The following is a 57,671-nucleotide window of genomic DNA, read 5'->3' on the forward strand; positions in this document are numbered from 1 at the left end:
TGCAGGCCGCGCTTGCGGTCGGTGAAGGCGATCATCAGATACCCCACGCCCAAGGTCGCGTAGGACAGCCAACTGGCCAGCCAGCGGCCGAAGGCCCGGCCGCGGGTCAGGCGGCGCCCGTCGAGATCGACGGTCTTGATCCCCACCGCGCGCTTGCCCAGGGTGGCCTGCATCGAGGAAGACTCGAAGCCGACGTAGTAGGCCAGGCTGAGCGCGCCCATGAGCAGGTAGACCCCGCCGATCATCAGCGCCATCGCCACCTCGGGCTTGGACATCCACGACGCCGACGCCATGCCGATCGCCAGCACGAACACGGTCATGAACATGCTGACCGCGTAGTAGGCGATGCCGATCAGCATCGAGTCGATCAGGTAGGCGGCCATGCGCTTCCAGAAGCCGACATGGACCACTTCGTGGCCGTGCACGACCTCGGCGATCTCGTCGACGCCGGCGCGCGGCGCGGCGTAGGGCGAGTCGCGGTCGGCCGCGGCGGGCGCGGCCTGGGGCGAGGCCTGGGCGGCGTGCTCGGCCGCGTCCAGGCGCGCGGACACTGCCGCCGCGACCGGATCGGCGGTCGCCGGCGCCGGCGCGGCCGCCGCGGCGAAGCCTGGCGAGGCGATCAGTTCGCCGGCCAGCTCGCGCCACGGCCGCCACTGGGTCAGGCCGTCGCGCCAGACCAGGGTTTCCGCGCCCAGTTCGCCGCGCCGGTGCAGATCGATCATGGTGTCCGCTTCCAGCGGCCCATGTCGGTTGCGGTCGGCGTCGCTGTAGTACCACTGGGTCATTGCGCGGATCTCTGGGTGCGTTGCGATGAAGCGGGGTGGGGGATCAGCCGCGGCACTGGGCCGGCAGCAGGCGATCGGCGATGTCCGAACTGCAGGTCCAACTGCCGGCGCTGCGGTCGTATTCCTGCCAGAGCTTCTTGCCGTCGACCTGGTCGTTGCCGATGCCGCGCAGTTCGAGCTGGATGCCGCAACGGTCGCTGTCCTCGAATTCGCCGAATTCGATCTTGGCCACGCGCGGTCCGGCGTAGGCCTCGGCCGGCTTGAAGCCTTCGCTGTCGTTGTCGGGGCAGGCGTCGTGGGTGGCGACGTACTCGGCGACTTGGATCTTGAGTGCGCTGGAAGCGGCCAGAGCTTCGCTGATCTTGGCCCGCAGGGTGTAGTCCTGATAGGCCGGGATGGCGATCGCGGCGAGGATGCCGATCACCGGCACCGCCAGGGCGGCGAGCACGATCAGCACGATCACGCAGCCGGACAGGCCGCGGCGCGGCGGCGGCGCGGCCGGGCGCGCCGCGGACGGGCCCGGACCGGGACTCGGGCCCTGGTGAGCCTGGGCACGGTAAGCGTGACCGGCCGTGGCGTCGCCGGCCATCGGTTGCAGCTCGGCCGGCAGCTCCGGCGGCGCGGCCGGCGGCAGCGGCGGCGGGTCCGCCGAGAGCAGGTCCTCGTCCAGGCCCAGTTCGCCGGACAGCCGTTCCAGCGGCTGCCATTCGCGCAGGCCTTCGCGCCACAGCAGCGTGTCGCGGCGGATCCGGCCGGCGCGGTAATGCCCGCGCACGGCCTCGATGTCGATCGGACCGACGCGGCCCTGGGCCGGGTCGTGGTAGTACCAGTTGCTCATGCCTTCCCCCTGCTGTGGCCGCCGTTGCCGGCCGCTTTCGGTGCGGATGCGCGCGGACGACGGTCCTTGATGACGTAGCCCCGGCGCGGCCAGCCCGGCGCCGCAGAGCGGGGCTGGGCCGAAACGCGGACGGTGGTGCCGGCGCCTCCCCGGCGCGCGACGGACGCAAGAAACTAGCACGACGGCGCGTCGCTCAGGCGGGACGCGCCGGACGCAGGGGCCCGCGAGGGCCGGCGCTCAGTGCACCGGCTCGGGCTCGTCCTCGAACATCTGGGTTTCCATCCAGGCGTAGGCCGCCTCGGAACCGGGCTGGTTGAACAGCACCATCAGCACCACCCACTTGAGGTCGTCCAGGTCGAGTTCGTCCTGGTCCAGGGCCATGGCGCGGTCGAGCACCAGCTCGCGCTGGGCGGCATCGAGGATGCCGTGCTGCTCTAGGAACAGCAGGAAGCCGCGGCACTCGACATCGAGCTTGTCGAGTTCGGGGCCGAAGTAGACCCGGGTCGGGCCGCCCGCGCGCGGCTGGCTGACGCTCGGCCGCTGCTGGGCCAGCGCATCCAGCCATTCGATGGCTTTGTTGATCTCGGCGGGGCTGAAACCGGCCTGGCCCAGTTCGTCGAACAGGGGGCCGCTGCGGAGCGAATCGCGGTCGCGGACCAGGTCCGCATCGTCGGTGAAATAATGCTCGAACAGGTACAGCAGGACGTCCAGGATGCTCTCTTTCATTTCCCTCGGCCTGCGCCGCATGCGGCGCGGTGGGTCTCACAGGAGTTGCTGATTGACCGTATGACCCGCCGGCAAGTTCACCGATACGGATTCAGCGGTTGCGGAAGTAACGGCCATGCTGGGCCGACACGCGACCTTCAAGCTCCATGACCAGCAGCATGGAGGACAGTTCCGCGGCCGTCAATCCGGTGCGCTGGACCAGCAGATCCATACCGGTAGGGTCGTGGCCGAGGGCCTGCCACAAGCGCTGGTAGTCGGGGTCGGCGAATTCCGAGTCCGCGGCGGCCCCGCCGGGATCCTGCCCGGCGTCTGTGACGCCGGCATGGCTGCCAGGTATGGGGGCGGCCAGGCGCCGGCGCAAGTCGGCGGCCAGCTCGGCCGCCAGCGGGGCCAGGGCGGCGGCGACTTCGGCCGCGCTTTCGACCAGCCCTGCGCCCTCGCGGATCAGGCGGTGGCAGCCGCGCGCCAGCGGGTTGTGGATCGAGCCCGGCACCGCGAACACCTCGCGCCCGGATTCGGCCGCCAGGCGTGCGGTGATCAGGGCGCCGGACCGCTCGGCGGCCTCGATCACCAGGGTCGCCAGGCTGAGCCCGGCGAGGATCCGGTTGCGGCTGGGGAAGTGCTCCGGCCGCGCCTGGGTGCCGGGCAAGTGTTCGCTGACCACCGCGCCGGCGGCGGCGATGCGCGCGTGGAGGTCGGCGTTGCTGCGTGGGTAGGCCAGGTCCGGGCCGGTGCCGAGCACCGCCACGGTCAGGCCGCCGGCGTCCAGCGCGGCGCAGTGGGCGGCGGTGTCGATGCCGGCGGCCAGGCCGCTGCTGACCGCCAGTCCGGAGCGGGCCAGGGCGCGGGCGAAGTCGGCGGCATTGTCGCGCCCGCCCGGCGTCGGCGAGCGGCTGCCGACCACGGCCACGGCCGGGTGCCAGAGCAGGCCGGGCTCGCCGGCGACGAACAGGGCCAGGGGCGGATGGGGCGCGCGCCGCAGCAGAGCCGGGTAGTCCGGGTCGTGCCAGCCGAGCAGATGATGGGTGGGCGCCTGCAGCCAGTCGAAGGCGCGGTCCAGCGCGGCGGACGGCGGCGAGCGCAGGCGCTCGATCTGCGCCGGCGACAGCCCGGCCGCGTGCCAGGCCGGCGGGCCGGCGGCGAGCGCGGCAGCGGGCTCGGGATGGGTTTCCAGCAGGGCACGCCGGGGCGCAGCGGCGCCGGCGGCATCGATCAGGCGCAGCAGCGCCTGCAGGTCGTCGGGGGAAGCGATGGGCATGGCGGCAGCCTAGCCCGCAAACGACGACGGCGCCCGCAGGCGCCGTCGCGTGGTGCTGTCGGAAAACCCCGCGCCGTGCGCGGGGCATCCGTACTCAGTACGGCGAGTCGGGGTGCTTGAGCTCGTAGCCGACCTTGGTCGGGCGCACGCCGTCCATGATCAGGGCGTAGCTGACCTTGTCGAAGGTGCGGAACACCATCGCGTGGCCGGCGAACTCGTCCGGCAGGCGCACGCGCGAGTGCTTGCCGAACAGGTCCTCGGCGCGGTCCGGGCCGATCTTGACCCGGTCCGGGGCGCTGCTGCCGACGCGCCAGGTCGAGAACACGGTGCCATTGTCGATGCCGTCGCGGGCGCCGACCGACAGCGCGATCACGTCGCGCGGGCCGCCGTGCTTGACCAGGTCGGCCACCGCCAGGACCTGGGCCCGGCCGTAGTCGAACTGGGCCTTGGGCGGGTGCGGGAAGAACTGCAGGTCGTACGGCTGCGCTTCGACCGGGATCAGGCGGTCGCCGACGCGGATCTCGCGGTGGGTGCTGTCGACCACCAGGGTGCTGGCCTGCATGCCGCCGACGGCGCCGCGGCTGAGGGTGCCGGTGGCGACCTGGACCAGCTCATAGCCGAGCAGTTCGCGGCCCTTGTCCGGCACCACCACGTCGGTCCAGATGGATTCGAAGTCGACCGTGCGCTTGCCGCGGAAGTCGAGGTCGGCGGCGCGCATGATGTCGCAGCAGGCCACGCGGTCCAGGCGGGTGTAGCGCTGGGTCGGGCGGACCACGGCGTAGCGGGTGCCGGGGCTCTGCTCGGGCAGGTTCTTGATGTAGGCGACCTGGCCTTCGCTGACGCGCAGGCGGTCTTCCTCGAGGCCGACCACGTAGGGCAGCTGCTCGAACTGGTCGACCACGCGCAGGTTCTTCAGGAACGGCTCGATCTCCGACAGCGGGATGCCGCTGATCGGGGCCTCCTGGCGCGGGCCCGGCTTGACCTGGGCGGCGACCCGGTCCAGATACGCCAGGGAAATCACGTCGCCCGGGTAGATCAGGTGCGGGTTCTTGATCTGCGGGTTGGCCTGCCAGATTTCCGGCCACAGCCACGGGCGCTTCAGGAAGCGCGCCGAGATGTCCCACAGGGTGTCGCCCCGCTTGACCACGTAGGTGTCGGGGTGGTCGCCACGCAATTCCGCCGCAATGGCGTACGTGGCAACAGTCAGCAACGCGGCGGCGAAAACCGCACGGATCGGTTTAAACATGGCGGCCATCTACCTGATTCCCCTTCAGGGTGCCCCTGGCGGGCACCCGGACTATAGCCCAGAAGCTGCGAACGTTAGCAGGCCTTTGCAGCCTATAACGGGGGTACAATGCAACCAAAGCTTGCGTATGTGACCCACGCCCCCATTTTTCGACGCCATGGCCCTCCTTCCTATCCTCGAATTCCCCGACCCGCGCCTGCGCACCAAGGCCGTCCCGGTCGAGCCCGCGCGCGTCACCGAGCCCGAGTTCCAGCAGTTGCTCGATAACATGTTCGAGACCATGTACGAGTGCCCGGGCATCGGTCTGGCGGCGAGCCAGGTCGACGTGCATCAGCGCTTCATGGTGATCGACGTGTCCGAGGATAAGAGCCGGCCGTTGGTGTTCGTCAACCCGCAGATCGTCGCCAAGTCCGGCGAGCAGGTCTACCAGGAAGGCTGCCTGTCCGTGCCCGGCATCTTCGCCGACGTGACCCGCGCCAACGAGATCACCGTGCAGGCGATCGGCCGCGACGGCCAGCCGTTCGAGCTGAGCACCGACGGCCTGCTCGCGGTCTGCATCCAGCACGAAATGGATCACCTCGACGGCAAGCTGTTCGTCGACTACCTGTCCCCGCTCAAGCGCGAGATGGTGCGCAAGAAGCTGGCCAAGCAGAAGCGGTTGTCGGCGTAACAGCCGGGATTCGGGAGTGGGGATTCGGGACTCGGTGCGCGCGAGTGCGTGCGGCCGAAGGCTCCGGGTCCCTTCTTCGTTTTTCTGCGCCAGGTTTTTCTGATCCGCACGCACCGACGCTCCCGCGTCGCCGCAGTCGTTCCGCTCTACGCCGTCCCCATCCCGAATCTCCAACCCCCAATCCCAGCCCAAAATGCGCCTAATCTTCGCCGGTACCCCCGAATTCGCCGTTCCCTGCCTGCGCGCTGCGGCGCAGAAGGGCGAGATCGTCGGCGTGTACACGCAGCCGGACCGGCCGGCCGGGCGCGGGCGCGAGCTGGCGATTTCGCCGGTCAAGCGCGAGGCGCTGCTGCGCGGGTTCCCGGTGCTGCAGCCGGAAAACTTCAAGTCCAAGGTGTCGCGCGAGGCGTTGGCTGCGCTCAAGCCCGACTTGATGATCGTGGTCGCCTACGGCCTGATCCTGCCGCAATCGGTGCTCGACATTCCGACTTACGGCTGCTGGAACGTGCATGCGTCCCTGCTGCCGCGCTGGCGCGGCGCGGCGCCGATCCAGCGCGCGATCGAAGCCGGCGACCGCGAGACCGGCGTGTGCCTGATGCAGATGGAAAAAGGCTTGGACACCGGCCCGGTGTTGCTGTCGGCCAAGCTCGCGATCGGCGACAACGAAACCGGCGGGCAGTTGCACGACCGCTTGGCCGAGCTCGGCGCGGAAGTGCTCGGCGACGGCCTCGGCCTGGCGCGCGCGGAACTGTTCCCGCGGCCCTGGGTGCAGCCGGAGCAGGGCGTGACTTATGCGCACAAGCTCGACAAGGCCGAGGCGCGGCTGGACTGGAATCAGCCGGCGACCGCGCTGGCGAACAAGGTGCGCGCGTTCAATCCCTGGCCGATGGCCGATGCGCTGATCGCCGGCGAGCGCGTGCGCGTGCACGGCGCGACGGCGCTGGCGCAGGCCCACGGCGCGGCGCCCGGCACGGTGCTGCGCGCCGGGCGCGACGGCATCGACATCGCCTGTGGCGAGGGGGTTCTGCGCATCCGTGTGCTGCAGCGCGACGGCGGTAAGGCGATCACCGCCGCCGACTATCTCAACGGTCGCCGCGACCTGCTGGCGGTGAGCTGAGATGAGCCGCGATCACGACCCGGAAAAGCCGCCGCGCCGCCCGCCCGGCCGTCGTCCTTCGCTCGCCGACGAACCGGCCGCGGCGCCGAAGCCGGCCGCCAAGCCGGCACTGAAGCCGTTGCCGTCGCCCGACCCGTATGCGGGCGCCAAGGCGCGCCGCGCCGGCGTCGAATCCGGCGGCCCGCCGCGCGACAGCGAGCGCACCCGGCCGGCACGACCGGGCGGCGCCGGCCGCACGGCCGCACCGCGCGGCGGTGACCGGCGCGGCGGCGAAGGGCGTGCCGCCTACGGTCGCGGCCCCGGCGCGGGCGCTGCGGGCGACCGCGCAGAACGGCCGCGCAGCGCACCGGCGCGCGAGGGTGCGGCGCAGCGCGAGGGCGCGCGAACTTTCGCGCCGCGCTCCGGCCCTGGCCGGCCTGCTGCCGGTCCGCGCCGCGACCGCGACGCGGCCTCCGGTTCCCCCACCGCCGGCTTCACGTCGGGGGCCTTCAAGTCGGCCGGCTCCAAATCGGCGGGCTTCAAATCAGTGGGCTCCAAATCGGCCGGTTCCAAGTTGGCCGGTTCCAAGTCGGCTGGTTCCCAATCCGCCGGCGCGCGGCCGAGCGGGCACAGGCCGGCCCAGGCCAAGACCGCCGCGGCCGAGTTGCTGACCACCGCCGGCGGCAGCGGCGCGCAGACCCGCGCGATCGCCGCGCGCGTGCTCGATGCGGTGCTGCACCGCGGCCGCTCGCTCAAGGCCGAGCTGGCGGCGAGCCTGCCGGCGCTGCGCGACCCGCGCGACCGCGCCCTGGTCGAGGCGATCTGCTTCGCCGTGCTGCGCCAGCCCTTGCGTTACGAGCGCACCCTCGAGGCCTGGATGCCGCGGCCGCCATCGGCGCGCGACGGCGAACTGCGTGCGCTGCTCTATGTCGGCCTGGCCCAGCTCGATCCGCTGCGCCTGCCCGAGCACGCCGCCGTGGCGTCGACGGTCGAGGCCGCGCGCGCGCTCGGCCATCCGCATCAGGCCGGGCTGGTCAACGCGCTGTTGCGCCGCGCCCAGCGCGACGGCCTGCCGGCGCTGGACCCGACCCACTCGCATTGGCCCAGCTGGCTGCGCGGACGCCTGCGCCGAGACTGGCCGGAACACTACGCCGCGATCCTCGCCGCCAGCGCCTTGCCGCCGCCGATGTGGCTGCGGGTCAATGCCTTGCGCGAACCTGTGCAGGCATATCGCGCCCGGCTCGCCGAGGCCGGCATCGAGGCCCTGGCCGGCCCCGGCGCGGCGCTGCGCCTGGAGCAGGCGATGCCGGTCGCCGCGTTGCCCGGTTTCGACGAGGGCCTGGTTTCGGTCCAGGACCTGTCGGCGCAGCAGGTCGCCGACGCGTTGGCGCCCGCGCCCGGCGCGCGCGTGCTCGACGCCTGCGCCGCGCCCGGCGGCAAGAGCGCGCACCTGCTCGAACGCGACCCGCAACTGCGCTTGACCGCGCTCGACATCGACGCCGCGCGGCTGCGCCGGGTCGAGGACACTTTGCGCCGACTCGGCCTGTCCGAGCGCGCCGTGCTGCGCGCCGCCGATGCCGCCGAGCCGGCGGCCTGGTGGGACGGCCGGGCCTTCGACGCGATCGTGCTGGACGCGCCGTGCTCGGCCACCGGCATTGTGCGCCGCCAGCCCGATGTGGTCCTGCATCGGCGCGAAACCGATCTGGCCGCGTTGGTCGGGCTGCAGGCGCGCCTGCTGGATGCGCTGTGGACCACGCTGGCGCCCGGCGGCACCCTGCTGTACGCGACCTGCTCGATCCTGCAGGACGAGAACGAGCATCAGGTGCGAGCGTTCCTCGAGCGCACCGCCGATGCGCGGGTCGAGCCGCTGGACGCGCGCTACGGCCACGATCGCGAGGTCGGCCGCCAGCGCTTGCCCGGCGAGGACGGCGGCGACGGCTTCTTCTACGCCCGCCTGCGCCGCGCGCCGCCCGGCTGACGACACGATTCCGACGTTCCGGTAACGAATTCCTCAGCCGGGGACTGGATAATGCCGCCCGGTCGACGCCGGCTGCGGCAGGGCGTCGTGTCTCGCCGCCCCTCCACCCGGCCTGAACGGCCTCGTATCATTCCGCGCATGCTCAAGACTCTCCGCTCCCAGCAAGCCTGGCTGTTCTGGATCGTCGCCTGGCTTGTCCTCGGGGCCGGCCTGGGCCTGCGCGACCCCTGGCCCGCCGACGAGCCGCGTTTCGCGCTGGTCGCCAAGCAGATGGTCGAGAGCGGCCAGTGGCTGTTCCCGCACCGCGGCACCGAGCTGTATTCGGACAAGCCGCCGTTGTTCATGTGGACCGAGGCGGTCTCGTTCCTGATCACCCAGAACTGGCGCATCGCCTTCCTGCTGCCCTCGCTGCTGGCGGCGATGGGCACGCTGTGGTGCGTGGTCGATCTCGGCCGCCGGCTGTGGACGCGCCAGGTCGGCTATTACGCCGGCTGGGCTCTGTTGTTGACCCTGCATTTCGCCTACCAGGCCAAGAAAGCCCAGATCGACCCCTCGGTGGTGTTCTGGATCACCTTCGCCAACTACGGCCTGCTGCGCCATCTGCTGACCGGGCCGAACTGGCGCTGGTGGGCGCTGGGCTGGTTCGCCGCCGGCATCGGCACGATCACCAAGGGCGTGGGCGCGATCGCCTTGCTGATGCTGGCGCCGGTGGCGCTGGCGGCGCTGCTGCGGCCGCTGCACGCGCGCGGCGGCGGGCGGTGGCTGGCCTGGACCGCGATGCCGGTGCGCGCCGGCATCGGCAACCCGCGCTTCTGGCTCGGCCCGCTGGCCTTCGTGGCGGCGGTGTCGCTGTGGATCGTGCCGATGGTGACCGCCGCGCTGTCCAACGACGATCCCAGCTACCGCGCCTATCTCAACGACATCCTGTTCCGTCAGACCGCGGGCCGCTATTCCAACTCCTGGGACCACCACCAGCCGGTCTGGTACCACCTGGGGGTGATGCTGTCGATGTGGCTGCCGCCGATGCTGGCGTTGCCGTGGGCGCTGCCGGCCTGGCGCCGACGCCTGCGCCGGATCGACCCGCGCTACCTGCTGCCGCTGGCCTGGTGGGCGCTGGTGATCGTGTTCTTTTCGATTCCGCACGGCAAGCGCGACGTCTACATCCTGCCGGCGCTGCCGATGGCCTGCCTGATGTTCGCGCCGCTGCTGCCCGGCATCGTGCGCAAGCTGTGGCCGCGCCGCATCGCCCTGGGCTTCGCCGCGGTGCTGACCTTCGCCTTGCTCGGCGTCGGCCTGTCGATGTGGTTCGGCGATCCCAAGTTCGAAGCCAAGCTGATCGCCGACCGCGGCTTCACCGACGGCGGCCGCCAGCTGGAGGCCGCGATCCTGGCGATCGGCGCCTGGGGCCTGGCGTCGCTGCTGTGGTTCGGCCGGCGCCGGCCGATCCACGCCATGGCCTCGACCCTGTGCGGTCTGTGGGTGCTGTACGGTCTGCTGGTCACGCCGGTGCTCAACGACTCTTCTTCCGCGCGCGGGGTCATGACCCGCGTTGCCGAACGCATCGGTCCGGACGCCGAGCTCGGCCTGGTCGCGTGGAAGGAACAGAACCTGCTGCAGAGCCGCTCCCAGACCACCACCTTCGGCTTCGTCATGGGCTGGGCCAAGCAGCTCGAGCACGGCCTGGCCTGGCAGAAGCAGGCGCCGGCGCGGCGCTGGCTGCTGGTGCAGGAGCCGGCGCTGCCGGACTGCGTCGACCGCAGCAAGATCGAACTCGGCGGCCGCGCCAACCGGCGCGTGTGGTGGCTGGTGCCCTACGCCGCCCGCGCGAACTGCCCGGCGGCGCCGACCCTGCGACCGCACGAAGACGACCCGGACTGATCGGTGTCGTCCAGTCCGTCCGCCGTCTCTGCCTCGGCCCGCTCCGCCGCGGTCCGCTCCGCCGGCGAATCGCCGCGCCAGCGCTGGGCCCGGCATGCGCTGGAAGCCGGCCTGCTGTGCCTGCCGGCGCTGCTGGTCGCCACGCCCTGGGGGTTGTCGCCGTTCACCGCCTTCGCCTTGCTGGCGCTGGCGCTGGCGCCCGAACGCCTGGCCCGCGGCTGGCGCGAACTCGGCGGTTCGCTGCGGCTGCTGTGGTGGCTGGTGCTGGGCGTGGTCGCGGTCGCGGTGGTGTCCAAGTTCCAGTTCGACGTGCGCTGGCGCGAGATCGACAATCGCCTGCGCCTGCTGACCCTGCCGTTCTTCGCTCTGATGGTGTTCGCTTACCGGCCCTCGCGGCGTTGGTTGTGGCGCGGCGCCCTGCTCGGTCTGGCCGGCGGTTTCCTGATCGCGCTGATCCAGGTCCTGGGCGGCGCCGACCGCGCCGCCGGCTGGACCGCGAACGCGATCGTATTCGCCGATGCGCTGATCGGCGTGGTCGTGATCGCGGTGTACTGCCGTCCTTCCGGCGAGTTGCTGTGGACCACCGTCGCCTGCGCGCTCGGCGTCGGCGCGATCGCGCTCAGCGGCAGCCGCGGAGTCTGGCCGGGCCTGGCGCTGGTGCTGCTGGTGGGCCTGTTGGTCAGCGGCGGCCGCGCGCGCAAGCTCAGCTGGGCGATGCTGGCGGCGCTGGTGTTGGCGGCCGCTGCGGCGGTATGGGTCGCGCCCTTGGCCGAGCAGACCCGCATGCACGAGTTGCGCACCGACGTCGACCGGCTGCGCGAAGGCGATGCCGAGTCCTCGCTGGGCGCGCGCCTGACCTTGCTGCGCCTGGCCGGCGAGACCTTCGCCGAGCATCCGCTCAGCGGGATCGGCGTGGGACGTTTCGAAGAGGTGGTGCTGGCGACCCCGCAATGCCGGCCGCCGGCGCCGCGGATCGGTTTCTGCAAGCTCGGCCACGCCCACAGCGATCTGGCCGAATGGGCGGCGACCATGGGCGCGCCCGGCCTGCTGGCGGTGTTGGCGGTCTATCTCGTTCCGCTGGCGTTGTTCGCGCGCCGCCTGCGCGAGCGCGTCACCGGCCGCGCGCGCAGCGCGGCCCTGGCCGGGGTGGTGCTGATCCTGGTCTATCTGGCCTGCGGCCTGACCCAGTCGATGTTCGCCCACCAGCTGATCGCCTCGTTCTACGCGATCGCGGTCGGCGTGCTGTACGGCTTCGCCCTGCGCGAAGCGGGCGAGGAAGACTGCGACGCGCTGCGCTGAAGCGCGCGGGCTTCGGCGGCGCCTACCGCGTCGCGGGCTTCATTCCCGCAGCATGGGCTTTTGCAGGAGCGGCGCGAACCGCGACCGCGTTATGCCGTCCTAGCGCCGTATCTTGCCCCGTCCTCAGTCGCGCCGCGGCGTAGTCACCGGCTGCCCGTTCTGCAGCAGCCACAGCATCACCGTCTTCTGCCGCACGTAGTTGGCGCGCACATAGGCGTAGACCAGGCCGTGCCAGCCGTCGAGGAAGCCGCCGCGCAGCAGGTAGCCGCGCCAGAAGCGCCAGGCCGGCGCCAGCACCAGCTTGGCCAGGGTCGCGCGCTTGCCGCGCGCATGGTCGTGCTCGGCCATCATCCGCGCATAGCGCTCGGTCTTGGCCAGTTGCTGCTCCAGCGAACGGTACGGGTAGTGGATCAGATCGCCGCGCAAGGTCGCGACGGCGCCGTCGACGCTGGCGGCCTCGTGCACCTCGCGTTTGCCGCGCCAACCGCCGCGGCGGCGGTCGAACAAGCGCAGCACCCGGTCGGGGTAGGCGTTGCCGTGGCGCAGGAACCTGCCGAAGTAGTCCGACAGCCGGGCGAAGCGATAGCCGGCCGCATCGGCGAAGCCGCGCGCGCGCGCCGCCTCGATCGCCGCGCGCAGCTCCCCGCTCACCCGTTCGTCCGCATCCAGGCACAGCACCCAATCGTGCGCAGCCTGCTCGATCGCGAACTGCTTCTGGCTGCGGAAGCCGTCGAAGGCGCGCTGCAGCACGCGCGCGCCGGCCGCCTGGGCGATCGCCACGGTGGCGTCGCGCGAATGCGAATCGACCACCAGCACCTCGTCGCAGAACGACAACGAGGCGATGCAGTCGCCGATCCGGTCGGCCTCGTCGAAGGCGATGATGCAGGCCGACAGGCGCGGGCGGGCAGCGGCGGGCGAGGGCGTGTCGATGGCGGCGGTCCGGGGCGGTGATGGGGCACGGCGGTTTGGCGGCCAGGATACTCCGGCGGCCGGAAGCGGGGAGAGGAGCGAGCGCGGGCGCGCCGGAAGCGGGTCGTCGGCCCGGACTTTCGCGGGTGTTCGGTTCCTCTAAACTCGCTGCAGGCTTCCCAGCGCTGCATCCATGTCCGATTACCTGCTTTTCGCCACCGAACGCTACGCCCTGCCGATCCTGCAGCCGCTGGCGGAGGCGTTGCACGCGCAGGGCCATGTCGCCCACGCCTGGTTCGCCGACGGCGCGGCGGAATCGGCCTTGCCGGCGCCGGTGCGGCGGCTCGCGCCGGGGCGTGACGGCCTGCGCGCCGCGGTCGCGCTGAAGCCGCGCGCGGTGTTCAGCGCCGCCAACTGGGTGCCGCCGTTCATCGCCGGGGCCAAGGTGCAGTTGTTCCATGGCTTCAACGTCGAAAAGCGCGACGACGCGCGCGGCCATTTCCGCGTGCGCGGCCTGTTCGACCTGTACTGCACCCAGGGCCCGGCGACCACCGCCCCGTTCCGCGCCCTGGCCGAGCAGGCCGGGCACTTCGCCGTGGTCGAGACCGGCTGGCCCAAGCTCGACCCCTTGTTCCGCGACGACGACGGCAGCGCCGCGCAATTGCGGGCCCGCGCCGGCGGCCGGCCGGTGGTGCTGTTCGCCTCGACCTTCACCGAGCGCCTCAGCGCCGCGCCGCATCTGCTGGACGCGATCGCCGCGCAGGTCGCCGCCGGCGAGCGCTACTGGCTGCTGACCTTGCACCCCAAGTGCGCGCCGGAGCTGTTCCAGCGCTATCGCGCGCTGCAGGGGCCGAACGCGCATTTCGTCGAGACCGAGCAGCTGATCGCGGCCCAGCGCGCCGCCGACGTGCTGCTCGCCGACACCACCTCGGTGGTGTCGGAGTTCGTGGTCCAGCGCAAGCCGGTGGTGACTTTCCGCAATCGCGCGCCCAAGCCGCACATGCTGGATTTCGCCGACCCGGCGCAGCTGCCCGCGCAGCTGGCGCGCGCGTTCGCGCCGGATGCGGCCTTGCAGCAGGCGATCGACGCCTACGCCGAGCAGATCCATCCCTACCGCGACGGCCGCTCTTCGCAGCGCGTCATCGCGGCCACCGACGACCTGCTCGCCGGCCGTCTCGGCCGCTTGCGCAAGCGGCCGTTCACGTCCTTGCTGCGCGGCCTGCAGATCCGGCGCGAGCTGGGGTATTGGGGGCCGACCGGCTGAAGGCCACGGGGCGGCGGGCCGGTGTCGACGGAAGCCCGATCTGAAGGGAAATGCGCAGACGCCAGGCCCTCGCGCTCTTTCTTCGTCCTGATTCCCGCGCGCTGGCTCGCGGCGTTCGCTATCTCCCGCGCTTTTCCAGCAGCCACAACCGGATCGTCTTCTGCCGCGCCGTGTACGCGGTGACGTAGGCGTAGATCAGTCCCGGCCAGCCGTCGAGGAAGCCGCCGCGCAGCAGATAGCCGCGCCAGAACCGCCAGGCCGGCGAAAGCACTAGCCGCGCCAGCGAAGCGCGTCGGCCGCGGGCGTGGTCGTGCTCGGCCATCATCTGCGCGTAGCGCCGGCCCTTGGCCAACTGGTGTTCGAACGAACGGAACGGGCGGTGCAGCAGGTCGCCGCGCAGGGTCGCCACCGCGCCGTCGACGCTGGCGCTTTCGTGCACCTCGCGGTCGCCGCGCCAGCCGCCGCGACGGCGGTCGAACAGGCGCAGCTTGCGGTCCGGGTAGGCGTTGCCGTGGCGCAGGTAGCGGCCGAAGTACTCCGAGCGGCGGGCGAAGCGGTAGCCGGCCGCCGCGGCGAAACCGGCGTCGCGGGCGCGCTCGATCGCTTCGCGCAGAGTCGCGTCGATGCGTTCGTCGGCATCGACGCACAACACCCAGTCGTGCGCAGCCTGTTCGATCGCGAACTGCTTCTGGCTGCGGAAGCCGTCGAACGGCCGGTGCAGCACGCGCGCGCCGAAGCCGCGCGCGATGTCCGCGGTGGCGTCGCGCGAGCCCGAGTCGACCACCAGGATCTCGTCGCAGAACGCCAGCGACGCCAGGCAGTCGGCGATGCGGTCGGCCTCGTCGCAGGCGATCACCGTCGCCGACAACGCGGGACGGCGCGGAGAACTGGCATGGTCCGGTAACGGCATCGTCGTATTCGCAGGTCAAGGTGGGCGCGCCGCAACCGCGGGACGCGCAAACCATGATGGCGCGGACGCGTTGCGGCTTGATTGCTCCTTCGCCACTGCCGCGCCCCTATGACTCAACCGCCCGTCGCCAGCGTCGTGTTCACCACCTACAACCAGCCGGCCTGGCTGGAGAAGGTGCTGCTGGGTTTCGCCGCGCAGAGCCGGCGCGACTTCGAGATCCTGATCGCCGACGACGGCAGCGGCGAGGACACCCGTGCCTGCATCGAGCGCCTGCGGCCGCGGTTGCCGATGCCGCTGCGGCACCTGTGGCAGCCCGACCAGGGCTTCCGCAAATGCCAGGCGCTGAACATGGCGATCCGGGCCAGCGCCGCCGACTATCTGATCTTCACCGACGGCGACTGCATTCCGCGCGCCGATTTCGTCGCCACCCATCTGCGCCTGCGCCGGCCGGGCCGTTTCCTGTCCGGCGGCTATCACAAGCTGCCGATGGAGACGAGCCGGCGCATCGGCCCCGACGACATCGCCAGCGGCCGCTGCTTCGACGCGCGCTGGCTGCGCGCGCACGGCATGCCGGCCACGCGGCGCGATCTCAAACTGACGGCGCCGCCGCGGCTGGCCTGGTTGCTGGACCAGGTCAGCCCGGCGCGGGCGAGTTGGAACGGACACGGCGCATCGGGCTGGAAGCGCGACATCCTCGCCGTCAACGGCTTCGACGAGCGCATGCGCTACGGCGGCCAGGACCGCGAGTTCGGCGAGCGTCTGCGCAACGCCGGCATCCGCGGCATCCGCATCCGCCATCGCGCGATCGTGGTGCACCTGGACCACCCGCGCGGCTATGCCAGCGCCGAGAGCATCGCCTTCAATCGCCGCCTGCGCGCGCAGACCCGGCGCCGGCGCCTGACCTGGACCGAGCACGGCCTGCAGCAACAGCCGCAGCCCGACGGCGCGGCGGTCGCCGGCCTCGGCCCGGCCTGGCCGCAGCCGGCCGGCTGAGACCCGCTGTCCCGCGGCGCTTCGGCCGCGCGCGCTCACCAGCGCAGCGGCCGCCGCGCCAGCACCGCGGCCAATGCGGCGTACAGCCGTCGCGCCTCGTCCTCGGGCAGGAAGCGGATCCGCAGCGGCGGCCCCAGCGCACCGCCGCCGGCGGTGTCCAGCCACAACGTCGCGGTGCCGCAACGGCGGTCGAGCGGCGAACGGGTGATCTGCAAGGCCTGCAGCTTGTCGAGTTCGGCGAAGCGCCAGTAGCGCCGCCACCAGCCTTCGCGCACCGCGACCAACTGCGAATCCAGCGCATAGCCGATCCGGCGCGCGCGGCGCTGGGCCTTGAACGCGGCCCACGGCAACCAGGCCAGCGCCAGCGCGCTCAAGGCGCCGATCTGCCAATACAACGCGAACGCCGCCAGCGCGACCCAGGGCACGTCGGGCAGGAACAGCCGCCACCAGGCCGCGTCCGGTAGCGGGCGCCATTGCAGTTGCTCCAGCCGAGCGCCGGGCAACAGGCGTTCGATCAGCGCATCGCAGGCCGGTGCCGATGCGATCGGCGCCAGCTCCTTCAGCGCGCGTCCGTCGTCTTGGTCGCCGGCGCCGACCGTGTCCACCGCCAGCCGGCGACGGGCGAGCAGGCGGTGCAGCAGGCCTTCCTCCAGGGTCCAGGCCTGGATGCGCCGGCGCGGCACCGTGGTGCGCCAGCGCCCGAGCAGGCCGCGCTCGGCGGTCAGGCGGCGGCCGTGTTCGCTGAGTTCGAAGCCGTAGTAGCGCAGCACCGCCAGCGCCATCGACAGCAGCTTGAGCGCGACCGCCAGGGCCAAGGCCAGCACCAGGGCCACGCCGACGTAGCCGAGCGCGTCGAGGTGGTAGGACTCGACCCGGCCGAACAACCAGCGCGCGGCTTCGCGCATCAGCCGGCCGGGCACTTTGGCGCTGAAGTCGGGCATGGCCTGGCTCAGTGCGGCGAAGCCGGCGCCGATCAGGACCAGGCCGCCGTCCGAGACCAGCCCCAGGCGCAGGACTTCGGCCGGCGGCAGGCGCAGCAGCACTTCGGCCGGCGCCTCGGCCTGGCCCGGCGCGGGCGCGTCGCCGCGCCGACGCACCAGCGCCTCCAGGGCCAACGCGTCGGCCAGCTTGAGCACCCGCATCTGCGCCTCGGGCTCTTTGCTGCCGGCCGACTCCAGGCGCACCTCGGCGACCCCGAACAGGCGGTGCAGCACGGTCTGGTGCACGGCCACGTTCTGGATCCGTACGAACGGGATCTCGCGCAGGCTGCGGTTGAACAGGCCGCTGCGCACGACCAGGTGGTTGGCGCCGATGCCGTAGCGATAGGTCAGGTAGCGCCAGATCGACACCGCCACCAGCACGCCGACGCCGATCAGCGACCACAACTCGTTGCGGTCGCCGCGGCCGAACACCAGCAGCGCGATCAGCGGCACCACGAACTGCTTGAGCTGCTGGATCAGCACGAACAGCCACGACATCGGATGCAGGCGCCGGTCGAGCGCGGCCTCGCCCTGCGGCGCGGCGGGCGGCGGCGCGGTCGCGGGCTCGGCGGCGACGCCGGCGGACGGTTCGGCGGGCTGGGAAGCGCTCATCAGGCCTCGTCGTCGTGGTCGAGTTGGCGGCCCAGGCGTTCGCGCAGGCGTTCGGCGTCGGCGGCGTCGAGATGATCGATCGACACCGCGCTGTGGCGGGTGCCGGCGGTGTGCACGACCAGGGTGGCCAGGTCGCGCAGGCGCTGCAGCGGGCTGTGCTTGAGGTCGAGGTGCTGGACCCGGGTCAGCGGCACCAGCGTCTCGCGCTGCCAGGCGACGCCGCGGCGCACCGCGAAGCCGTGCGCGTCCAGCCGCCACAAGGTGTTGCGGTAACGGCGCAGGCCGATCCAGGTGCCGATGCCGGCGCCGAGCAGGGCGCCGGTGAGCGCGCTGGCGGTACCGACCAGCAGGCCGCGGGTCAGCACGCCGAGCACCACTCCGGCGATCGCGAACAGCGCCGCCAGCGATAGGCTGACATCGATCGTGCACAGCAACTGGGCGCGCGGCGGCAGCCGTTGCCAACCCTCGTCGGCGGCCGGTGCGGGGGCCGGCGGGGCAAGGGAATCGGCGCTGTCGGGCGCGTCGGTCATCGTCGTTCGGGGGCTGCGGTGAAGCGCCGAGTGTAGCCGCGGCGGCGGCCGCGCAGTGCGCGCTGCGGCGCGCTCAGCGCAACCGATACGGGTTGTCGTCGCCGTTGCCGGACGGCCGCAGGGTGTAGCGTTTGTACGTCCACTGGTACTGGGCCGGATCGCGCCGGGCGATGCGCTCGACGGCGGCGTTGAGCGCGACGCAGGCGCGCTGCGGATCGGGGTCGGCGATGCCGGCCGGCGCGGCTTCGACGCGCAGCGCGAACGCCGGTTGCTGCGGGTGCGAGGGCAGGCGTTCGCAGTAACAGAACAGCACCGTCGCGCCGGTGCGTTCGGCGAGCCGGCCGAGCAGGGTCATGGTCAGCGCCGGCACGCCGAAGAACGGCGCGAACTCGCCGTCGCCGGCCTTGGGCTGCTGGTCGGGCAGGATCCCGACCACGCCGCCGGCGCTGAGCCGTTTCCACAGTTGGCGCACCGCCGCGCCCTCGGCGCGGACCTGGGTCACCCGGCCGGTGTCGCTGTCGGCGCGGACCAGGTTGAGGAAGGCTTCGCCGACCGCCGATTCCGGCGGCCGGTACAGGATCGCCAGCGGCGTGCGCGAGGCCAGCCATTGGTTGAGCAGTTCCCAGTTGCCGTAGTGCGGCGCGGCCACGATCAGGCCGCGGCCGGCGGCCAGGGCGGCGTCGAACAGCTCGACGCCGTGCTGCTCGCGCAGCAGGGCGAGGTTCTCGGCATGCGGCCGGGTCCACAGGCGCAGAGTCTCGATCGCCTGGCGCGCGGTGGTGCGGACGATGGCCCGCTGCAGGCGTTCGCGCTCTTCGGCGGCCAGGCCGGGGTAGGCCAGTTCCAGGTTGACCCGGGCGACCCGGGCCTCGCGCGCGGCCCGGCGCTGCCACAGCCGGGCCACCGCGTCGCCCAGGCGCATCTGCCAGGACCACGGCAGGCGGCCCAGCGCGCTGGCGAGAAGATAGAGCAGGCGGGCGACGAAGCGGGTCATCGGCCCAGTTTAGTGAAAGGGCTGCAGGGGGTTAAGCGCGCTGCAGCCCCTGCCTCCCTTTTAGACTTGCCGGTCCGAAGCCTCGTGGTGTCCGTCCGCATGTTGAGCTTGATCCAGCGCGTCGCCCAGGCCTCGGTCGTGGTCGACGGCGAAACCGTCGGCGCGATCGGGCCCGGGCTGCTGGCCCTGGTCGGGGTAGAGCCCGGCGACGGCGAGGCCCAGATCGCGCGCATGGCCGAGCGCCTGCTCGGCTACCGGGTGTTCGCCGACGAGGCCGGGCGGATGAACCGTGGCCTGGCCGATACCGGCGGCGGCCTGCTGCTGGTCAGCCAGTTCACCCTGGCCGCCGACACCCGCAGCGGCATGCGTCCGGGCTTCAGCACCGCCGCCGCCCCGGCCCTGGCTGAACCGCTATTCAACCGGCTGGTCGAAACCTGCCGGCAACGTCACGCCGGAGGGGTGGAAACCGGTCGCTTCGGCGCCCATATGGTCGTCAGCCTGGTCAACGACGGCCCGGTCACTTTCCTGCTTCGGTCTTAGCCCCGTCCCGCCTGGTCCCGGCCCTCCGGCCGACCCTGCCGGATCTGCTATACTGGAGCGTTCCCCTATCCCAGCGGTGGCGCAGCCCATGGCCAACGAACGTCAGCCCCCTCCGTCCGATATCAAGCTCCTGATTTCCAAGGGCTTGGAGCAGGGCTACCTGACCTATGCCGAGGTCAACGATCACCTGCCCGACGATCTGGTCGACGCCGAGCAGATCGAAGACATCATCGGCATGATCAACGGCATGGGCATCGAGGTGCACGAAGTCGCGCCCGATGCCGAAACGCTGTTGCTCGCCGACGGCAATACCGGTAACCGCGAAGTCGACGACACCGCGGCCGAAGAAGCCGCCGCGGCGCTGACCGCGCTCGACGGCGAAGGCGGCCGCACCACCGACCCGGTGCGCATGTACATGCGCGAAATGGGTACGGTCGAGCTGTTGACCCGCGAAGGCGAAATCGCCATCGCCAAGCGCATCGAGGAGGGCCTGAACCAGGTCCAGGCCTCGCTGGCGCTGTTCCCGGGCACGGTCCAGCTGATCCTCGACGATTACGAGCAGCACAAGGCCGGCAAGAAGCGCCTGGCCGAGATCGTGGTCGGCTTCAACGACCACCTCGATGAAGAGCCCGAGCCGCCGGCGGCGGCGCTGCCGGTCGACGACGACGCGGCCACCGAAGACGACGAGGACGAAGTCGAGGCGGCCGACGACGCCGACGCCGAAGAGACCACGTCCGGTCCGGACCCGGTCGAGGTCGCCGCGCGCATGGAGGCCATCGCCGACCTGCACGGCAAGTTCCTCAAGGCCCAGGTCAAGAACGGCGCGGGCCACAAGACCGTGACCAAGCTGCGCGAGGACATCGCCGCGGTGTTCGTCACCCTCAAGCTGCCGCTGGCCCTGACCGACACTCTGATGCGCAACCTGCGCGACGTGGTCGGCGCGATCAAGGACCACGAGCGCAAGATCCTCGACCTGGCCACGCGCGTGGCCAAGATGCCGCGCAAGGACTTCATCCGCGCCTGGGAAGGCAACCAGACCAATCTGGAATGGGTCGACGAGCTGCTCAAGCGCAAGCAGAAGTGGTCGTCGGGCCTGCGCGACGTCAAGGACCAGATCATCGCCGAGCAGCAGGCCACCATCGAGTTGGAGCAGGCCTCGCTGCTGACCCTGGCCGACATCAAGGAAATCAGCCGCCAGGTCGCCTACGGCGAAGCCAAGGCGCGCAAGGCCAAGAAGGAGATGGTCGAGGCCAACCTGCGCCTGGTGATCTCCATCGCCAAGAAGTACACCAACCGCGGCCTGCAGTTCCTCGACCTGATCCAAGAAGGCAACATCGGCCTGATGAAGGCGGTGGACAAGTTCGAGTTCCGCCGCGGCTTCAAGTTCTCGACCTACGCCACCTGGTGGATCCGCCAGGCCATCACCCGCTCGATCGCCGATCAGGCCCGCACCATCCGCATCCCGGTGCACATGATCGAGACGATCAACAAGCTCAACCGCATCAGCCGCCAGATGCTGCAGCAGTACGGCCGCGAAGCGACTCCGGAAGAGCTGGCGAAGGAAATGGACATGCCGGAGGACAAGATCCGGAAGGTCATGAAGATCGCCAAGGAACCGATCTCGATGGAGACCCCGATCGGCGACGACGAGGACTCGCATCTGGGCGACTTCATCGAGGACACCAACGTGGAGTCCCCGGTGGAAGCGACCACCAACATCAACCTCTCCGAGACGGTCCGCGACGTGCTCGCCGGCCTGACCCCGAGGGAGGCCAAGGTGTTGCGCATGCGCTTCGGCATCGACATGAACACCGACCACACCCTGGAAGAGGTCGGCAAGCAGTTCGACGTGACCCGCGAGCGCATCCGCCAGATCGAAGCCAAGGCGCTGCGCAAGCTGCGTCACCCGAGCCGCTCGGAACAGCTGCGCAGCTTCCTCGACATCGACTGAGTCGGTCGGGCCGCGCACGCAATACGAAACAGGCCCCGCTCGCGGGGCCTGTTTCGTTTCCGGCGCCGAGCCGTCGCGCGCGCCTGCCGCGTTGCGCTCGGCCCCGCTCCCGTGCCGGGCTGAACGCCCCCGCCGGCTTGCCGGCCGGGCGCGTTGGCCGCGATCGCGCCGGCGGCGCCGCATTCCCGTGCGGCCGCGGACACGCGCGCGAACTCGCTGCGGCCGCCGTCCGCGGCGCGCGCAGGCTCAGCCGTAGAAAAACTGCTCGTGCACGATCTTGCCGTCGCGCACCTTGTACACCGCGACCTCGGCCATCGGCATGCGGCCCATGCTCTTGTAGGTGGCGTCGATGCTCATCGCCAGGCTGAACCAGTCGCCGCCGACCGCCGGATCGCTGCACCAGCTGTCGTGGATCTCGATCACGTCGTCCATGAACCGGCGTCCCTTCTCGCGGATCGCGGCCAGGCCTTCCACGTTGCCGAGCGGCCCGGCCTGATTGCCCGGCGCTTCGATGCTGACGGCGTCGTCGGCATAGAGTTCGTCCTGGATCTGCTCGTGCTTGCCCGCGCGGCACAGCTCGACGTAGCGGTTGGCGATCTGCTGGGTATCCATGGCGCGATCCTCGGAGGCGGGCGCCCAGGATAGGCCCGGCGGTCTGGGCGAGCGGCCCTCGGTGCGGGCGCAGGCGCCGCCCTCCCGACGAGCGGCGGATGAACGCGGCGCCCGCTTACCGGGGCAGGAGCGGCGCAAGCCGCGACAACCGCAGCGGTTCGATACCGCGTTGCCTTCCGAAGCCCGGCGCTGTGAGCGCTGGCGGCTGTCGGGCGCCCGCGCCGGTGCCCTTGCGTGCAGCGCTTTGGTTGCCGCGGCTTGCGCCGCTCCTACAGGGGGGCGGCGTAGTTTCGATGGGGGGGCGAACGCTTATGGTTTTCTGCGCATCCCTTGGTCGCGGCTCACGCCGCTCCCAGAGAAAGCCGGTGCGCCGCGAGCTCGGCGCCGCGGCAGACCTCAGCGTTGCCGCAGCCAGCGCAGCACTTCATAGCAGGCGCCCATGGTGTGGTAATCGGTCTTGCCCGCCGGGCTCTTCTCGTCGCTGTACTTGCGGTTCTCGCGATCGAGAATCCGGTACCAGGCGCCGTAGCGATGATCGACCATGTGCTGCCAGGCGTAGGCCCACAGCTTGTCGTACCACGCCCAGTACTGCGCCTCGCCGGTGCGGATCGCCAGCAGCGCCGCGGTCGCCAGCGATTCGGCCTGGACCCAGAAATACTTGTCGTCGTCGCAGACCGTGCCGTCGGGGGCGAATCCGTAACACAGCCCGCCGTGCTCGGGGTCCCAGGAGCGCGCGACCGCGACGTCGAACAGGTGACGCGCGGTAGGCACCAGCCAGTCCACGGTTTCGCCGCGTGCGGTGAGGTGGCGGTCGAGGATCAGCAGCAGCTTGGCCCACTCGGTCTGGTGGCCGGGCTGGAACCCCCAGGGGCGGAACAGGTGCTTGGGGTCGTCGCGGTGATAATCCCAGTCGATGTTCCAGTCGCGGTCGTAGTGCTCCCACACCAGCCCGTCGGCCTGGGCCGCCTGACGCTGGGTCATGTTCTGCGCCAGCGTTAGCGCGCGCTGCAGATAGCGCGCTTCGCCCGAGGCTTCGAACGCGGCCAGCATCGCTTCGCACATGTGCATGTTGGCGTTCTGGCCGCGATAGCCGGTGAAGTTCCACTGCGCGTCGGCCTCGTCGCGGTACAGGCCGTGGTTCGGCTCCCAGAAGCGCGCTTCCAGCAGTTCCCAGGTTTCGTCCATCCACGCCGCGGCCTCGGCGATGCCGGCCTTGCGCGCGGTGGAGTAGGCCAGCAGTACGAAGGCCACGCCGTAGCAGTGGTTCATGCGGTCTTCGGCGCGGCCGTCGCGGATCGTCCACGCGTAACCGCCGCTGGCGGCGTCGCGATGCGCCTCGCGCAGATAGCGCAGGCCGTGGCGTGCGCGCTCGCGGTAGTCGTCGCGGCCGAATTCGATCGCCGCCATCGCGTAGTTGAAGACGAAGCGCGTGCTGCTGACCAGGTGCCGGTGCGAGGCGTCGTAGACCGAGCCGTCGTCGCGGAAGTAATGGAAGAAGCCGCCGTTCGGATCCAGCGCGACCGGATCGTAGAAGGCCATGGTGTCGGCGACGTGCGCGAGCAGGGTCTCGGGCCGGCGGAAGTCGGGCAGCGGATGCGCGGGAAGATTCATCGGGGAATACCGGATCGGAAGCGGAGCGGCGGTCAGGATTGTTCGCGGATGAGGCGCTCGACCTCGGCGGTGTCGGGCATGGCCGCGAACGCGCCGTGGCGGGTGGTGGCCAGTGCGCCGGCGGCGGCGGCATAGCGCAGCGCGGCGACCAAGGCGGCCTCGTCGGCGATGAAGTCGGCGAAGCCGGCGGCGTCCACGCCCAGGCTCGACAAGCGCTGCAGCAGGCCGCCGACGAAGGCGTCGCCGGCGCCGGTGGTGTCGGCCGGGGCGACGCGGAAGGTCGCGACTTCGCCCTGGCGGGTGCGGGTATGCCAACGGATCGGCGTGGCGCCGTCGGTGATCAGCACGCAGCGCGCATGGCCGTGCCACAGTCGCTGCAGCGCCGCTTCCTCGCCGCCGAGATGGCGCGCAAGGAACTGGAACTCGCTGCCGCACAGCTTGATCAGGTCGGCCTCCAGCAAGGCCGCGATCAGCCGCGGCGCCGGATCGACATCGTGCGGCCACAGCGACGGCCGCAGGTTCATGTCCATGCTGACCAGGGCGCCGGCCAGGCGCGCGCGGCGCATGCCGGCCAGGGTCGTCGCGGCGATGCCTTCCTCGGTCAGGCTGTTGGAGCAGACATGGAAGATGCCGGCATCGGCGAAGCCGTCGGCGCGGAAGTCGGCGTCGCGGAACAGCAGGTCGGCGGCCGGCGGGCGATAGAAGCTGAAGCTGCGCTCGCCAAAGCCGTCCAGCGACACGAACGCCAACGCGGTCTTGGCCTCGCCGGTGCGGACCACGTCGCGGGTGTCCACGCCGTAGTGCTGCAACTGCGCGGCGATGAAGTCGCCGAACATGTCCTGGCCGAGCATGCCGACGAAGCGCGCCGGCGCGCCGAGCCGGGCTGCGGCGACGGCGACGTTGGCCGGCGCGCCGCCGGCGTACTCGACGAAATGGCGCGGCTCGCCCGGCGCCTCGGCCGGGCGGGCGAGGAAATCGATCAAGGCTTCGCCGAAACAGACGATGGCGGAATTGCGCGACTGCGCGGGCTGCGCTGCAGCAGACATCAATGCATCACTCCCGAAGCCTGGGCGCTGGCGTGCTGGCCCTGGCCGGCGCGGATGCGCGAGCCGGCGAAGCCGTACCAGACGATGAAGGCGTAACAGATCAAAGGAATTACGAACGATTGCTGGATGCCGATCCGGTCGGACAGCACGCCTTGCAGCCAGGGCACCACCGCGCCGCCGACGATGCCCATGATCAGCAGGCTGGAGGCCTTGCTGGTCATCGGTCCCAGCCGTTCGATGGCGATGGTGAAGATGGTCGGGAACATGATCGAGTTGAACAGGCCGATCGACAGCACCGTCCACATCGCGAGCGTGCCCTTGCCGCTCATGGTCAGCGCCAGCAGCGCCATCGCCGCGATCGCGAACAGGGCCAGCAGGCGGCGCGCGTCGAAGCGCTGCAACAGCATCGCGCCGACGAAGCGGCCGACCATCGCGCCGCCCCAGTAATACGCCAGGTATTCGCTGGCCTTGGCGTGGTCGATGTTGCCGATCTCCGGTGCGGAGATGTAGTTGATCAGGAAGCTGCCGATCGAGACCTCGGCGCCGACGTAGACGAAGATCGCGATCACTCCGTACAACAGGTGCTTCTGGCTCAGCACCTCGGCGAAGCTGTGGTGCACCGGGTCGGCGCTCTCGGTGGCTTCGGTCAGCGGCGGGATGCGCATGGTGTAGACGAACACCGCCAGCAGCAGCAGGCAGCCGGCGATGATCATGTACGGCATCTGCACCGACGCCGCTTCGTGGGCGCGGTACGCGGCCTGCTCGGTCGCCGACATCGCCGCCAGCTCGGCGGTGCCGAGCACCGCGCCGGACAGGATCAGCGGGCCGATCACGTACGGGAACACGGTCGTGCCCAGCGAATTCAGCGCTTGGGCCAGGTTCAAGCGGCTCGGCGCGCCGGCGGGGTCGCCGAGCAGGCTGATGTAGGGATTGGCCGAGACCTGCAGCAGGGTGATGCCGCTGGCGAGCACGAACAGCGCGCCCAGGAAAAGCGGATACGACGGAATGCGCGCGGCGGGGAAGAACATCGCCGCGCCGATCGCGGCCACGATCAGGCCGATCACGATGCTGTTCTTGTAGCCGAACTTGGCCACCACCCGGCTGGCCGGCAGCGACATCAGGAAATACGCGCCGAAGAAGGTCGACTGGATCAGCATCGACTGGGCGTAGTTCATCTGGAACACGGCCTTCAGATGCGGGATCAGCACATCGTTGAGGCTGGTCAGGCCGCCCCAGGTGAAGAAGATCGTGGTCACCACCGCCAGCGCGGCGGTGTAGGACATGTCGCGACGGCTCATGCGGAAGCTCCGTTGTGCGGCAGATGCACCTCGCTGCTGCTGCGCGCCTGCAGCCGCACCGGGGCGATGGTGTGGGCGCGCGGCATGTCCGGGTCGCGCAGGCGTTTGAGGATCAGCTCGGCGGCCTGGCGGCCGCGCGCGCGCGGGTCGACCGCGACCGTGGTCAGGGTCGGCGAGGCGACCGAGGCTTCGGGAATGTCGTCGAATCCGACCACGGCGAAATCGCCGCCGGGGCGGCGGCCGCGCGCGACCAGGCCGGCCATCAGGCCCAGCGCGACCGCGTCGTTGTAGCAGACCGCCGCAGTCGGCGCGGGATCGCGCACGAACAGCGCGCCGGTCTGCTGCGCCGCTTCCAGCCGGGTCGGCGCGCACTCCACCAGCCACTGCGGTTCCGGCTCCAGCCCGGCTTCGACCATCGCCTCGCGATAGCCCTGGCGGCGTTGCCGGCACGAGGACGAATCGCGATGGCCGCCGAAGAAGGCGATGCGGCGGTGGCCGCGATCGATCAGGTGGCGCGTGGCCAGGCGCGCGCCGTGGATGTTGTCGAGGGCGAGGAAATCCCAGGGCGTGCCGTCGAGTTCGCGGTTGAACACCAGCACCGGCGTGCGTTCGCCGATCTGGTTGCGCACCCGCGCGCCGTCGCTGCCTTCGGCCGGCGACAGGATGATCCCGGCCGGGTCGTGCTCCATCAGCGAGGTCAGCACCGCCTGCTGGCGTTCGACCGATTCGTTGGTGCTGCCGAGCAGGGTGACGAAGCCGGCGGTGGCCAGCCATTCGTCGACGCCGGCCGCGAATTCGGCGAAGAACGGGTTGGACAGGTCGTTGATGACCAGGGCCACGCCGGTCGACACCTTGCGCCGCAGGTTGGCGGCGCCGCGGTGATATACATAGCCTTGGCGCTTGAGCTCGGCTTCGACCCGGGCGCGGGTGTCGGCATGCACCAGCGGGCTGCCGCGCAGCACCAGCGACACCGTCGCGCGCGACAGGCCGCAGGCGCGCGCGATGTCGGCCAGGGTGACCCGGCCGCGGGGGGCGGGCGCGTCGTTCATCGTGAACACCTCGCTGAGAGGGGGGGGGCGAACGGGAATCATGGCTCCGGGCGGCTTTTGGATCGTTCTAAATGCCGCCATCCTGCGGTCTAAGCCCCGCCGCTGCATTCTGCAATGCAGCATGAACGCGGCCGGGACGCATGCTAGCTTGCCTCGATTTAGAACGATCTAAAAGAGCTCCGGGCCCGTTTTGCCGACCCGGACGCGTTCCTGCCGCCCAGTTCCGATACGGAGTGCCCCGGATGACCCGGCCGATCCCGTCGCCGCCCGCCCCGCAGTCCCGATCCGCCGCGCGTCCCTGGCGCGCCGGGTTCGCCGCCGTGCTGGTCTGGGGCGCCTGCCTCGCCGGCCCGGCCCGGGCCGCCCCGGCCGGCGATGCCGGCGAGCGCGCCTACCGCGCGGTCGATCCCTTCATCGGTACCGGCGGCGAGGGCCACACCTATCCCGGCGCCACGGTTCCGTTCGGCATGATCCAGCTCAGCCCGGACACCGAAATCAAGCCCCGCAAGGAAGCCTACGGCTGGGCCGCCGGCTACCGCTACGGCGACCCAACCATCGTCGGCTTCTCCCACACCCATTTCTCGGGCACCGGTCACTCCGACCTCGGCGATGTGCTGCTGATGCCGATCGCCGGCGAGGTCAAGCTCGAACGCGGCCAGGCCCAGGCCCCGCGCAGCGGCTACCGCTCGGCCTTCCGCCACGACGACGAGCGCGCCGAGCCCGGCTACTACGCGGTCACCCTCGACGACTACAAGATCCGCGCCGAACTCACCGCCGGCGACCGCGTCGGCGTGCACCGCTACCGCTATCCGGCGGGGCAGGACGCCCACCTGCTGATCGACCTGCGCACCAGCCTGTACGACTACCCCGGCAAAGTGCTGTGGTCGCGGCTGCGCCTGCGCGCCGACGGCACCGTCACCGGCTTCCGCGAAACCCGCGGCTGGGCGCTGGGCCGGCAGCTGTATTTCGCCATGCGCTTCTCGCGCCCGCTCAGCGGCCACGCCTTCCACGACACCGAAGCCGACATCGTCTACAAGGGCTTCCCGCCGCCGGGCGAAAAAGACCCGCGCCGCCGCGCCCAGATCGAAGGCCGGCAGCTGGTCGCCAGCCTGGATTTCGCCGACGCCGCCGGGCAAGAACTGATCGTCAAAGTCGCGATCTCGCCGGTCAGCGAAGACAGCGCCATCGCCAACCTCGACGCCGAAATGCCCGGCTTCGATTTCGACCGCGTGCGCGCGCAGGCGCGCCAGCGCTGGAGCGAGGCCTTGTCGGCGGTCGAACTCGATGCGCCCGAACCGCAGCGCAAGAGCTTCTACACCGCGCTCTACCACAGCCTGCTCGGCCCGACGCTGTTCATGGACAGCGACGGCCGCTACCGCGGACCGGACAACGCCGTGCACCAAGCCCGGGGATGGACGAACTATTCGACGTTTTCCCTGTGGGACACCTATCGCGCGCTGCACCCGCTGCTGACCCTGGTCCAGCCCGAGCGCCGCAACGCCGACTTCGTCAACTCGTTGCTCGCCGCGCATCGCCACAGCCCTTACGGCGTGCTGCCGGTGTGGGCCTTCCACGGTCAGGAGACCTGGTGCATGGTCGGCTACCACGCCGTGCCGGTCATCGCCGATGCCTACATGAAGGGCATCCGCGGCTTCGATGCCGGGCAAGCGCTGCAGGCGATGGTGGCCAGCGCCGACTACGGCCCCTACGACGGCATCGCCCAGTATCAGCAGCTCGGCTACGTGCCGATCGACGAAGAAGGCGAAGCCGCGTCCAAGACCTTGGAGTACGCCTACGACGACTGGACCATCGCGCGCATGGCCGCTGCGATGGGGCGCGAAGACGTCGCCGCGCGCTTCGAGCAACGGGCCGGCAACTGGAAGCATGCTTTCGACGCGTCGACCGGCTTCATGCGCGCGCGCAAGCGCGACGGTGCCTTCCGCGAGCCCTTCGACCCCAGCGCCAGCGGCTACGGCACCGACTACACCGAAGGCAACGCCTGGCAATACTCGTGGTACGTGCCGCAGGACGTCGCCGGCCTCGCCGCCGCGCACGGCGGCGAGCAAAAGCTGATCGAACGCCTCGACCAAGTCTTCGACGCCAAGGTCGACCCGAAGATCTTCGCCCACATGGAAGACATCACCGGCCTGATCGGCTGGTACGCCCACGGCAACGAACCCAGTCACCACGTCGCCTACCTGTACGCCTATGCCGGCCAACCCTGGCGCAGCCAGGAGCGTTTACGCCAGATCATGGCCAGCCAATACGCCCCGCGCCCCGACGGCCTGGCCGGCAACGACGACCTCGGCCAGATGTCGGCCTGGTACGTATTCACCGCGCTGGGCTTCTATCCGGTCGCCCCGGGCAGCAACGAATACGTCATCGGCCGCCCCTTCTTGCCCAAGGCCACGCTCAACCTGCCCAACGGCAAGCGCTTCGCCATCGTCGCCGAAGGCCTGAGCGAAGCCCGCCCCTACATCGCCGGCGCGACCCTCAACGGCAAGCCGCTGGACCGCGCCTACCTGCGCCACGACGAAATCCTCGCCGGCGGCGAACTGCGCTTCGTCATGCAGGCCGAACCGAACAAACAATGGGCGACCGACCCGGCGCAGCGGCCGTATTCGATGAGCGCGAAGCGCTGAGCGGGCCGTCGCCGGGGAAACGTCGACGCAGACGGTGGCGCGCACGCTTGCCTGCGAGCCGCGTCACCCCGCGCTCGGCCGCGCTACCGCCGGAGCGCCGCTGCCCGGAACCTGTCGACGGCACACTTATCGCCGCGCGATCGCGGCCAGACGCATCGCGCGCATCCACCGCGAAGCCCCGGATGCCGCCCGCCGCCGGCTTACGCCCCACTCGCCCAGCCATTAGAATGCCCGCTCGCACGGGCCTATAGCTCAACGGTTAGAGCAGGGGACTCATAATCCCTTGGTTCCAGGTTCGAATCCTGGTGGGCCCACCACCCCCCAATCGCCCTCATTGACCCTCATTCGCCCCCAACGACCCTCATTAGCCCTCACGACGTGGGGCCGCTGCGAGTGGTGTTGGTCAGCGTAAGCCACCAACTCAATAGCCCTCATTAGCCCCCAGCGGCCCCATGGCCAGGGGTCTGGCACGACCAGTGTCTGCTTCCGACCCAAAGCAGACATCCGCCTGAGTGCGCGCTCCACACCTGCTGGGTCCGGTTGTACATCGGCTTGTTAGCCGGGCCTAGTCGACCTAAGATCGAGTCGTATTAAGGGGATAGCTCATCAGACGGTGCGCTGTGGATAAGTCGTATAACCGGACCCAGGGATCCGGCTATTAGGTAGTTAGGCCGCATACGGACTTTTCTCTCATGTTTTGGCAAGAACTCATCTTGCGCACAGTCGTCGCTTGTCTTGCCCTTACATGTTCTCTCTTCGGTTACACGCAGGTTCTCCTGTGGATTGGGCAGAAATTCAACAGGCGCGGGAAAGTCTTCCTCGGTACGCTCGCCTACCTCATCGTTGCCATTCTTCTTGGCGGCTCCCTTGTCTTCCTAGTCACGGCAACTAACGAGCCCGCTCAACGACAGGCTGTGCCATACATCCTCGCAGTTTTGGCGGGTTGGACTCTTGCCATGGCACCCGGGTTCCTATATCTCTGCTCACAAATGCCGCTACTTCGTCGGTATGGCATGTTTCTTTCCCGGTCGCGCTCGTAATGCTGCGGCCTAACGGTTCATTCAAGCCGAACCCGCTTCGCGGGCCGGCTTAACTCAGAGGTTAGCGCCCTATGAACCCAGACGACTACCTCCGCAGAGCAGACGGCTACATCGATGAGCTAAGAGGAATTCTGTCCCGGTTTGTAAAAGGGCGTGATTCTCTCCTGGCGGCAGATGACGACGAGCCTCGAATTCAACAGATCACGCTAGAACTACGTGATCTCTTTCACGACGCGATGGGACAGAATGACTACAGCAAGATGGTCATTGACGCCTACAACCATGGCGTAGCCAACCTCTACGACTCGCCATCCTACTCATCGGTCGAAAGAATTATTAGCATCGCCTCTGCTGCGAGGAATCGAGTGGAGAACAACCCAGAGCTACTAGGCAATGCCCAGCCTGGCGCCGCAACGCCCGTGCCTGCACCGCTAGCGGTTCCTGACAAAGTCACTCTGAGGTGGCTCTTCAACCATGTTCCATACTCATTCTGGTTTTGGCTTGGCAGCTTAATGTTGGGAGCTTTTGCTCTTGGCGCAGCTGCTGTTTACAAGCTACAGCTCGTACAGCAGTGGCTCGGCGTCAGCTGCACCCACTAAGGCGCTAACAATTCATTCAAGCCGACGTCTCTTCGCGGCGCGGCTTAATTCAGGCGTTATGCCCCATTCTTCCGATCGCCTCAAACTGTTGATTCAATCAAACGCCGAGGAGGTCGCGCGGCTGCACTCGCGCGTGCATGAGGCATTCGCGCAGCGGGATCGCAGCTCTGACAAGCGCCAAGAGTGGGAGCGTGCCTGCGAGACCTTCCACTCCAGATACAACGAGCCGGCCTTTCCGGGTGGCTTTGACGGAGCGCTAGATCGCATCGCGGCTGGCGACCCTGAGTCTATGGAGGCCGCCATCTGCTTCCTTGAACTTCGCCCATACTTTTTCCGCTCTTGAGTCCTTACTCCGCAAGGCCAAGCGTGCGCCGCTCTCCCAGGAGCAGGCCGCGAGGTCGCAGCACGTCCTTCACGCCTTGGCTGCATTTCGCGCGAGGAAGGCCGCCGCAAATCGGGCATAACAATTCATTCAATGGGAAGCCGCTTCGCGGCCCCCTTAATTCAGGTGTTGGGCGATGTCCGCTTCTGGCCGAAAGCGGACGCTAACCCCCAATAGCCCTCATTGACCCCCAATTGCCCCCGTTCGCCCGTCAAGAGGGTTTGAACCCAGTTCCCGTGGCTCCACCACTCCTTTCGGGCGTGCGTTTATCTCCCCCGCCGAGGGGCGAGAACAGCCCCTTATTTTCGAGGGTTTCCGTAAAAGCCGTGGTTTCGGAGAACCGGCAAAAAGCGGCGTTTGGCGAAGGTTTCGCCACTTCTCCCTCTCTCTTCTCCCTGCCTGTGGTCTCGGAACTAAAGGCCCATTTTTCAGAGTCTTGTAGATCAATGGGTTGGCTCTGGACTTTTTTGTGAGTTTTCCGGCCGTCAACAGGTCAACCAGAACACTCAACGTGAAAACCACGGCGCAAATTTGGTCGCAATAAGTGGGCGTTGGCCATTGGTCGGAGGTTTGCATCCCGCTGAGCGCGCCAAACTCCCAGCCTCAACCTTTTCTGCGCCTCGTCGCAACGAAGAAAAAGGTCTCATTTCCTAGGTTTTTGGCGTTTTCCATTGGACGATGAGTTATCCACAGAGAGCTTATTTGGCGTTTTTCTTCGCCTCTCTCCGGACCGTTTTCTCCAATGCCTTTGGTCGGCCGACCATTGCTCGCCGTTGAAAATCAGACGCTTACGAAGGGGGCGATCTTTGGAGCCCAAGGCGACATCGAGCCGCTTGATCCGACTAATGAGCCGACTCGGGATATATGGAAGTTTGCTAGGCAAGCTCTGATATCAGTCCTATCTCAGCTCGAGCTTGCCGTTTCGGACATCACCGCTAGTAGCGCTTATTGATGGGCAAGTCGTGGCTGCGATGTACGAGAAGACCAGTACGGACTGAGTTGCAAACAGCTATGCTGCCCCGCCACCTGGGTTGTTCGCAGCAGCGATAGCTGCCTTTCTCTTCAAGAGACGCTCGACGACGTTGCCTTCGAGTTCACGATAGTTGTCTAGAAGCTCGGGAACCTTTTGTTCCGCTGTCGCGGGAATAAAAGGTGTGGCCCTGCCGCTAGAGTCCTTACGTGAATCGAAGTGAGAGAACAGGCTAGCGAATCGGTTTGGCGATACACCTTCAAAGTGTAGAAATGCAACCCGTTTTTCTCGGCCGTCTGCTTGATCTGGAGGTGACTCCGCATTGTGATCTATCGCATCACTATGAAGTTCGTCCGCAAGGCTCTTGCCGTACGGCTCTATGAAGTAAACCGCGCAAATTCCTGCTGCAACGATATGCCTGGTGCAGTTATGGCATGGATACGTTGTGGTAAATAGGATGCAATCCTGTATGCCGTTCCCGCCATTGCGGGCGGCGGATATGAGAGCGTCCATCTCCGCGTGTACTGCTCGTGAGAATTCGATCAGATCGCGTAAGTATGTGCTGGAGCGGATGGAGTCAGCGAGTGAGTCGGCGAGGTCGCGATTGACACCCTTTGTCCGCATAAGCGCAGCTATCTCGTCGCATAGCTCGACTACGAGTGGGACAGTTCCTCCCCGCGCGCGACGAGGCGCGCAAAGCGTTCAAGACCCAGGTCGACAGCGACTAGGCAGCATCTGATGGGCGGTTTAACGCCAGTTTTGAGGATATGTACCCCATCAAACCGCTTTTTCGGGTCCAAGGCTAATTCACTGATTCGAAAGGGTGCGCGAGATGGGGCGTAGGACTAAAAAACCAACGCCCTGAGAGAGAATGGTGGGGTTGATCTGCCCCGTTTCGGTCGAAACCGCGTTGTTCTTGGTCCAACGCCAAAGCGCGAAAACCGCCAAAAGAACGCGTTTTCGACGGCGGCTGCTCTCCGAATAGAGAGGTTCGAACAGGGGATTTTGGCGCATTTGAAGAGATGCGAATCCGAGACCAAGGGGGCGTGTTGCGGATGGCCGCTTCCTCAGCGCGGTTCGGTGCCCCGGGCGCCTTAGAGAACTCTCGCGGAGGACTTCGGGCGGTTGCGACACGAGTTCTGGCGAGGCAAATCGGCTTGGGTCTTCGTCTTCGACCAACGCCGACAGAATGGTGGGCCGAACGAAGGTGCTCGGTGAGGTTGAGTGAGTGAACGATAGATAGATCTTCATCAAGATCTTTCTGGTCATATGCGTACCTGCATGCGCCCGGATAGCTGCAAGCAAGCCCTGCGGTGCCTACTGGAAGTGGTGATTGCGGGCAATCGACCGTCCATCTTGGTTGCGTTGACAATGACACCCTACACACCATATGGACTAGGTTCGCTGGCGCTCAGCCCCCTCCCCGACAGCGAGAGCCCGCTCCATTGCACCAAAAGCGACACTTCGATTGCCTGGTCGTCACCCGGGATGTGAGAGGTGAGCTCAAAGGCATCGCGTTGTCGAAGCCACAGTCCTTGCGGCAGTCGCTGCGGATGGCATACACCCACTTGGAACGTCATTGCCTACCGAGGGCATCGGCCGAATTGCGCGCGCGTTCGATTTCGTGCGCCTGCTAGAACAGGAGTAACTGACAGGGTCATGAGTCATCCTTCAAGACTTCGTCGCAACCCTGCACGAGCACCTAGCATCTAGGAGATTTCTTAGTTGTGCTGGATTGCACAACTGAGGTAGTTTTTGTGACATCAGGCACGACAGCTTCGTGACATGTGCGCCATCACTTGGCGGGGTGCAATCGGGGAGGGCACGGTTCCAATATATCTCTTTGCCCGAGCATCGGACGACGTCAAAGGCAGTTGGTCCGAATAAGGTCGAATCGCGGAGATATCCGCGTCGGCAGCAACTATTCCGAGTGGGTCTGCGACAGGCGGCATTGAGCCCTGTTGGGCATGTATTTGCCTGAATTCTCCTCGGTGAACTCGGTGATCGACTGACTTGGCTCGTCGCGCAGGCGCCGCGGCTGAGTTCTGTTTACTTGATGAAACACCACGTTTGTGGAACAGGCTGCCTTCACTTAGTGCCGGGACGAAGCCGGAAGCCGATGAGCAACCACTGCAGCGTATGAGCGCACGAGGCGTTAGTCGCCTCCGATCCATCCCGCACCGACTCAATTGGTACCTGAGCCAGGTGGCCGACTTGTCGATCTGCCGAATCAAAGAGGATAGGTTATGAACCACGTATTCCGCATCATTTGGTCCCGCGCGCAGAATGCATGGGTCGTCGTGTCCGAGCTCGCGTCCGGCCGAGCGAAGAGCGGCCGCGAAAGGCGCACCACGAAACGCGAGTTGATGTTCGGCTGCGACTTGTTCGCAGACTTTTCGCCGGGCTCGTCGTGGCCGTTAACCCTGAGCGTGATCGTGGCGTTGGCGACGTTGTCGCCGCAGGCCTGGGCGGCGGATCGGTACTGGGACCAGAACCGCACCGCACTCGGGTTCGGCGGCACCGGCACCTGGGACACCACCGGCACTTTTTGGAGCCCCAACAACGACGGCGTGAGCGGTCCCTACAGCGCGTGGAACAACGCAGCCTTGGACGACGCTTTCTTCGGCGGCACCGCCGGCACCGTCACTCTGGGCGGGCCGATCGCCGTCCACAACATGACGTTCCAGACCAGCGGCTACACGGTCACCGGCAACACCCTGACCCTGGGCGGGGTCGATCCGACCATCTCGGTGACCGGGACGACCACCATCGCCTCCCAAATCAACGGCATCGGGCGGGTGAACAAGACCGGCACGGGCACGTTGACCCTGACCGGCAACAACAGCTTCGGCGGCGGTTTGACCGTCAACGGGGGTACGGCCGTCCTGTCCGGCAACAACAGTTTCGCCAGCGCGCCCATCGTGACCGCCGGCGCGCTCAATCTGCAAGGCACCAACACCTTCACCGGCACCATCAACGTCACCGGCTCGCTTACCGCCAGCGGCGCCGCCAGTCTCGGCGCGGCGACCAACAACATCAACATCACCGGGGCGCTGAACGTCGGCGCGACCGGGGGCACTCTGGCCGGCCGCACGGTGACGCTCACCGCAGGCACCACGAACATTACCGGCGCGGGCGTCGGCAGCGCTTTCTATACCGGCACCGGCAGTCTGTTCGTCGGAGATGCCAATACATTGAACAACGACGCCAACAACTACACCGGCACGACCGGAGCCAATCGCGGCTTGTCGTTCACGTCCGTGCGCAACTTGGGAGAGGCGAGTGCCCTGGGCGCGCCCACCACGGTCGCCAACGGCACCATCTCCCTGTCGAATCCGCTCAATTCGAGCGCCACCCACTCCTATATCGGCGACGGCGATACGTCGAATCGCAACTGGCTCATCAACTCCATCGACAACCGCTCGGCGGGGCTCGCCAACGCCGGCACCGGCACGCTGACCCTGACCGGCAATATCCAGTCAGCAGGCGGTACGGGGGGGCTCGCCGCGCAAACGGCCGATCTGGAGCTGCTGGGCGTCATCTCCGGCGGCCGAGTCGCACTCGCGGCGAACGCCGGACGGACCATCACCCTCGGTACCGCCAACACGAACACCGGTGTCAACATCACCGGCGCGGGGACCGTCAGGGCCAGCATGATCGGCAATACCGGCGTCGCCAGTTCGCTGGGCACTGGTACCACGAGCATCGGCGGTAACGGCACGTTGAGCTATACCGGCGCCGCCGCCAGCAGCGACCGTACCTGGACCATCAGCCAAGGCACCCTCGCCAACAACGGTAGCGGCGCCTTGACGCTGACGGGCCCGACGACCATTGGCGGTACCGCAACGCTGGGCGGTGCCTACACCGGCTCCGCCAATGTCTTGGCCGGGGTGGTGTCCGGTGGCGGTAACCTGCGCAGCGCCGGTGCCGGCACGTGGGTGCTCACCGGCGCCAATACCTACACCGGCAGCACCATCGTCGACAGCGGCGTGCTGCGCGCGGGCTCGGCCGGGGCCTTCGGCGCCTCGAGCAGCTTCGTCGTCAACGGCGGCACGCTCGACATGAACGGGTTCGACAAGACGCTGCCCAACATCACCGGTAGCGGCGGGACGGTGGCATTGGGCAGCGCCATCCTGACCCTGCAGGGCGCGAGCGGAGGCACCGGCACCTACGCCGGCAGCATCACCGGCAGCGGCGGCCTGACCAAGCTGGGCGCCAGCACCCAAACCCTGACCGGCGCCAGCACCTACACCGGCGACACCACCATCGCCGGCGGCACGCTCAACCTGGACTTCAGCCCCGCCGGCGGCCCGAGCAGCGCCATCATCGGCAGCGATTCCACCCTCAACCTGGGCGGCGGCCGGCTCAACATCATCGGCGCCAACGGCGAAAGCAACACCCAGACCTTCGACGGCCTGAACATCACCGGCAGCAACAACACCATCGACGCCAAGTCCGGCACTGGCGGCAGCCTCACCGTCAACCTGGGCGCCATCACCCGCACCGGTGGGCTGATCAACTTCAACCTGCCCACCAGCGGCAACATCACCACCACCAATACCGTCCTGGGCGGCTGGGCCACGGTCAACGGCACCGACTATGCCAAGGTGGTCGGCGGCAATATCGCCGCCTTCGTCGACGCCGACTACACCGACAAGGACAACGCCGCCAATTGGCTGGCCAACGAATACATCACCGACGTGAACGGATTCTTCGGCGCGGTGAGCGGCAGCGTCCAGCTAGCCGGCCTGCGCTACACCGCGCCGACCTCGACCACCGTGACGGTGAACCCCGGCGAGACCCTGGGCGTGGACGGCACCATCATCGTGGCGCCCACGGTGGTGAATACCAATCAGCTGATCACCGGCGGGATGATGACCGGCCCGGTCGGCGGCGCATTGGGCGTGCAGCAGAACAGCACCGGCAACTACACCATCGCCTCGCAGATCGTCGACAACGGCGGCAGCATCGGCTTCATCAAGGCCGGCACCGGCCTGGTCACCCTGGCCGGCACCAACAACACTTACACCGGCGCCACCCAGGTGGTGCAGGGCACGCTGGCCGTCGCCGACATCGGCAACGGCGGCGCAGCCAGCGGCATCGGCGCCTCGTCGGCCGATCCGGCCAACCTGCGCTTGGAAGGCGCCACCTTGCGCTACACGGGCCCAGGCGATGCCAGCGATCGAGGTTTTACCTTCACCAGATCCGGCGCCATCATCGGCTCGAGCGTCGAAGTCACCAATGCCGGCGCCAATCTGATCTTCGGCGGGCTGGTCACCAGCCCCGACGCCGCCAACTTCACCAAGAGCGGCGCCGGCACTCTGACCCTGTCCAACGACAGCAACGACTTCACCGGCATCACCACCGTCAGCGGCGGCCTGCTGTCGGTCGATACCCTGGCTAACGGCGGCGCGGCCAGCGGCATCGGCGCTGCCGGCGGTGCATCCGCCAACCTCGTACTCGCCGGCGGCGGCCTGCAGTACACCGGCGGCACGGTCGGCACCAACCGCGGTTTCACTGTGGGCGCCGGCAACGGCACCGTCGATGTCAGCAACGCCGCGACCACCCTGACCGTCAGCGGCGCGGCGGTCGGCGCCGGCCGGCTGGCCAAGAACGGAGACGGCACCCTGGTGCTGTCCGGCACCAACACCTACGCCGGCGGCAACACGGTCAACCGCGGCATCCTGCGCGCCGGCTCGACCCAGGCGTTCGGCGCCGCCAACGGGCCGATGACCCTGGCCAACACCGCCGGCGTGCTGCTCGACCTGGAGGGGTTCAACAACGGCATCGGCCCGCTGAGCGGCGGCGGCGCCAACGGCGGCCATATCACCCTCGACGCCGGCACCCTGACCATCAACGGCGACGGCGGCAACTACTCCGGCGCCATCAGCGGCACCGGCGGCATCGTCCGCGCCGGCGGCGGCACCCAGACCTTCAACGGTTGCAACCACACCTATACCGGTCCGACTACGCTTTCGGGCGCCAATCTGAGTACCAATTGCCTGGCCAACGGCGGCGTGGCTAGCGGCATCGGCGCCTCCAGCGCGGCTCCGGCCAACCTGGTGCTGGGCGGCTCGCTGATCTACACCGGCGGTACCGTCGCCACCGATCGCGGTTTTCAGACCGCGAACGGCGGCATCAACGTCAGCGATGCCGCCACCACGCTCACCTTCAGCGGCCCCGCCATCGGCGTTGGCAACTTCACCAAGGACGGCCCGGGCACGCTGGTCCTGAGCGGCGCCAATACCTACACCGGCTCTACCCAGGTCAACGGCGGCGTATTGCGCGCGGGGTCGACCAATGCCTTCGGCCCTTCGGGCCATATGACTTTGGCCAATGCCGCCGGCGCGTTGCTGGACCTGAACAATTTCAATGCCGTGGTGACTTCGCTGATCGGCGGCGGCGCCGCTGGCGGCAATATCACCCTGGGCACCGCGACCTTGACGATCAACGGCGTCGATACCCGTTCCTACGCCGGAGCGATCAGCGGCACCGGCAGCCTGGTCAAAAACGGCGGCAACAACCAGGCGCTGACCGGTTGCAACAGCAGCTATACCGGCCCCACCGTGATCAATGCCGGCACGCTGCAGGTCACATGCCTGCCGAACGGCGGCGTCAACAGCTCGATCGGCGCCTCGACCTCGGCGCCTGGCAATCTAACCCTCAACGGCACGCTGCGCTATGTCGGCACGGGCGATGTGACCGATCGCCAGTTCACCCTGGGCTCCAGCGGCGGCACACTCGATGCGTCGGGTACCGGCGTCATCGAGTTCGCCAGCACGGCACCGGTGACCCTGGCCGGCGCGAATACGGCCCGCACCCTGACTTTGACCGGGACCAACACCGGCGATAACACCTTTTCCGGACAGCTGACCAATAACGGTGCCGGCGCTAGCTCGTTGACCAAGACCGGCACTGGCACCTGGGTTCTGGCCAACGACAGCAGCACTTACACCGGCGCCACCACGCTCAACGGCGGCGTGCTGATCGTCGACCGTCTCGCCGACGGCGGCCAGGCCAGCAGCGTCGGCGCCTCCTCCAGTGCGGCAGGCAACCTGGTGATGGGCAATAGTTCGACGCTGCGCTATGTCGGCGATGGCGACACCTCCAACCGCTTGTTCACTTTGAACGCGGGCGTCAGCTTCATCGAGTCCTCCGGCACCGGAGCACTGGAATTCACCAATACCGGTGCAGTCACTCTTTCCGGCACGAACGTCGCTCGCACCTTCGCCTTGGGCGGCACCAACACCGGCAACAACACCTTCGCTGGCGCGATCGGCAACAACGGCACCGGCGCCACCACCCTGGCCAAGAACGACAGCGGCACCTGGATTCTGACCGGAAACAACACCTATTCCGGCAACACGGTCATCAACGACGGCAACCTGGTGATCGGCAACGGCGGCACCACCGGCAACGCCGGCGTCGGCAACGTGATCGTGGATTCGCCGACGTCGACCCTGTCGCTCAATCGCAGCGACACGTTCACCTTCAGCGGCACCCTGAGCGGTCCGGGCACGCTGGCCCAGATCGGTAGCGGCACCAGCGTGCTGAGTTCCCCCAACAACAACATCGGCGCCACCGCCCTCGCCGCCGGCACGTTGCAGGTGAACGGAGGCCTGGCGACGCCGACGGTGAGCATGACCGGGACCTCGTCGCTGCAGGTGAACGGCATCGTGCAGGCCGAGGACGGTACTCAGACCGCGCTCAGCGGCGATGCCGGTGCCCAGGCCGTCGCCGTCGGCAACGGCGGCACGTTGCGCGCCGCGGGCGACCTCGGCGGCGGCAACGACACGGTCGCCCTCACCGGCATTCTGGATACCGGTGCGGGCACGTTGCAGCTCGGCGACGGCGACGACACGCTGGTGCTCAACGACGGTGCGCAAATGCTCGGCGGCGGCGTGGGCACGTCCGGCGACGGCACCGATACGCTGGTGGTCAACACCGCGCTGGGCTACACCCTGGACGGCGGCAGCATCGACACCTTCGAAATCCTGACCAAGCAGAACACCGGCGCGCTGACCCTGACCGGCGACCACGTCTTCGCCGTCGCCACTCAGCTCGAAGGCGGCACGCTCGACGTGGACGGCCGACTGGAGACGTCGGCCCTGTCGATGGCCGATGGTACCGTGCTCGACGTCGACGGCATCGTCGAAGCGGCCGGCGGCACGCCGACGGCCCTTACCGGCAGCGCCGGCGTCAATACGATCGATGTCGGCCCCGCCGGCACGCTGCGTGCGAACGGCGACCTCGGCGACGGCAACGATGCGGTGACCCTGGCGGGACTGCTCGGCACCGGCGCCGGCACCTTGGGCCTGGGCGCCGGCGACGATGTGCTGACCTTGCGGGACGGGGCCGTCATCGAGAGCGGTGCCGGCGGCGTGGACGCCGGTGCGGGCGGTAGCGACCGGCTGATCCTGGACAACGCCTCGGCGATGGCCTTCGACGGCAGCCAGACGGCCGGCTTCGAGACCTTGACCAAGCAGAACACCGGTACCGCCAGCATGACCGGCAGCCAGAGCTTCAGCGGCGGCGTCGCGATCGATGCGGGCACGCTGGACATCGACGGCACGCTGCAGACGCCGACCATCGCCTTGGCCGACGACACTGCGTTGAATGTGGACGGCACGGTCGGCGGCAGCGTCGGCCCCGCCGCCGCGATCGGCGGCAGCGTCGGCGCGAATACCGTCAGCGTGGGCGCGGGCGGCACGCTGCGGGCGAACGGCGATCTGGGCGCCGGCAACGACGTCTTGGACGTCGCCGGCACTCTCGACACCGCCGGCGGCGTGTTCGCGCTGGGCGACGGCGACGACACCCTGACCATCCACGAGAACACCAATATCATCGGCACGGTCTCGGCCGGCGCCGGCAACGACACCTTCGACACCCATATCGATACGGTCGCCGACCTGGGGGCCGTGCAGGGCTTCGAGACGCTGAGCAAGACCGGCACCGGCGTGCTCAACATCAACGGGCCGATGAGCTCGGACTTCACTACGGTGAGCGTGTCCGAAGGCACCCTGAACATCGCGCCGGGCGGCAGCGTAGTGCCCGCGCTCGGCAATACCCTGGACACCACCGTGGCCAGTGGAGCGACCCTGCAGGTCGACGGCAGCTACGGTTGCGGCAGCGGCAACGACTCGATGACCGTGGCCGGCACCGTGGCCGGCACCGGCACCATCGACCTGTGCGGCGGCGACGATCGTCTGACCCTGCAGGATGGCGCGGTGCTGAACAACGCCATCGACGGCGGCCTGGGCGGCAACGACAGCCTGGTGCTCGACAATGCCGGCCAACTCGATTTCGATGCCGGCAACACCGACGGTTTCGAACTCTTGCGCAAGACCAACACCGGCACCGCGACGCTGAGCGGCAGCCAGAGTTTCACCGGCGGCACCACGATCGACGGCGGCACGCTGGACGTGGATGGCACGCTGGAGACGCCGACCGTCGCCCTGGCCGACGGCGCCACGCTCAACGTGGACGGCGCCGTGCAGGCCGGTGTCGGCAGTGCGGCCGCGCTGAGCGGCGATGCCGGCATCAACACCGTCCGGGTCGGCGCAGGCGGCACGCTGCTGGCGAACGGCGACCTGGGCGCGGGCAACGACGTGCTCGACGTGCTCGGCACCCTCGACACCGGCGGCGGCGTGTTCGCACTGGGCGACGGCGACGACAACTTCGTGGTGCACGACGGCACCGTGGTGATCGGCACCATCGACGGCGGCGCCGGCGTCGATACCCGCACCTACGACATCGACACCAGCGCCGACCTCGGCGCGCTGCAGAACTTCGAGGGCGTGACCAAGAGCGGCACCGGCGTGCTCAATATCACCGGCCCCGGCGCGACCGATCTGCAGGACGTGCAAGTGCTCGAAGGCCGCCTGGACGTGCATGCGGGCGCCAGCATCGTCGCCTCGGCAGGCAGTTCGCTGAATGCCGTGGTGGCCGCCGGCGCCACCTTGAACGTGGACGGCGCCTTCGGCTGCGGCAGCCAGGCGGACACCCTGACCGTGTCCGGCACGGTCAGCGGCAGCGGCAGCGTCAATCTGTGCGGCGGCGACGACACCCTGACGCTGGGCGACGGCGCCGACATCGCCGGGCTGCTCAATCCGATCGACGGCGACGCCGGCGACGACCGGGTGGTGCTCGACAACGCCGGCCTGCTGACGCTGGACAGCGGCGACATCGCCAATTTCGAAGCGTTGCAGAAGGACAACGGCGGCGAGGCGGTGCTCACGGGCGCACACGGCTTCGGTAGCGGCACCGCCTTGAACGGCGGCACCCTGACCGTCGCCGGCAGCCTGGACACGCCGACCCTGACGATGGGCGACGGCACCACGCTGAATGTCGACGGCAGCCTGCAGGCGGCGGGCGGCGCGGCGGCGGCGATCAGCGGCAGCGCCGGCAGCAACACCGTCAACGTCGCCGCCGGCGCGAGCCTCTCGGCGAACGGCGACCTGGGCGACGGCGACGACGTGCTGGACGTCGCCGGCAGCCTCGACACCGGCGCCGGCATCTTCGACCTGGGCGCCGGCGACGACACGCTGGGCATCCACGACGGCACCGCCATCGCCGGTATCGTCGCGGGCGGCGCCGGCACGGATCTGCTGAACGCCGACATCGCGACCAGTGCCGACCTCGGTGCGGTGCAGGGCTTCGAAACGCTGAGCAAGACCGGCCTCGGTGCGCTCAACATCAACGGCCCGGCGAGCTCGGATTTCGTTACCGTCGACGTGCTCGCCGGCCGCCTGAACGTCGCCGCCACCGGCAGCGTCGTGGCCCAGGACACCACGGTCGCCGGCGGCGCGGTGCTGAACGTCGACGGCAGCTACGCCGGCACCGGCGGCAGCGACAGCTTCACCGTGGCCGGCACGGTGACCGGCGTCGGCACCGTCGACCTGCTCGACGGCGACGACACCTTCACGATCCAGGACGGCGCCGACCTGTCCGGACTGAACAACGCCATCGACGGCGGCAACGGCACCGATACCTTCGTCGCCGATCTGGCCGGCAACGCGACCTTGGGCGGGGCGGTCAACTTCGAGACCCTGACCAAGACCAACACCGGCACCCTGCACGTCGACGGTCCGGCCGCATCGGCGTTCAGCACGGTCCATGTCGATGGCGGCACGCTCGATATCGGCGCCGGCGGCAGCATCAACGGCATCAACACCGCGACCGTGGCCAATGGCGCCAGCCTGATCGTCGACGGCGCGTTCGGTTTCACCGCCGGCGCGGACAGCTTCACCGTGGCCGGCACGGTCAGCGGCTCGAGCGCGATCGACCTGCTCGACGGCGACGACCACCTGATCCTGCAGGACGGCGCCGACATGGACGGCCTGGCCGCGCCGATCGACGGCGGTGCCGGTATCGATACCCTGACCGCGGACTATGCCGGCACCGCGACGCTCGGCGGCGCCACCAATTTCGAGACCCTGACCAAGACCAACATCGGCACCTTGCACATCGACGGCCCGGCCGCGTCGGACTTCACGACCGTCAACGTCGCCGGCGGCACGCTCGACATCGGCGCCGCCGGCAGCGTCAGCGGCGTGGTCGCCACGACCGTCGCCAGCGGCGCCACATTGAACGTCGACGGCAACTTCGCCGGATCGACCGGCAACGACAGCATGACGGTGTCCGGCGCCGTTGCCGGCACGGGTGCGATCGCATTCGGCGACGGCGACGACACGGTGACCCTCAACGACGGCGCCGACCTGAGCGGCTTGGCCGGCCTGCTCGACGGCGGCGCGCACAGCGCCGGCGATACCGTCGTGCTCAACAACGCCGGGGCGTTGAGTTTCGGCGCCGGCAGCGTGGTCAATTTCGAGTTCCTGACCAAGAACAACACCGGCACCGCCACCCTCACCGGGACCCAGAACTTCAGCGGCGGCACCGCCGTCAACGGCGGCGAACTGGCGATCGCCGGCGGCTTGAGCACGCCGGTCGTGACGATGGGCGACGACACCGCACTGACCGTCGACGGCAGTCTGGACGGCGGCGCGGGCCTCGTCGCCGCGATCGCCGGCAGCGCCGGCGCCAACACCGTGACCGTCAACGGCACGGCCTTGGCCGAAGGCGATCTGGGCGCAGGCGAAGACGTACTCGACGTCGTCGGCACCCTCGACACCCGTGGCGGCGTCTTCGCCCTGGGCGACGGCGACGACAGCTTCGTGGTCCACGACGGCACGACCGTGATCGGCACGATCGACGGCGGCGCCGGCCTGGACACGCGCGTCTACGACATCGACCTGAGCGCCAACCTGGGCTCGCTGGCGAGTTTCGAGGGCGTCACCAAGACCGGTACCGGCGTGCTCAACGTCACCGGTCCGGGCGCGACCGACTTGCAGGAGGTCAGCGTGCTCGGCGGGACCCTGAACATCGGTCCGGCCGGCAGCGTGATCGCGACCGCGGGCAGCGCGCTGGCCACCGTGGTCGGCGCCGGCGCGACCTTGAACGTCGACGGCAGCTTCGGTTGCGGCGCCGCCAACGACCGCATGACCGTGGCCGGCACCGTCTCGGGCAGCGGCAGCATTGACCTGTGCGGCGGCGAAGACGTGCTGACCCTGCAAGACGGCGCAGCCATCGAAGCGGTGATCAGCGGCGGCGGCCACGGCAGCGGCGACACGGTGGTGCTCGACAACGCCAACGCCTTGACCTTCGACGCCGCCCGCACGATCAACTTCGAGTATCTGCAGAAGGACAACGCCGGCGAAGCGACGCTGGTGGGCAGCCAAAGCTTCAGCGGCGGCACCACGCTCAACGGCGGCGTGCTGAGCGTGGCCGGCAGCCTGCAGACGCCGACGCTGGCGATGGCCGATGCCACCACGCTGGCGATCGACGGCAGCGTGCGCGGTCTGGCGTCGGCTCCGGCCGTGCTGACCGGCAGCGCGGGCGTCAATACGGTCGACGTGGCCGTAGGGGCGAGCCTGCTCGCCTCCGGCGACCTCGGCGACGGTGCCGATGTGTTCGATCTGGCCGGCACGCTCGACACCGGCGGCGGCAGTTTCGCGCTCGGCGCCGGCGACGACCGCTTCATCGTCCACGAAACCACCGCGGCGATCGGCACGGTCGACGGCGGCCAGGGCCGCGATACGCTCGAGGCCAACATCGGCGCCGGGTTCAACGTGCCGCTGGGCAGCATGCTGGGCTTCGAATCGCTGGCCAAATCCGGCGCGGGCGCGTTGCAGATCAACGGTGCGTCCGAGTTCATCGATGTCGACGTGATCGGCGGCCTGCTCGAGGTCACCGCCGGCGGCAGTGTGGCGGCGCAGAACACCACCGTCGCGGCCGGCTCGACCCTGAAGGCGAGCGGCCTTTACAGCGGCACCGCCGGCAACGACCGCTTCGACTCGGCCGGCACGGTGATCGGCCGCTTCGACTTCGGCGCCGGCAACGACACCGCCGATTTCCGCGGCGGCGACCTGAGCGGCCTGAGCCGCTTCGACGGCGGCGCCGGCGGCGAGGACCGGGTGAATTTCCACGACATGGTCCTGGACCAGGCCGACGTGGGCGCGCTGTCCAACTGGGAGCGGGTGGATCTGCTCACCGGCACGCAGCTGACCCTGACCGGACCGCTGAACCTGGGCAGCGGCCTGCTGTCGATCGACGGCACGTCCGAGCTGATCGGCATGAGCGGCGCCGGCCTGACCGGCAACCTGGCCAATTCGGGTCTGATCACGGTCGGCAACGCGCGCTTCGGCGTCAGCGGCAACTACACCGGCGGCGGCCGGCTGGCGTTGACCGTGTCGCCGGGCGGCCAGAGCTCGGGCGGCCTGGATATCGGCGGCGATGTGGTCGGCAGCACCGCGGTGGCTTTCGCCAGCGACGGCAGCGAGACGCCGCAACAGCCGGCCTCGATCCGGGTGATCGCGGCCCCGAACGACAACGCCGCGACCGAGGGCCATTTCATCGCCGCGGACGCGACCGACGGCGTGGTGCGGTTGAACGGCAGCGTGTTCCCATGGACCTTCGATCGCCAGGGCGACGGCTGGTATCTCAACACCGAGGCCAGCGACATCCTGCCGGAGATCGGCGGTTACGCGGTGTTGCCCGGGATCGGCGCCAGCCTGATCCAGGAAAGCAACCGCCTGCTGTTCGAACGCATGGCCGGCATCCGCGGCGACACGCCGCGTTGCGGCTCGCACGAAGACGACATGGAGCGCGCCTACTGGCAGCTGGAGGGCGAATGCCAGGGCTTCTGGATGGCCGTCACCGGCAGCGAGCTGAAGATGGGCGCCGACCCGGGCTTCGCCTTCAGCGGCGACACGCTCGGGCTGTACGCCGGCGTCGACACCCTGCTGCAGGACCGCGAAACGCGTCACCTGCGCGGCGGCGTGTTCGTGGCGTTCCAGCGCGGCAACTACTGGGCCAGCGGCGCCAACTCGACCGATCTGCAAGGCATCGGCGAGGCCCATGTGCGCGTGGATACGCCGATGGTCGGCATGTACGGCAGCGTCAGCTGGAAGCGCGGCACCTACCTCGACCTGACCTTGGTCGGCCAGCGGCCCGAGGCCAGCATCGCGGTGGCCGACGGTTTCAAGGAAAAGATCGATGGCAACAGCCTGACCGCAAGCGCGCAGCTGGGACATCGCTTCCATCTCGACAACGGCTGGACCGTCGAGCCGCAGTTCAACCTGAGCGCCAGCGCGATGCAGTGGCAGGACAAGCTCGATGCCGGCGGCAAGCGGCTGGTGATGGACGACGATTTGCTGGGCACCGCGCGGCTGGCCGTGCGCGTCGACAAGCTGTTCGAAACCGCGGCGGGCGCGAGGGTGCGGCCGTGGGCGACGCTGGGCGTGCAGGACACGCTGGGCGAGAAGGACGATGCCCTGGTCGTGCTGCCGCCCGGCGCCAACGCGCAGCGGCAGGCGTTCCCGAATCACGAACTGGGGCTGATGGCGACCCTCGATGTCGGCGTGGAGGCCGAACTGAACCCGTCCGTCAGCCTGTTCGGCGTGCTTTCGTACGGCCAGAGCCTGGACGGGAGCGAGGTCGAGCAGCGTCAGGCCAACCTGGGGCTGAGGGTCCGCTGGTGACCGCCGAGGCGGCCGGCTCGGCATGAGCCGGCCGCCGGGCCCGGCCGCTCCGCTGCGTTACGGCGCGGCTGAAACGCCGCCTTGGTTGCGGATGCGACTCTCCGGCGCCCGCGTGCGACGGTCGTGTCCGCGTCCGCGGGCCGTGTCAGTACGTCATCAACACCGTGATCGTGTCGCTGTAGCTGCCGACCGTGGCGGTCTGCGGCGCGACCCGGCCGTACACGGTCAGCGACTGGCCGGTGCCATCAGCCATACAGGCTGTGGACGACACTCCGAGCCATCTGCGCAATCTAGTAACCGGCCGTTCGTAATCCACGATCTGCCGAGTCGCTTCGACATTGAACTCATCAGCGGACTGCTGTGCGCTCATAAGCAGCTCCACTTAAGCCTAGGCTCGGATTACGAGATGCCTACGAAACCCCAGAGTAGTCAACACAATAAGTTGGCGAAAAGGCGAGGGGCCACCTGAAGCGTCCTCGTTAATTCGATCCAATTGGAAGTAGAGTTCCCCACCAAGGAGCTCTGCATGAAAAAGTCGAAGTTCAGCGAAGAACAGATCGTCCGAATCCTGAAAGAAGTCGAGGCCGGTGCGAAGGTCGGAGAGACCTGCCGCAAGCACGGGATCAGCGAGCCGACGTACTACGTCTGGAAATCGAAGTACGCCGGCCTGGAGGTGTCGCAGCTTCGGCACCTGAAGGACGTCGAAGCCGAATTGGCCCGGTTGAAGCGCATGTACGCCGACCTGGCCTTGGAGCACCACGCGCTCAAGGACGTCATGTCGCGAAAGCTCTAAGCCAGGCTCGGCGGCTGGAGCTGAGCTTGGCGATGCAAACCGATCACGGGCTGAGTGCCCGACGTGCCGATCGAACGCTGCGTCTGTCTCGTTCGGCGCGGCATTACCGCCCGCGCGTTCGCGACGATGGGCCGTTGATCGCGGCTATCGAACTGCATCTGAAGGACAACCCGGGCCACGGCTTCGGGTTGCTGTTCGACGGTGCGCTGCGACCGCAGGGCTGGGGCAAGACGCGAGCCTGGCGCGTGTACACCGCGTTGAAGCTCAACTTGCCGCGGCGCGGCAAGCGGCGCCTGCCCGAGCGGATCAGGGAGCCGCTGGAGGTCCCATCCGCCCCAACCACACCTGGTCCGCCGACTTCATGTCCGATGCGCTGTGGTCTGGCCGGCGATTTCGCACCTTCAACGTCAACGACGACTTCAACCGGGAATCGATGTCGATCGACATCGACAGCAGCCTGCCATCGGCCCGTATCGTTCGCGCCCAGGACGAACTCGTCGAGGTGCGCGGCACACCCAAGCGGTTACGTTTGGACAATGGCCCGGAGTTCATCAGCGAGGCATTGAAGCAATGGGCCAAGCGTCATAGCGTCGATCTGGTCCACATCCAGCCCGGCAAGCCGACCCAGAACGCCTACATCGAGCGGTTCAATCGTACGTTCCGCACCGAAGTGCTGGACCGGTTCGTGTTCACCACGCTCGATGAGGTCAGGCGCATGGTCGAGGACTGGCGCCACCGTTACAACCATCATCGCCCGCACCGTTCGCTGGGCGGGCTTTCGCCACATCACTACGCGGTGGCAAACTCGTCACCTACCTCTACTTTCAAATGACTCGAAAGAACGAGGACGCTTCACTCCGAAATCGAACGCGCCCGCTCGCAAGCACCATCTCCACATGAAGGGATAGCGACCCGAGGAGGGGGGATTTGACCACCCTCGCACTCACATAAATATCCCTTGTTCACTCTCATACATTCCGCGAACCGCGTCTTGGCCATGGACGTTGGGTCGACGACCAAGACGAAACTCGTAAAGAAATGCACGCCTTCGGACCGAGTCCGAAGGGAGGGCGGGGCTGCGGGGGCGGCCGAATGCCGCCCCCGTCATCTTCACTTTGCCTTGTTGGGAATGGATTGCGCTAGGAGCGCGCTATGGCCAAGACCAGCGACTACGCTTGAACATGGCCGGGCATGAGCTTATTGAGGAGCTGTCCCCTCGGCCCATAATTCGTTGTAGAAATTATAATAAGAAAATCCCTCCCGATTGATTTGCATCACCAAGTCGAGCAAGGGAAATTGGCCGTAGGCTTCATAGCCATTCGAATAGCTCGGGATGGCTTCAACCACCTTATAGGTAGGCACCTGGAGGATGCAGGACCGATCTTGGGCCACGCCGTAATGAGCAGCCTGCTCGGCGGTCACCCGGTTACAGGTCACGCCCTGCTGCGGATTCGACACCGGATTCGCCCGGTAGTTCCATACATGCGGGTGAATGTCTATGACGTTATTGGAGCGGATGTTTCCGCGCCCGTCGTTAGAGGTCCTGGGCGCTTCCTTTTCCCACCACTTGAATGCGGGCATATACTGGGCAAACAACGGATCAAGGAAGTTGATGCGAGGATCGTTGTCCGGCCAGCCGGACCATGCGACGATATCGCTGCGCGTGCTCACCCAGGAGGTCGCGTTCGCCTGATACTCCAGGGGATTGTTGAACTCAAGCACTTCGGCCTGCAGACCGTCTTCCGAGAATTCCAGATAGCAGTTGCCGGCGCATTGTTGGCCCGAGTTTTTGGCGGTGACTTGCCAACTCTGCTCATTCGGGTTAGTCCAGGGATCTGGAATCACCGACTGCAGATTGATTTTGACTACCGTAGTGGGAAGCGGCGAACTCGTATCGCCGCCACACAACGCAGTCTCATCCTTCCCGATCGGATAGCGGGCTTGCGCGTACTGCTTGAAGCCCGGCCATTCGCCCGCCCCGTTAAAATACTGGCATTGGGTCGCTTGGGCAGCCTTGATCCTCAGCGGCCACGTTCTGCCTTTCGGCGTGTTGCGAAGAAAAACTTCGTCCAAGTACATCAGATATGTCTTTTCTTGACCCTCGAACTTCTTCTTGGTGTATTCGGGGTCGATGCCGAGCGCGAGGTCCAGACCATGGAAAGTGGGGTTGGTTTTGCCGAAATCCGCGATATGCGCGTCGGTAACGACTCCGCCAAGCGTTTTATCGGACGACCCCGTATAGACGATGAACTCCACACCTCTGGCCTTGAACTTTGGAAAGATGTGATTCAACAGACGCCGCATCTGAATGGTGTCCTGCGAATTCGAATTCGCAAAACCTTGCTCAATGTTGAGGAACCAGCCGTCCAGTTTCAGCTGCTTGGCGATCTCCTCCAGTCGGAGCAGCGCGTCGATATTGAAGTCCGCCAGTTCGGTTGCATCCCAGTTCCAGGGATCCTTCAATGAACCGATCAGCGTATTGACCATTCCATCGTTGCCCTTTTCGGCATCGATGTACACGGTGCCGTAGATCTTGACCCCGTTCTCATGCGCCGCGCTGACCCAGTTGGGGTCGGGAGCGATCACATGAGCCCCCGTATCCTGCTCTCCCCCCATGAAGATCATCTTGCGGATGAAGGCCCAGTTATTGAAGGTCACCGGCGGAGGCGCGCCTTCCGGATAGGCTTTGACGGCATGAGAACGGGTTCGATATATCGCCGTGAATTCGGCTCCGGGGTCGACACGACCGTCAACCATCCACCTTGAGGCCATGTCGGTGTTCAGCGGAACACTAGATGGCGCGGGCCGATTCGACGAGACAATGGGGTTGTTACCCAAGAGATAGTCGAAACCCTCTGAGTTGCTGTTCCTGTCCAACGCCCAGGTATAGGTTTCTAGTTCGGCGGCCATACTGCTGGCGCTGGCAAGAAGACACAGAGATATCGCGATCGACACGTTGCGTTTCATTCATCATCCTTCGACTTAGTTCTGTATGCGGATAACAACCAAAATGTGCTGACGACGCTTTCGCCGAAGAACAAAAGGACCAAACGACAAAAGGCAGGACCGCACATTCATTTCAACGTATTACCTCTCCGCTGGCCTTGGAATGGGCAATTGTCTTAGCCCCATTTGCTGTTGAGACACTCATCGTCCAGGCGACAGTGCTGATTGAGCAGGAGATTGATCGCCGCCCTCAGCGTGCTAACCAAGAACGCAGGATTGCGGAACGGACTGTTCTTCGACATCTGTCAAATTCCTTGGGCGCACGAGGGCGCCGCTGTCACCTCCCCGCAAATCAGTGCCAACCAACACTAGAGGTCGCCGGGTCGTTCCGAACTCGGAACTCGGCGGGTGTTAGACCGCCCAGGCTGTCATGGGGTATCTCGCCGTTGTAGTCGCACAGCCGCTGTTCGGTGTGTTCGCGAACCTCGTTCAGGGTTCGAAATACGTGCATGTCCAACACGCCGCGTCGGTAGCTGCCGTTGAAGCGTTCGATAAAGCCGTTCTGCATCGGCCGGACCGGCTCGATGAAATCCAGGGCGATCCCTTTGCGCTCAGCCCGCTCGGCCAGCGCCAAGGCGATGAACTCCGGGCCGTTGTCCAACCGCAGCTTGCGGGGGTAACCGCGCCAAGCGGCAGCGCGCTCCAAGGTGCGGACGGCTCGGGTAGCCGGTAGATTCAGATCGACTTCGATCGCCAATGCTTCGCGACTGAAGTTGTCGATGACATTGAAGGTGCGAAAGCGTCGGCCATCCCACAGCGCGTCGGACATGAAGTCGATCGACCAACTCCCGTTGATCTACTCGCCGGCTACCAGTGGCAAAGGATGCCGGCTAGGTAGTCGTTTCTTGCCGCGACGTCGGTGATTGAGCTGCATCAAGCAATACACCCGCCACACTCGCTTGTGGTTCCAAGGCTGCCCCCGGCGCCGTATCAACTGAAACAGCTTGTCGAATCCGCGCTCGGGAAACCGTTCTGCCAGCTCCGCCAACAGCGCAATGACTTCCTCGTCGCGATCCGGCCGCTTTCGATAGCGCACCGTCGATCGCGACAGGCCGATCGCCGTACAAGCCCGGCGCTCGCTCCAGTCGTAGTGTTCCATCAACCACGCGGCCAGCGGGCGCTGGTGCGCCGGGATCAGAGCTTTTTTGCGATGACATCCTTCAAGGCATGGTTTTCCATCGCCAGTTCGGCGTACATCCGTTTGAGCTTGTTCGGCTTCCAAATCCCGCAGCCGCTGCACATCCGCCGCCTCCATGCCGCCGTACTTGGATTTCCACACGTAGTACGTCGCCTCGGAAATGCCTAACTCCCGACAGACGTCCTTGACTTGGCGGCCGCCTTCGACCTGCTTGAGTGTCGCGACGATCTGGCTTTCCGTGAACTTGCTCTTGCGCATCTTGGTCTCCTTCGGGCTAGTTTGCCTGGAGACCTCTGGCTATTGATGGAGTGAGTTTACGCGGAAGTGACACAGCCACTGCGTTGGGCCAGTCCGAAGCGCCATATGGCGGACAACGCAGATTCGTATTAAGTCAATCGTAGTGCCCTGCAAGACGGCTTCCTCGTGCATCGTCAGCGCGCCGGCATCGCGCAGCACTCTGGCTTCGACAACCAAGCCGGACAAAGTGCGATGGTCTTCGGAAAGTCCACCGACCACCAAGCGGATGTGCATCATACGGTTAACTTCTGAATTGACGCGCCGCAGGGCGGATTCGACCACAAGACCAGACGATGAAAAGGCGCCGTGCGACCCGCACGGCGCCTTGGATCACGCGCCTAAAGTTCGTCTTAGTAAGACGCCGCCACTATCGGTAGCTTCCTGCCACACTCATCCCCGAGAAATCGGACCAGCCGTTCACCATTACGTAGTATGTGCCAGCCTGGACATTGGAGATCCGACAGGTTTCCAGGCCGCTACCGAGGTTGGCACGACATTCGTAGTTCGTTGCGGTCGGAGATGAGCCACGCTTGACGTATAGATCCGCGTCGCCGCGGTACCCGCTTATCGTGAAGACCAGATCCGTTGCTCCGAACGGAACCGTCATAGCCCAGTATTGATAGCTTCCCTGTGCGCCAGCGACATTGTTCACGGAAACACCGTTACTCAGCGTTCCGAACGATCCGCTCGGACTGTCGCTGGTCGCGTAGCTGCCAACCAGACGCATACCGGAATAGGCCGTATAGCCGTTCACCAGAATATGATAGGTACCGGCTTTCGAATCGGACAGCCGGCAGGTTTCCGCACCGGCTCCCAAGTACGCGCGGCAGTCGTAGTTTGTCGGCGTCGGTGCGGAACCGTACTTGACGTAGAGGTCAGCATCGCCGGTGTAGCCACTGGTGGCGAACTGCACATTGGACGCCCCCGACGGCACCTGCATGGTCCAGAACCGATAGCTTCCCGTAGCCCCAGACAAGCCGGTCTGTGCAACGCCGTTGACTAGAACTGCCGCACCGCCTTCCTCATAGCTGCCGACCAAGCTCATTCCGGAGAACGCGGACCAACCGTTCACCATCACATGATAAGTGCCTGCTTGCGAGGTAGGTATGTTGCAGGTCTCTGCGCCCGCCCCCAGGTTCGCGCGGCAGTCGTAGCTGGTCGTGGTCGGTGCGGAGCCGTATTTGACGTACAAGTCGGCATCGCCGCTGTATCCGCTGATCGAAAATTTCAGCCGCGACGCACCCGGCGGCACGAGCAGGGTCCAATGCTGATAGCTCCCCATAGAACCCGAAATACCAGTGACGGGCACGCGATTGCTCAAGGATGCGCCGCTGGATGCCGGTGCCGAAACCGTCACCGATTTGCTAGTCGAACGACTGACTCCACGATTGTCGGTTACCGTCAGGGTAACGGTATAAGTACCGGCTTTGGCGTAGGTTCGGCTTGGCGCAGCGTCGGTCGACGAAGTGCCATCGCCGAAGCTCCAACTCCGGGACACGATGCTGCCATCGCTATCAACCGATCGGTCCGCGAAAGTCACTGCCAGGTCCTTGGCCGTAAAAGAGAAGTCTGCAACCGGGGCTAGGTTCACCGGCGCCGCTCCGCGAAAAGCAGCTACACGATGCTTGTTCTCGATCAGAACGCGCCGATTATCGTTCAAATCAGCGGTGCCGAGGCTACGACCGTTATAGGTAAGTTCCGGGCTGGAATAGTAATTCACTCGCGCCGAGCTGACCGACCAACCGGGACAACTCCAAGCATAGGTCATGATGGTGCCGAGCGATCCGTCCGCCGCGCAATGACCTTGGCCGTAGCGGAAGTAGCTGTTGCCGCCGGGGTTGGTATAGCTATCGTGGCCAGCCCCTAGCAAATGGGATATTTCGTGGCCGACCGTATAGTTGTTGATCATGCTATGTACGGACACCAGAGCAATCGCCTTCGACTCATCGGCATTCAAATGGGCTATGCCGGAAATAAACCCTTGTGGGCGAGTTATCAGCAAAACAACATCGGCGGACTCTGCGTTTCGCGCCGTATGGATCTGGTCCATATAGCCGTCAGCTGGATTGATCGCTCGTTCTAAATTGACAAATTGATCGGAACCCGACGGATAATCCATTTCCAGGATGTTGCTCGTCAGCTCGAGCGTAATCCCGGTCCGAGAATTGCTGTAGCCAAGATTAGCTTCCGCGATGCCGCGCTCCACCAAGGAACGAATGTCCGCGCCATAGCTAGCGATCGCATCTTTGGTAACAGCTGCCATCACGCGGATGGTTACCTGCTCGCCCGCGTTCAACGCGGCAGGACCGACCGCACCAGTCGCCAGGCGTTGCGGGTACGATTGCGCTGGCTTTGGCGCACCTCCCGGCGAGCTCAACACTTCGTCGTGCCCTGAAGCCGACTCCTCGACACGCTCCACGGCGTGTTCGCCATTCGACAACGGGCGGATGCTGAACAGCGCGCCGTTGATACGCACGCTGCCGGTGACGTTGTCGCCGCGACGCACCAAAATCACGGAATTCAGCGCGTCGTGAACCACCTCGCGTCCGGTCATACGGCGCGACTTTGAGGTTTCGCGTACATGGCCGACCCAAAGTAGGCTGCCGCTGTCCGTATGCCTTGCGCTTTCCAACACCAAGGTCACTCGATCTCCGCCGAGATCGACCTCGATTTCAGAGCTATTCTCCGATACCGTCGCGGCGTTGAGTTTCATTATCCGCAATTGCGAAGCGCCCGGAGATCCGGCCGCACCCGTCACGCGCAAGCTCGTCGCCGACGGTTTGATTTCTCCCACAAACAAGGGCTGACCGGCCTGGGCGTAGGAGCCGAGAGCCAAGACACCGAATGCGATCAGGGGGCGTAGGGAAGCACTAGCTTTTGAAGTCATGGCATCGTTCCATTGGTTTCCGTTGTTTGATTTCCTTGGCTCGCAACGGGCGACCCGCGCGCTGCGATTTACCACTAGCCCCTTAACCTTCGGCCTTGCAAGCGGGCTGTGAAGCTCGTCGACCGACCCTTGCATGCGCGAGGGTTCGCGAATATTTCTGTCGGAAGCCACAACGCACCATGAATGTGCACGCATGGCTAAATTATCTAAGAATATTCCTAGTTCTACCTCCGCATTTGTACTAGTTGATCCGCCCCCCCCCACTGAGCCATACCACGTAAAGCTGTAAAGTCCGCCAACCCACGAGGACGGACGTGCGCAAGAGTCGATTCACTAACGAGGTGCGTGGCGCCCCAAACGATTGCGTTTGGACAATGGCCTGGAGCTCATCAGCGCCACATTGAAGCAATGGGCCAAGCGCCACAGCGTCGATCTGGTCCAGATCCAGCCCGGAAAGCCGCCCCAGAACGCCTACATCGAGCGATTCAACCGCACGTTCCGCGCCGAATCGCTGGACCGGTTCGCTTTCATCGCGCTGGATGAAGCCCGGCGCATGGCCGAGGACTGGCGCCACCGTTACACCCACCATCGACCGCGCCGATCGATGGGCGGCCTTTCACCACATCACTACGCGATGGAAAACTTGCCATCTACCTCTAGTTTCAAGTGACTCGAAAGAACGAGGACGCTTCAGCGAATCGGCAGGCGCATACGGGCGGCTCACGTGTGGGGATCGCGCGGCGACCGGGTGCGCGTCGCAGCCGTTGGCGCCGTCGCGGCCTCGGCCAGGCGTACCTCGACCGCGGCCGCGCGCAGGGTTCGCAGCAACGCGAGGGCGATGTCGAGATGGGCGAAGCGGCAGACACTGCCGAGCTTGGCAGTCAGCACGGCCTCGTGCAGGGTTGTAGCCGCGCGCGGCGCCGGGACGGGCGAGTTCGATCAACGTGGCCCTGGGGCAGCGCGTTCTTCGACGCGGGCTCCCGATACACGTGGATGCGGGCGACGCTGCGCGCGTTCATGGGCACCGACAAGTCCGGCCGCGGGCGCGGCCCCGGACATGACGTGCAATTACGTGAAGTGCAGGTGCCAAGCGCTGGACCGACGTGCGGCCAGCAACGCGAATCTTGCGACCACGCCGCCTTACCGCACGGACTTGTCCAGTTGCTGCAGGTCCTGGAGGGCAGCGACTGCCGAAAACACCGTCGACACCAAGACGCCGCACTCCCGCCCGCAAGCGGCGTTGCCGAGCAGCAGACCGGCGACGTCCGCTGCGACGACTTCCCAAGGAAAGCTTCGCCCTGCCGTGGTGACGAGCGGCCGCTGTCGCGACCACAGTTCCAGTGAGTATCGGGCGGTTGCGATCGCGGCCAGAACTTCCAGATCGCCGTCGCTGCGTCCGAGCTGTCCTATCGCCTTCGCTTCCAGCGCCTTCAGCTCCCGACTCGCGGCCTCGGGGTCGGCTGCGCCGGCGAAGACCCGGTCGATATCTTTAAAATAGGCGAACTGCGCGGGATCGAAGCGGCTGTGCAGCGAACGCAGGTTGTCGGCCAGCGTCAGGCGCGGATCTGGGCGAAGACTGCCGGCGATCTGCGCATACTCGCGAACAAATTCATCGGCATCTTCGTCCTTGCGCGCGCCGCATTTCCGCACCAGCGAATCGGCGAGAACGAGTTCGCCGCCACCGGCGTAGTTGACTATCAAGCAGCCCGCATAAGCGTTATGCGCCACGCCTACGCCATGCATAGGGTTGTAGCTGTAATTTTCTGACGACGGAAAACTTTGACATGCGCCGGGCAAGGACGCCAA

The 57,671-nt window shown here is 67.3% G+C and carries 35 protein-coding genes, 1 tRNA gene and 3 pseudogenes (2 of these 39 only partly in view); 16 read left to right on the plus strand and 23 right to left on the minus strand.

The annotated features are described in order from the left end of the window. From V2J18_RS01805 to V2J18_RS01825, 5 genes are all read right to left on the minus strand, one after another. On the minus strand, positions 1-785 hold the 5' portion of the coding sequence (locus V2J18_RS01805; protein WP_064749153.1) for an RDD family protein. Its footprint begins 178 nt before the window's first position; only the first 785 of its 963 coding nucleotides appear in the window; the start codon lies at positions 783-785; its stop codon lies off the left edge, out of view. 43 nt (positions 786-828) lie between these two features. Further along, on the minus strand, positions 829-1,623 hold the full coding sequence (locus tag V2J18_RS01810; RefSeq protein WP_064749152.1) for a pilin: 795 nt from the start codon (positions 1,621-1,623) through the stop codon (positions 829-831). 237 nt (positions 1,624-1,860) lie between these two features. Next, positions 1,861-2,349 (minus strand): DUF494 family protein, encoded by a 489-nt coding sequence (locus V2J18_RS01815; protein ID WP_064749151.1) that lies wholly within the window; start codon positions 2,347-2,349, stop codon positions 1,861-1,863. Between the two features lie 91 nt (positions 2,350-2,440). Continuing rightward, complete coding sequence (gene dprA, locus V2J18_RS01820; protein WP_336130742.1) at positions 2,441-3,607, minus strand: DNA-processing protein DprA; 1,167 nt, start codon at positions 3,605-3,607, stop codon at positions 2,441-2,443. Positions 3,608-3,701: 94 nt separating this feature from the next. Then, positions 3,702-4,853 carry a LysM peptidoglycan-binding domain-containing protein gene (locus tag V2J18_RS01825; protein ID WP_064749159.1) on the minus strand — a complete coding sequence of 384 codons (1,152 nt, stop codon included), beginning with the start codon at positions 4,851-4,853 and terminating at the stop codon, positions 3,702-3,704. A gap of 157 nt (positions 4,854-5,010) precedes the next feature. Here V2J18_RS01825 and def point away from each other — a divergent pair, with 157 nt between their 5' ends. The 5 genes from def to V2J18_RS01850 all read left to right on the plus strand — a co-directional run bounded on the left by def (position 5,011) and on the right by V2J18_RS01850 (position 11,774). Next, positions 5,011-5,523, plus strand: coding sequence for a peptide deformylase (gene def, locus V2J18_RS01830; protein WP_064749149.1), 513 nt, complete (start codon positions 5,011-5,013; stop codon positions 5,521-5,523). 193 nt (positions 5,524-5,716) lie between these two features. Beyond that, complete coding sequence (gene fmt, locus V2J18_RS01835) at positions 5,717-6,640, plus strand: methionyl-tRNA formyltransferase (RefSeq protein WP_336130743.1); 924 nt, start codon at positions 5,717-5,719, stop codon at positions 6,638-6,640. A gap of 643 nt (positions 6,641-7,283) precedes the next feature. Beyond that, positions 7,284-8,597: a 16S rRNA (cytosine(967)-C(5))-methyltransferase RsmB gene (gene rsmB, locus V2J18_RS01840; protein ID WP_336133034.1), complete on the plus strand. Its 1,314-nt coding sequence runs from the start codon at positions 7,284-7,286 to the stop codon at positions 8,595-8,597. 138 nt (positions 8,598-8,735) lie between these two features. Continuing rightward, complete coding sequence (locus tag V2J18_RS01845) at positions 8,736-10,475, plus strand: ArnT family glycosyltransferase (RefSeq protein ID WP_336130744.1); 1,740 nt, start codon at positions 8,736-8,738, stop codon at positions 10,473-10,475. Between the two features lie 3 nt (positions 10,476-10,478). Then, the gene (locus V2J18_RS01850; protein WP_336130745.1) at positions 10,479-11,774 is read left to right on the plus strand and encodes an O-antigen ligase family protein; all 1,296 of its coding nucleotides are present in this window, start codon (positions 10,479-10,481) and stop codon (positions 11,772-11,774) included. 123 nt (positions 11,775-11,897) lie between these two features. On the opposite strand, the gene V2J18_RS01855 is transcribed toward V2J18_RS01850, so the two are convergent. Then, positions 11,898-12,704, minus strand: coding sequence for a glycosyltransferase family 2 protein (locus tag V2J18_RS01855; protein ID WP_064748179.1), 807 nt, complete (start codon positions 12,702-12,704; stop codon positions 11,898-11,900). 172 nt (positions 12,705-12,876) lie between these two features. Here V2J18_RS01855 and V2J18_RS01860 point away from each other — a divergent pair, with 172 nt between their 5' ends. Further along, positions 12,877-13,947, plus strand: coding sequence for a CDP-glycerol glycerophosphotransferase family protein (locus V2J18_RS01860; protein ID WP_064748177.1), 1,071 nt, complete (start codon positions 12,877-12,879; stop codon positions 13,945-13,947). Positions 13,948-14,065: 118 nt separating this feature from the next. Here V2J18_RS01860 and V2J18_RS01865 read toward each other — a convergent pair whose 3' ends face one another. Continuing rightward, positions 14,066-14,857 (minus strand): glycosyltransferase family 2 protein, encoded by a 792-nt coding sequence (locus V2J18_RS01865; RefSeq protein WP_064748176.1) that lies wholly within the window; start codon positions 14,855-14,857, stop codon positions 14,066-14,068. A 108-nt stretch (positions 14,858-14,965) separates the two neighbouring features. Between V2J18_RS01865 and V2J18_RS01870 the strand changes: the two genes are divergently transcribed. After that, positions 14,966-15,850, plus strand: a complete 885-nt coding sequence (locus V2J18_RS01870) for a glycosyltransferase family 2 protein (RefSeq protein ID WP_336130747.1) — start codon at positions 14,966-14,968, stop codon at positions 15,848-15,850. 35 nt (positions 15,851-15,885) lie between these two features. On the opposite strand, the gene V2J18_RS01875 is transcribed toward V2J18_RS01870, so the two are convergent. The 3 genes from V2J18_RS01875 to V2J18_RS01885 all read right to left on the minus strand — a co-directional run bounded on the left by V2J18_RS01875 (position 15,886) and on the right by V2J18_RS01885 (position 18,966). After that, positions 15,886-17,328, minus strand: a complete 1,443-nt coding sequence (locus tag V2J18_RS01875; RefSeq protein WP_064748183.1) for a PH domain-containing protein — start codon at positions 17,326-17,328, stop codon at positions 15,886-15,888. A 113-nt stretch (positions 17,329-17,441) separates the two neighbouring features. Beyond that, a complete protein-coding gene (locus V2J18_RS01880; protein WP_336130748.1) occupies positions 17,442-17,972 on the minus strand; it encodes a PH domain-containing protein in 531 nt (176 codons plus the stop codon). A gap of 73 nt (positions 17,973-18,045) precedes the next feature. Then, positions 18,046-18,966: a lauroyl acyltransferase gene (locus tag V2J18_RS01885; protein ID WP_336130749.1), complete on the minus strand. Its 921-nt coding sequence runs from the start codon at positions 18,964-18,966 to the stop codon at positions 18,046-18,048. A 99-nt stretch (positions 18,967-19,065) separates the two neighbouring features. Between V2J18_RS01885 and dtd the strand changes: the two genes are divergently transcribed. Beyond that, the gene (gene dtd, locus V2J18_RS01890) at positions 19,066-19,506 is read left to right on the plus strand and encodes a D-aminoacyl-tRNA deacylase (RefSeq protein WP_336133037.1); all 441 of its coding nucleotides are present in this window, start codon (positions 19,066-19,068) and stop codon (positions 19,504-19,506) included. 88 nt (positions 19,507-19,594) lie between these two features. Then, complete coding sequence (gene rpoD, locus V2J18_RS01895; RefSeq protein ID WP_064748172.1) at positions 19,595-21,457, plus strand: RNA polymerase sigma factor RpoD; 1,863 nt, start codon at positions 19,595-19,597, stop codon at positions 21,455-21,457. Positions 21,458-21,703: 246 nt separating this feature from the next. Here the strand turns inward: rpoD and V2J18_RS01900 are convergent, their stop codons facing one another. The 5 genes from V2J18_RS01900 to V2J18_RS01920 form a co-directional block, all read right to left on the minus strand. Continuing rightward, on the minus strand, positions 21,704-22,069 hold the full coding sequence (locus V2J18_RS01900) for a nuclear transport factor 2 family protein (RefSeq protein WP_064748171.1): 366 nt from the start codon (positions 22,067-22,069) through the stop codon (positions 21,704-21,706). A 396-nt stretch (positions 22,070-22,465) separates the two neighbouring features. Next, positions 22,466-23,680, minus strand: coding sequence for an AGE family epimerase/isomerase (locus V2J18_RS01905; protein WP_064748170.1), 1,215 nt, complete (start codon positions 23,678-23,680; stop codon positions 22,466-22,468). A gap of 32 nt (positions 23,681-23,712) precedes the next feature. Continuing rightward, a complete protein-coding gene (locus tag V2J18_RS01910) occupies positions 23,713-24,726 on the minus strand; it encodes a carbohydrate kinase family protein (protein WP_064748169.1) in 1,014 nt (337 codons plus the stop codon). Further along, positions 24,726-26,024, minus strand: coding sequence for an L-fucose:H+ symporter permease (gene fucP / locus V2J18_RS01915; protein ID WP_064748168.1), 1,299 nt, complete (start codon positions 26,022-26,024; stop codon positions 24,726-24,728). Before fucP ends, V2J18_RS01910 begins: the two co-directional genes overlap by 1 nt. Beyond that, positions 26,021-27,073 carry a LacI family DNA-binding transcriptional regulator gene (locus V2J18_RS01920; RefSeq protein WP_064748167.1) on the minus strand — a complete coding sequence of 351 codons (1,053 nt, stop codon included), beginning with the start codon at positions 27,071-27,073 and terminating at the stop codon, positions 26,021-26,023. Before V2J18_RS01920 ends, fucP begins: the two co-directional genes overlap by 4 nt. A gap of 242 nt (positions 27,074-27,315) precedes the next feature. On the opposite strand from V2J18_RS01920, the gene V2J18_RS01925 reads away from it, so the two are divergent. The 3 genes from V2J18_RS01925 to V2J18_RS01935 all read left to right on the plus strand — a co-directional run bounded on the left by V2J18_RS01925 (position 27,316) and on the right by V2J18_RS01935 (position 31,354). Then, a complete protein-coding gene (locus V2J18_RS01925) occupies positions 27,316-29,715 on the plus strand; it encodes a GH92 family glycosyl hydrolase (protein ID WP_336130750.1) in 2,400 nt (799 codons plus the stop codon). A gap of 241 nt (positions 29,716-29,956) precedes the next feature. Next, positions 29,957-30,032: transfer RNA gene (locus V2J18_RS01930), tRNA-Ile, on the plus strand. Positions 30,033-30,826: 794 nt separating this feature from the next. Next, positions 30,827-31,354, plus strand: a complete 528-nt coding sequence (locus tag V2J18_RS01935) for a hypothetical protein (RefSeq protein ID WP_336130751.1) — start codon at positions 30,827-30,829, stop codon at positions 31,352-31,354. A 1,391-nt stretch (positions 31,355-32,745) separates the two neighbouring features. Here V2J18_RS01935 and V2J18_RS23095 read toward each other — a convergent pair. Further along, entirely contained in the window at positions 32,746-33,330 is a 585-nt protein-coding gene (locus V2J18_RS23095; protein ID WP_425605925.1) for a deaminase, read from the minus strand. Between the two features lie 183 nt (positions 33,331-33,513). Beyond that, positions 33,514-33,957 (minus strand): hypothetical protein, encoded by a 444-nt coding sequence (locus V2J18_RS01940; RefSeq protein WP_336130752.1) that lies wholly within the window; start codon positions 33,955-33,957, stop codon positions 33,514-33,516. A gap of 995 nt (positions 33,958-34,952) precedes the next feature. On the opposite strand from V2J18_RS01940, the pseudogene V2J18_RS23100 reads away from it, so the two are divergent. Together V2J18_RS23100 and V2J18_RS01945 are read left to right on the plus strand one after the other, a co-directional pair. Then, positions 34,953-35,051 (plus strand): annotated as a pseudogene (locus tag V2J18_RS23100) (ESPR domain-containing protein); the annotation flags it as partial. Between the two features lie 36 nt (positions 35,052-35,087). Then, entirely contained in the window at positions 35,088-47,744 is a 12,657-nt protein-coding gene (locus V2J18_RS01945) for an autotransporter-associated beta strand repeat-containing protein (protein ID WP_336130753.1), read from the plus strand. Positions 47,745-47,889: 145 nt separating this feature from the next. Here V2J18_RS01945 and V2J18_RS01950 read toward each other — a convergent pair whose 3' ends face one another. Continuing rightward, a complete protein-coding gene (locus V2J18_RS01950; RefSeq protein WP_336130754.1) occupies positions 47,890-48,114 on the minus strand; it encodes a spore coat protein U domain-containing protein in 225 nt (74 codons plus the stop codon). 156 nt (positions 48,115-48,270) lie between these two features. Here V2J18_RS01950 and V2J18_RS01955 point away from each other — a divergent pair. Beyond that, positions 48,271-49,369, plus strand: a pseudogene (locus tag V2J18_RS01955) (IS3 family transposase). A 365-nt stretch (positions 49,370-49,734) separates the two neighbouring features. On the opposite strand, the gene V2J18_RS01960 reads toward V2J18_RS01955, so the two are convergent. The 3 genes and pseudogenes from V2J18_RS01960 to V2J18_RS01970 form a co-directional block, all read right to left on the minus strand. Continuing rightward, positions 49,735-51,504: an endo-beta-N-acetylglucosaminidase gene (locus V2J18_RS01960; RefSeq protein ID WP_336130755.1), complete on the minus strand. Its 1,770-nt coding sequence runs from the start codon at positions 51,502-51,504 to the stop codon at positions 49,735-49,737. A 331-nt stretch (positions 51,505-51,835) separates the two neighbouring features. Then, positions 51,836-52,939, minus strand: a pseudogene (locus tag V2J18_RS01965) (IS3 family transposase). 406 nt (positions 52,940-53,345) lie between these two features. After that, a complete protein-coding gene (locus V2J18_RS01970) occupies positions 53,346-56,060 on the minus strand; it encodes a pre-peptidase C-terminal domain-containing protein (protein ID WP_336130756.1) in 2,715 nt (904 codons plus the stop codon). Positions 56,061-56,232: 172 nt separating this feature from the next. Here V2J18_RS01970 and V2J18_RS01975 point away from each other — a divergent pair, with 172 nt between their 5' ends. After that, positions 56,233-56,535, plus strand: coding sequence for an integrase core domain-containing protein (locus tag V2J18_RS01975; protein WP_336130758.1), 303 nt, complete (start codon positions 56,233-56,235; stop codon positions 56,533-56,535). Positions 56,536-56,585: 50 nt separating this feature from the next. Here the strand turns inward: V2J18_RS01975 and V2J18_RS01980 are convergent, their stop codons facing one another. After that, positions 56,586-56,753 carry a hypothetical protein gene (locus tag V2J18_RS01980; RefSeq protein WP_186442560.1) on the minus strand — a complete coding sequence of 56 codons (168 nt, stop codon included), beginning with the start codon at positions 56,751-56,753 and terminating at the stop codon, positions 56,586-56,588. A 252-nt stretch (positions 56,754-57,005) separates the two neighbouring features. Beyond that, positions 57,006-57,671, minus strand: partial view of a hypothetical protein gene (locus V2J18_RS01985; RefSeq protein ID WP_141233431.1) — the 3' portion only. 39 nt of this gene lie beyond the right edge of the window; 666 of the gene's 705 nt are visible here — the last part of the coding sequence; the start codon falls outside the window, past its right edge; its stop codon occupies positions 57,006-57,008.

It is taken from the genome of Lysobacter firmicutimachus (assembly GCF_037027445.1).
GTDB classification, from domain to species: Bacteria; Pseudomonadota; Gammaproteobacteria; order Xanthomonadales; family Xanthomonadaceae; genus Lysobacter; species Lysobacter firmicutimachus.

Bases quoted from the DNA above. Each gene is read 5' to 3' on its own strand.
- V2J18_RS01810 (WP_064749152.1), bottom strand. From the start codon at position 1,623: ATGAGCAACTGGTACTACCACGACCCGGCCCAGGGCCGCGTCGGTCCG.
- V2J18_RS01815 (WP_064749151.1), bottom strand. From the start codon at position 2,349: ATGAAAGAGAGCATCCTGGACGTCCTGCTGTACCTGTTCGAGCATTAT.
- dprA (WP_336130742.1), bottom strand. From the start codon at position 3,607: ATGCCCATCGCTTCCCCCGACGACCTGCAGGCGCTGCTGCGCCTGATC.
- V2J18_RS01825 (WP_064749159.1), bottom strand. From the start codon at position 4,853: ATGTTTAAACCGATCCGTGCGGTTTTCGCCGCCGCGTTGCTGACTGTT.
- def (WP_064749149.1), top strand. From the start codon at position 5,011: ATGGCCCTCCTTCCTATCCTCGAATTCCCCGACCCGCGCCTGCGCACC.
- fmt (WP_336130743.1), top strand. From the start codon at position 5,717: ATGCGCCTAATCTTCGCCGGTACCCCCGAATTCGCCGTTCCCTGCCTG.
- V2J18_RS01845 (WP_336130744.1), top strand. From the start codon at position 8,736: ATGCTCAAGACTCTCCGCTCCCAGCAAGCCTGGCTGTTCTGGATCGTC.
- V2J18_RS01860 (WP_064748177.1), top strand. From the start codon at position 12,877: ATGTCCGATTACCTGCTTTTCGCCACCGAACGCTACGCCCTGCCGATC.
- V2J18_RS01865 (WP_064748176.1), bottom strand. From the start codon at position 14,857: ATGCCGTTACCGGACCATGCCAGTTCTCCGCGCCGTCCCGCGTTGTCG.
- V2J18_RS01870 (WP_336130747.1), top strand. From the start codon at position 14,966: ATGACTCAACCGCCCGTCGCCAGCGTCGTGTTCACCACCTACAACCAG.
- V2J18_RS01875 (WP_064748183.1), bottom strand. From the start codon at position 17,328: ATGTCGTGGCTGTTCGTGCTGATCCAGCAGCTCAAGCAGTTCGTGGTG.
- V2J18_RS01880 (WP_336130748.1), bottom strand. From the start codon at position 17,972: ATGACCGACGCGCCCGACAGCGCCGATTCCCTTGCCCCGCCGGCCCCC.
- V2J18_RS01885 (WP_336130749.1), bottom strand. From the start codon at position 18,966: ATGACCCGCTTCGTCGCCCGCCTGCTCTATCTTCTCGCCAGCGCGCTG.
- dtd (WP_336133037.1), top strand. From the start codon at position 19,066: ATGTTGAGCTTGATCCAGCGCGTCGCCCAGGCCTCGGTCGTGGTCGAC.
- rpoD (WP_064748172.1), top strand. From the start codon at position 19,595: ATGGCCAACGAACGTCAGCCCCCTCCGTCCGATATCAAGCTCCTGATT.
- V2J18_RS01900 (WP_064748171.1), bottom strand. From the start codon at position 22,069: ATGGATACCCAGCAGATCGCCAACCGCTACGTCGAGCTGTGCCGCGCG.
- V2J18_RS01905 (WP_064748170.1), bottom strand. From the start codon at position 23,680: ATGAATCTTCCCGCGCATCCGCTGCCCGACTTCCGCCGGCCCGAGACC.
- V2J18_RS01910 (WP_064748169.1), bottom strand. From the start codon at position 24,726: ATGTCTGCTGCAGCGCAGCCCGCGCAGTCGCGCAATTCCGCCATCGTC.
- fucP (WP_064748168.1), bottom strand. From the start codon at position 26,024: ATGAGCCGTCGCGACATGTCCTACACCGCCGCGCTGGCGGTGGTGACC.
- V2J18_RS01920 (WP_064748167.1), bottom strand. From the start codon at position 27,073: ATGAACGACGCGCCCGCCCCCCGCGGCCGGGTCACCCTGGCCGACATC.
- V2J18_RS01925 (WP_336130750.1), top strand. From the start codon at position 27,316: ATGACCCGGCCGATCCCGTCGCCGCCCGCCCCGCAGTCCCGATCCGCC.
- V2J18_RS01935 (WP_336130751.1), top strand. From the start codon at position 30,827: ATGAACCCAGACGACTACCTCCGCAGAGCAGACGGCTACATCGATGAG.
- V2J18_RS23095 (WP_425605925.1), bottom strand. From the start codon at position 33,330: ATGCGGACAAAGGGTGTCAATCGCGACCTCGCCGACTCACTCGCTGAC.
- V2J18_RS01940 (WP_336130752.1), bottom strand. From the start codon at position 33,957: ATGAAGATCTATCTATCGTTCACTCACTCAACCTCACCGAGCACCTTC.
- V2J18_RS01950 (WP_336130754.1), bottom strand. From the start codon at position 48,114: ATGAGCGCACAGCAGTCCGCTGATGAGTTCAATGTCGAAGCGACTCGG.
- V2J18_RS01960 (WP_336130755.1), bottom strand. From the start codon at position 51,504: ATGAAACGCAACGTGTCGATCGCGATATCTCTGTGTCTTCTTGCCAGC.
- V2J18_RS01970 (WP_336130756.1), bottom strand. From the start codon at position 56,060: ATGCGTGCACATTCATGGTGCGTTGTGGCTTCCGACAGAAATATTCGC.